General features: G+C 47.2%; 46 protein-coding genes and 1 pseudogene. 29 read left to right on the forward strand and 18 right to left on the reverse strand.

The annotated features are described in order from the left end of the window. Nucleotides 1–438 precede the first annotated feature (438 nt). The gene (gene gltB, locus Q0986_RS10470) at nt 439–5,028 is read right to left on the reverse strand and encodes a glutamate synthase large subunit (RefSeq protein WP_299409455.1); all 4,590 of its coding nucleotides are present in this window, start codon (nt 5,026–5,028) and stop codon (nt 439–441) included. A 215-nt stretch (nt 5,029–5,243) separates the two neighbouring features. Further along, nucleotides 5,244–6,419, reverse strand: coding sequence for a serine protease (locus tag Q0986_RS10475; RefSeq protein ID WP_299409458.1), 1,176 nt, complete (start codon nt 6,417–6,419; stop codon nt 5,244–5,246). 243 nt (nt 6,420–6,662) lie between these two features. On the opposite strand from Q0986_RS10475, the gene Q0986_RS10480 reads away from it, so the two are divergent. Beyond that, a complete protein-coding gene (locus Q0986_RS10480) occupies nt 6,663–6,851 on the forward strand; it encodes a globin domain-containing protein (RefSeq protein WP_299409461.1) in 189 nt (62 codons plus the stop codon). After that, complete coding sequence (locus tag Q0986_RS10485) at nt 6,848–7,102, forward strand: globin domain-containing protein (protein WP_299409466.1); 255 nt, start codon at nt 6,848–6,850, stop codon at nt 7,100–7,102. The genes Q0986_RS10480 and Q0986_RS10485 overlap by 4 nt, the downstream gene beginning before the upstream one ends. Here the strand turns inward: Q0986_RS10485 and Q0986_RS10490 are convergent. Then, a complete protein-coding gene (locus Q0986_RS10490; protein WP_299409468.1) occupies nt 7,099–8,061 on the reverse strand; it encodes a hypothetical protein in 963 nt (320 codons plus the stop codon). The genes Q0986_RS10485 and Q0986_RS10490 overlap by 4 nt on opposite strands. A 219-nt stretch (nt 8,062–8,280) precedes the next feature. Between Q0986_RS10490 and Q0986_RS10495 the strand changes: the two genes are divergently transcribed. From Q0986_RS10495 to Q0986_RS10505, 3 genes and pseudogenes are all read left to right on the forward strand, one after another. Further along, a complete protein-coding gene (locus Q0986_RS10495) occupies nt 8,281–8,649 on the forward strand; it encodes a globin domain-containing protein (RefSeq protein ID WP_299409471.1) in 369 nt (122 codons plus the stop codon). Nucleotides 8,650–8,738: 89 nt separating this feature from the next. Then, nucleotides 8,739–8,855 (forward strand): annotated as a pseudogene (locus Q0986_RS10500) (IS5/IS1182 family transposase); the annotation flags it as partial. 326 nt (nt 8,856–9,181) lie between these two features. Continuing rightward, the gene (locus Q0986_RS10505) at nt 9,182–10,549 is read left to right on the forward strand and encodes a CAP domain-containing protein (protein WP_299409475.1); all 1,368 of its coding nucleotides are present in this window, start codon (nt 9,182–9,184) and stop codon (nt 10,547–10,549) included. Between the two features lie 437 nt (nt 10,550–10,986). On the opposite strand, the gene Q0986_RS10510 is transcribed toward Q0986_RS10505, so the two are convergent. Further along, nucleotides 10,987–11,448: a dual specificity protein phosphatase gene (locus Q0986_RS10510; RefSeq protein WP_299409479.1), complete on the reverse strand. Its 462-nt coding sequence runs from the start codon at nt 11,446–11,448 to the stop codon at nt 10,987–10,989. A gap of 199 nt (nt 11,449–11,647) precedes the next feature. Here Q0986_RS10510 and recQ point away from each other — a divergent pair, with 199 nt between their 5' ends. Further along, nucleotides 11,648–13,888, forward strand: coding sequence for a DNA helicase RecQ (gene recQ / locus Q0986_RS10515; RefSeq protein ID WP_299409484.1), 2,241 nt, complete (start codon nt 11,648–11,650; stop codon nt 13,886–13,888). A gap of 69 nt (nt 13,889–13,957) precedes the next feature. Continuing rightward, nucleotides 13,958–14,275: a hypothetical protein gene (locus Q0986_RS10520; protein WP_299409489.1), complete on the forward strand. Its 318-nt coding sequence runs from the start codon at nt 13,958–13,960 to the stop codon at nt 14,273–14,275. A gap of 21 nt (nt 14,276–14,296) precedes the next feature. On the opposite strand, the gene Q0986_RS10525 is transcribed toward Q0986_RS10520, so the two are convergent. Together Q0986_RS10525 and Q0986_RS10530 are read right to left on the reverse strand one after the other, a co-directional pair. Then, entirely contained in the window at nt 14,297–14,602 is a 306-nt protein-coding gene (locus Q0986_RS10525; RefSeq protein WP_299409492.1) for a HigA family addiction module antitoxin, read from the reverse strand. 6 nt (nt 14,603–14,608) lie between these two features. Then, the gene (locus Q0986_RS10530; RefSeq protein ID WP_299409496.1) at nt 14,609–14,890 is read right to left on the reverse strand and encodes a type II toxin-antitoxin system RelE/ParE family toxin; all 282 of its coding nucleotides are present in this window, start codon (nt 14,888–14,890) and stop codon (nt 14,609–14,611) included. A gap of 167 nt (nt 14,891–15,057) precedes the next feature. Here Q0986_RS10530 and Q0986_RS10535 point away from each other — a divergent pair, with 167 nt between their 5' ends. The 6 genes from Q0986_RS10535 to Q0986_RS10560 all read left to right on the forward strand — a co-directional run bounded on the left by Q0986_RS10535 (nt 15,058) and on the right by Q0986_RS10560 (nt 20,517). Then, nucleotides 15,058–16,182 carry a trypsin-like peptidase domain-containing protein gene (locus Q0986_RS10535; RefSeq protein ID WP_299409499.1) on the forward strand — a complete coding sequence of 375 codons (1,125 nt, stop codon included), beginning with the start codon at nt 15,058–15,060 and terminating at the stop codon, nt 16,180–16,182. A 65-nt stretch (nt 16,183–16,247) separates the two neighbouring features. After that, nucleotides 16,248–16,799: a Uma2 family endonuclease gene (locus Q0986_RS10540; RefSeq protein WP_299409502.1), complete on the forward strand. Its 552-nt coding sequence runs from the start codon at nt 16,248–16,250 to the stop codon at nt 16,797–16,799. Between the two features lie 126 nt (nt 16,800–16,925). Next, nucleotides 16,926–17,588, forward strand: a complete 663-nt coding sequence (locus Q0986_RS10545) for an acetyltransferase (protein ID WP_299409505.1) — start codon at nt 16,926–16,928, stop codon at nt 17,586–17,588. A 27-nt stretch (nt 17,589–17,615) separates the two neighbouring features. Next, nucleotides 17,616–18,221 (forward strand): sugar transferase, encoded by a 606-nt coding sequence (locus tag Q0986_RS10550; protein ID WP_299409509.1) that lies wholly within the window; start codon nt 17,616–17,618, stop codon nt 18,219–18,221. 164 nt (nt 18,222–18,385) lie between these two features. Continuing rightward, nucleotides 18,386–18,715 carry a DUF3181 family protein gene (locus Q0986_RS10555; protein WP_299409512.1) on the forward strand — a complete coding sequence of 110 codons (330 nt, stop codon included), beginning with the start codon at nt 18,386–18,388 and terminating at the stop codon, nt 18,713–18,715. 8 nt (nt 18,716–18,723) lie between these two features. Next, the gene (locus Q0986_RS10560; RefSeq protein WP_299409515.1) at nt 18,724–20,517 is read left to right on the forward strand and encodes a hypothetical protein; all 1,794 of its coding nucleotides are present in this window, start codon (nt 18,724–18,726) and stop codon (nt 20,515–20,517) included. Between the two features lie 51 nt (nt 20,518–20,568). Here the strand turns inward: Q0986_RS10560 and Q0986_RS10565 are convergent, their stop codons facing one another. After that, nucleotides 20,569–21,402 carry a sulfotransferase gene (locus Q0986_RS10565; protein ID WP_299409518.1) on the reverse strand — a complete coding sequence of 278 codons (834 nt, stop codon included), beginning with the start codon at nt 21,400–21,402 and terminating at the stop codon, nt 20,569–20,571. 623 nt (nt 21,403–22,025) lie between these two features. Here Q0986_RS10565 and argF point away from each other — a divergent pair. The 3 genes from argF to Q0986_RS10580 all read left to right on the forward strand — a co-directional run bounded on the left by argF (nt 22,026) and on the right by Q0986_RS10580 (nt 26,334). Then, nucleotides 22,026–22,964 carry an ornithine carbamoyltransferase gene (argF, locus tag Q0986_RS10570; RefSeq protein WP_299409521.1) on the forward strand — a complete coding sequence of 313 codons (939 nt, stop codon included), beginning with the start codon at nt 22,026–22,028 and terminating at the stop codon, nt 22,962–22,964. A gap of 49 nt (nt 22,965–23,013) precedes the next feature. Continuing rightward, a complete protein-coding gene (locus Q0986_RS10575) occupies nt 23,014–24,348 on the forward strand; it encodes a TIGR03279 family radical SAM protein (protein WP_299409524.1) in 1,335 nt (444 codons plus the stop codon). 213 nt (nt 24,349–24,561) lie between these two features. After that, complete coding sequence (locus Q0986_RS10580; protein ID WP_299409527.1) at nt 24,562–26,334, forward strand: EAL domain-containing protein; 1,773 nt, start codon at nt 24,562–24,564, stop codon at nt 26,332–26,334. Nucleotides 26,335–26,398: 64 nt separating this feature from the next. Here Q0986_RS10580 and Q0986_RS10585 read toward each other — a convergent pair whose 3' ends face one another. From Q0986_RS10585 to Q0986_RS10605, 5 genes are all read right to left on the reverse strand, one after another. Then, on the reverse strand, nt 26,399–27,571 hold the full coding sequence (locus tag Q0986_RS10585) for a lipopolysaccharide assembly protein LapB (protein ID WP_299409530.1): 1,173 nt from the start codon (nt 27,569–27,571) through the stop codon (nt 26,399–26,401). A gap of 34 nt (nt 27,572–27,605) precedes the next feature. Further along, a complete protein-coding gene (locus Q0986_RS10590; protein ID WP_299409533.1) occupies nt 27,606–28,916 on the reverse strand; it encodes a tetratricopeptide repeat protein in 1,311 nt (436 codons plus the stop codon). Nucleotides 28,917–28,943: 27 nt separating this feature from the next. Next, nucleotides 28,944–31,178 (reverse strand): caspase family protein, encoded by a 2,235-nt coding sequence (locus tag Q0986_RS10595; RefSeq protein ID WP_299409537.1) that lies wholly within the window; start codon nt 31,176–31,178, stop codon nt 28,944–28,946. A gap of 18 nt (nt 31,179–31,196) precedes the next feature. Beyond that, nucleotides 31,197–33,662, reverse strand: a complete 2,466-nt coding sequence (locus tag Q0986_RS10600; RefSeq protein WP_299409540.1) for a CHAT domain-containing tetratricopeptide repeat protein — start codon at nt 33,660–33,662, stop codon at nt 31,197–31,199. 145 nt (nt 33,663–33,807) lie between these two features. Then, entirely contained in the window at nt 33,808–36,399 is a 2,592-nt protein-coding gene (locus Q0986_RS10605; protein ID WP_299409543.1) for a filamentous hemagglutinin N-terminal domain-containing protein, read from the reverse strand. 896 nt (nt 36,400–37,295) lie between these two features. On the opposite strand from Q0986_RS10605, the gene Q0986_RS10610 reads away from it, so the two are divergent. Beyond that, the gene (locus Q0986_RS10610; RefSeq protein WP_299409547.1) at nt 37,296–39,017 is read left to right on the forward strand and encodes a ShlB/FhaC/HecB family hemolysin secretion/activation protein; all 1,722 of its coding nucleotides are present in this window, start codon (nt 37,296–37,298) and stop codon (nt 39,015–39,017) included. 200 nt (nt 39,018–39,217) lie between these two features. After that, nucleotides 39,218–40,273, forward strand: a complete 1,056-nt coding sequence (locus Q0986_RS10615; protein WP_299409549.1) for an amino acid ABC transporter substrate-binding protein — start codon at nt 39,218–39,220, stop codon at nt 40,271–40,273. A gap of 122 nt (nt 40,274–40,395) precedes the next feature. Here Q0986_RS10615 and Q0986_RS10620 read toward each other — a convergent pair whose 3' ends face one another. Both Q0986_RS10620 and Q0986_RS10625 read right to left on the reverse strand, forming a co-directional pair. Beyond that, nucleotides 40,396–40,887 (reverse strand): GNAT family N-acetyltransferase, encoded by a 492-nt coding sequence (locus tag Q0986_RS10620; protein WP_299409551.1) that lies wholly within the window; start codon nt 40,885–40,887, stop codon nt 40,396–40,398. Between the two features lie 41 nt (nt 40,888–40,928). Next, a complete protein-coding gene (locus Q0986_RS10625) occupies nt 40,929–41,624 on the reverse strand; it encodes a DnaJ domain-containing protein (protein ID WP_299409554.1) in 696 nt (231 codons plus the stop codon). Between the two features lie 198 nt (nt 41,625–41,822). On the opposite strand from Q0986_RS10625, the gene grxC reads away from it, so the two are divergent. After that, nucleotides 41,823–42,134 carry a glutaredoxin 3 gene (gene grxC / locus Q0986_RS10630; protein WP_299409558.1) on the forward strand — a complete coding sequence of 104 codons (312 nt, stop codon included), beginning with the start codon at nt 41,823–41,825 and terminating at the stop codon, nt 42,132–42,134. Between the two features lie 86 nt (nt 42,135–42,220). On the opposite strand, the gene Q0986_RS10635 is transcribed toward grxC, so the two are convergent. Further along, nucleotides 42,221–43,072, reverse strand: coding sequence for a fatty acid desaturase (locus tag Q0986_RS10635; RefSeq protein ID WP_299409562.1), 852 nt, complete (start codon nt 43,070–43,072; stop codon nt 42,221–42,223). Nucleotides 43,073–43,233: 161 nt separating this feature from the next. Here Q0986_RS10635 and Q0986_RS10640 point away from each other — a divergent pair, with 161 nt between their 5' ends. Both Q0986_RS10640 and Q0986_RS10645 read left to right on the forward strand, forming a co-directional pair. Next, on the forward strand, nt 43,234–44,463 hold the full coding sequence (locus tag Q0986_RS10640) for a TetR/AcrR family transcriptional regulator (RefSeq protein ID WP_299409565.1): 1,230 nt from the start codon (nt 43,234–43,236) through the stop codon (nt 44,461–44,463). Between the two features lie 145 nt (nt 44,464–44,608). Continuing rightward, a complete protein-coding gene (locus Q0986_RS10645) occupies nt 44,609–45,016 on the forward strand; it encodes a VOC family protein (RefSeq protein ID WP_299409568.1) in 408 nt (135 codons plus the stop codon). 128 nt (nt 45,017–45,144) lie between these two features. Here Q0986_RS10645 and Q0986_RS10650 read toward each other — a convergent pair whose 3' ends face one another. Continuing rightward, nucleotides 45,145–46,029, reverse strand: a complete 885-nt coding sequence (locus Q0986_RS10650; protein WP_299409572.1) for a LysR family transcriptional regulator — start codon at nt 46,027–46,029, stop codon at nt 45,145–45,147. 410 nt (nt 46,030–46,439) lie between these two features. On the opposite strand from Q0986_RS10650, the gene Q0986_RS10655 reads away from it, so the two are divergent. The 6 genes from Q0986_RS10655 to Q0986_RS10680 all read left to right on the forward strand — a co-directional run bounded on the left by Q0986_RS10655 (nt 46,440) and on the right by Q0986_RS10680 (nt 53,011). Continuing rightward, a complete protein-coding gene (locus Q0986_RS10655; RefSeq protein WP_299409575.1) occupies nt 46,440–47,051 on the forward strand; it encodes a flavodoxin domain-containing protein in 612 nt (203 codons plus the stop codon). A 33-nt stretch (nt 47,052–47,084) separates the two neighbouring features. Continuing rightward, nucleotides 47,085–47,702: an isochorismatase family protein gene (locus tag Q0986_RS10660; RefSeq protein ID WP_299409578.1), complete on the forward strand. Its 618-nt coding sequence runs from the start codon at nt 47,085–47,087 to the stop codon at nt 47,700–47,702. A 51-nt stretch (nt 47,703–47,753) separates the two neighbouring features. Next, nucleotides 47,754–48,725, forward strand: coding sequence for an alpha/beta hydrolase (locus Q0986_RS10665; RefSeq protein WP_299409581.1), 972 nt, complete (start codon nt 47,754–47,756; stop codon nt 48,723–48,725). Nucleotides 48,726–48,785: 60 nt separating this feature from the next. Beyond that, the gene (locus tag Q0986_RS10670; RefSeq protein WP_299409584.1) at nt 48,786–49,664 is read left to right on the forward strand and encodes an NAD-dependent epimerase/dehydratase family protein; all 879 of its coding nucleotides are present in this window, start codon (nt 48,786–48,788) and stop codon (nt 49,662–49,664) included. A 248-nt stretch (nt 49,665–49,912) separates the two neighbouring features. Further along, nucleotides 49,913–51,586, forward strand: coding sequence for an FAD-dependent oxidoreductase (locus Q0986_RS10675; RefSeq protein ID WP_299409588.1), 1,674 nt, complete (start codon nt 49,913–49,915; stop codon nt 51,584–51,586). A gap of 12 nt (nt 51,587–51,598) precedes the next feature. Continuing rightward, nucleotides 51,599–53,011: an ATP-binding protein gene (locus Q0986_RS10680; protein WP_299409591.1), complete on the forward strand. Its 1,413-nt coding sequence runs from the start codon at nt 51,599–51,601 to the stop codon at nt 53,009–53,011. Nucleotides 53,012–53,116: 105 nt separating this feature from the next. On the opposite strand, the gene Q0986_RS10685 is transcribed toward Q0986_RS10680, so the two are convergent. Further along, nucleotides 53,117–53,755, reverse strand: coding sequence for a Crp/Fnr family transcriptional regulator (locus Q0986_RS10685; protein ID WP_299409594.1), 639 nt, complete (start codon nt 53,753–53,755; stop codon nt 53,117–53,119). A gap of 189 nt (nt 53,756–53,944) precedes the next feature. Here Q0986_RS10685 and Q0986_RS10690 point away from each other — a divergent pair, with 189 nt between their 5' ends. Further along, on the forward strand, nt 53,945–54,379 hold the full coding sequence (locus Q0986_RS10690; protein WP_299409597.1) for a hypothetical protein: 435 nt from the start codon (nt 53,945–53,947) through the stop codon (nt 54,377–54,379). A 94-nt stretch (nt 54,380–54,473) separates the two neighbouring features. On the opposite strand, the gene Q0986_RS10695 is transcribed toward Q0986_RS10690, so the two are convergent. Further along, the gene (locus tag Q0986_RS10695) at nt 54,474–55,784 is read right to left on the reverse strand and encodes an ABC transporter substrate-binding protein (protein WP_299409600.1); all 1,311 of its coding nucleotides are present in this window, start codon (nt 55,782–55,784) and stop codon (nt 54,474–54,476) included. Nucleotides 55,785–55,968: 184 nt separating this feature from the next. On the opposite strand from Q0986_RS10695, the gene Q0986_RS10700 reads away from it, so the two are divergent. Next, the gene (locus Q0986_RS10700; protein WP_299409603.1) at nt 55,969–57,264 is read left to right on the forward strand and encodes an inorganic phosphate transporter; all 1,296 of its coding nucleotides are present in this window, start codon (nt 55,969–55,971) and stop codon (nt 57,262–57,264) included. The last annotated feature ends 407 nt before the right edge of the window (nt 57,265–57,671 follow it).

The raw sequence follows: 57,671 nt of genomic DNA on the forward strand, positions 1-57,671 counted from the left end.
ATTAGTCTTCATAGTTGTAAAGTCTCTCTTTGGGTATTGGATTCAAGTCTTTTTCGCTCCCAAATATACATTACCCATCCCTGAAACTTTTCATATCACTCAAGTTATCTCTTCCATAAAGTTCCGTAGAATTACAGAGAATCTAAAGGTATTGCCTCCAAGATATGTACATCTTTTCGTGGTAAATACTGAATAGTTGGGTTCTACATTCACCAAGAAAGACCAAGCACTCTACTTTGGTAGTCTTAGTTAGTTCTGCAAGCATACATTGTAGTGGTGAACAAACATCCAACTCGCTTGGGTATAGCTGCCTAGCTTTTTCGTTTTGGACAACAATAGTGCCTCTGGGACTAGACGAGATACTCGCTAACGTAGCATACAGTTGAAACGGCTTTGCCTATTTCCTTACCTACAATCTGTAGCGTTTCTGTTGTGATGCTAACTGCCTCCAATGCGGGCAACATCCCGGGCATTTTGCTCAAAGGCTGCAGATAGTGCATCATCGCCACTAAGACCATCCTCGATCGCAGCCTGAATCGCCTGCAATACCCGCTTATAATCCCGTGGCATCACCTTGACAAACTTGGGCACCATGGTTTCCCACTCCGCCAACACCTTCGTGGCTTTGGTGCTTTGGGTAGCGTCAATATGACGTTGAATGATCTCTTGTAGATCTTTGATTTCCTCAGGATCGTCGAGGGTCTCTAGCCCCACCATTTCTTGATTGCAGCGGGTGGCAAAATCACCGGCTTCATCTAACACATAGGCGACGCCTCCACTCATCCCTGCTGCAAAGTTACGTCCTGTGGGGCCGAGGATCACGACCTTGCCTCCGGTCATATATTCACAGCCATGATCGCCTATAGCTTCCACCACCGCTTGCACCCCAGAATTACGAACGCAAAACCGCTCACCAGCAATCCCGCGAATATAGGCTTCACCACTCGTGGCTCCGTAGAAGGCGACATTACCCACAATAATGTTTTCTTCTGCCACAAAGGTAGATGCCTTCGGCGGATAGAGGCGAATCTTACCCCCACTCAGACCTTTGCCAAAGTAATCATTGGCATCGCCTTCTAGTTCAAGGGTGACGCCTTGGGGAACGAAAGCGCCGAAGCTCTGGCCTGCACTCCCTTGGAAATGCAGATGAATGGTATTTTCGGGTAGGCCGTCCCAATGGCGCTTGGTAATCTCGTTGCCCAGGATAGTACCCACGGCACGATTGATATTTTTGATGGGGAGTGTGGCCTTCACGGGTTCCCCCTTCTCTATCGCAGGCTGACACAGCTCTAGCAGCGTGGTCATATCTAAAGACTTCTCTAGACCATGATCTTGGGGAATTTGGCAATAGCGACCAATATCATCCGGAACGTCGGGTTGATAGAGAATGTTGGAGAAGTCCAGTCCTTTGGCTTTCCAGTGGTCAATCGCCCGCCGGGGTTCCAGGACATCCGAGCGGCCCACCATTTCATTCAGGGTACGGAAGCCCAGTTGAGCCATCAGCTCCCGTACTTCCTGGGCAATAAATTTCATAAAATTGACGGTATGGGCCGGGTCGCCAGTGAATTTCTGGCGAAGTTGGGGATTTTGGGTGGCCACGCCGACCGGACAGGTATTCAGGTGACAAACCCGCATCATAATACAGCCCAAGGTCACCAGAGGGGCGGTGGAAAAGCCAAATTCTTCCGCCCCTAGGAGCGCAGCAATCACGATATCCCGTCCCGTCTTCAGTTGGCCGTCGGTTTCAACGACGATGCGGCTGCGCAGATTATTCAATACCAGCGTCTGATGGGTTTCGGCAATGCCCAATTCCCAGGGCAGACCTGCATGTTTAATGGAGGTTTGGGGGGATGCACCCGTGCCCCCATCGAAACCAGAGACTAGCACGACGTCGGCATGGGCCTTGGCTACCCCTGCAGCAATGGTGCCAACACCCACTTCGGATACCAGTTTGACATTAATGCGAGCGGAGCGATTGGCGTTTTTAAGATCGTGAATCAACTCGGCTAGATCTTCAATGGAGTAGATGTCGTGGTGAGGTGGCGGTGAAATCAAGCCCACACCTGGCGTAGAGTGCCGCACCTTGGCAATCCAGGGATAGACTTTGCGGCCAGGGAGCTGCCCCCCTTCTCCGGGCTTGGCGCCTTGAGCCATTTTGATTTGAATTTCCTTCGCTTGCGAGAGGTAAAGACTGGTAACCCCAAACCGACCGGAGGCGACTTGCTTAATGGCGCTATTTTTGGAATCGCCCTGGTCATTGGTCCAAGTAAAGCGTTCAGGATCTTCGCCGCCTTCCCCGGTATTCGATTTGCCGCCGACACGATTCATGGCAATTGCCAGCGATTCATGGGCTTCCTTAGAAATAGACCCATAACTCATGGCTCCGGTTTTAAACCGCTTCATAATCGCTTCAATGGGCTCCACCTCCTCTAAGGGAACGGGTTGTCGATCCTTGAAGGCCAACAATCCCCGGAGGGTAAAGAGTTGTTCATTCTGCTCATTGACCAAAGCCGAATACTGCTTAAACAGTTCAAAATTCTCAGTTTGGGCGGCCTGTTGCAACGTATGAATCACCTTGGGACTAAAGAGGTGCGCTTCTCCTTCCTTCCGCCATTGGTATTCCCCACCCACATCCAGGGTTTGGGTTTCCACATCGCGATCAGGGAAGGCATGGCGATGCCGTTGAATGGCTTCTTGCGCCAAAACCGCCAGATCGGCCCCTTCGATCCGAGAAGCGGTCCAACTAAAGTATTGATCTACCACTGATTGGTTAAGGCCAATGGCTTCAAAGATCTGAGCACCGCGATAGCTTTGGATGGTGGAAATGCCAATTTTAGACGCCACCTTGATCACCCCTTTGGTAGCGGCCTTAATATAATTTTTACAGGCCGTCTTCGGCTCAATATCGACCATCAACCCCTGATGAATCATGTCGTGAATGGTTTCAAAGGCCATATAGGGATTGATAGCACCACAGCCATAGCCAATCAGGACGGCGTAGTGATGAACTTCACGCGGTTCGCCTGACTCTAGAACTAGGCCGACGCGGGTGCGGGTGCCTTGACGAATCAGGTGGTGGTGTAGTCCTGCAACAGCCAATAAGGCGGGAATGGGTGCCTGGTCTTGTTCGATCTGGCGATCGCTCAAAATAATTAAGCTGGCTCCAGTTGCGATCGCAGCATCTGCCTGCTCACAAATTCCGGTCATGGCGGCTTCTAGCCCCTGTACCCCAGCCTGCGGATCAAACAAGATGGGCAGCGTGACGGATTGGAATGGATCACCGTTTAAGGCTTTGAGCTGAGCCAATTCAGCATTCGTAATAATCGGAGTTTTTAGCTCAATCAAATGGCAACTTTCGGGTTCGGCTTTGAGTAAATTGCGCTCCGCACCAATCGTGGTTTCGGCTGAGGTAATAATCGCCTCTCGAATCGAGTCGATGGGCGGATTGGTCACCTGAGCAAACAGCTGCTGGAAATAGTTGTAGAGCAGCTTGGGCTTATTGGACAACACGGCCAACGGGGTATCTGAGCCCATCGCGCCAATGGCTTCCACACCATTGTTGGCCATCGGGGCAATCAGCATCCGTAGCTCTTCAAAGGTATAGCCAAAGGCCATCTGTCGGCGGAGGACGGTGTCCGGTTCGTAGTCTGGGGCAGGCGTGGCCGCAGGCAGTTTATCGAGTCCAACCATTTGTTGATCGAGCCAGTCCCCATAGGGGTGCTCTGAAATAATTTGGTCTTTAATTTCCTGGTCAGCAATGATTCGGCCTGCGGACATATCCACCACAAACATACGGCCCGGCTGCAAGCGACCTTTCAGGGCAACCCGCTCCGGTTCGATCGGCAACACGCCCGCTTCAGAGGCCATAATCACCAGATCATCTTTGGTGACGTAGTAGCGAGAGGGGCGCAAGCCGTTGCGATCCAGCACGGCACCAATCATGGTGCCATCGGTAAAGGAAATCGAAGCGGGACCATCCCAGGGTTCCATAAGGCAGGAATGGTATTTGTAAAAGGCTTTTTTGGCCTCGCTCATGGACTCATGGGCCGTCCACGGTTCTGGAATCATCATCATCACCGCATGGGGAAGAGACCGCCCCGCTAAGAACAACATTTCTAAGGTGTTGTCAAAGATTGTGGAGTCACTCCCTGCAATATTGATAACAGGCTGTACCTTAGCCATATCCGCGCCAAACCGTTCCGACTCGAACATGGACTGGCGGGCATTCATCCAGTTGATATTGCCCCGCATGGTATTGATCTCACCATTATGGGCAATGTAGCGATAGGGATGGGCTCGATCCCAACTGGGAAAGGTATTGGTGCTAAAGCGAGAGTGTACTAGACCTAAGGCACTCTCGAAGTCGGGGTCCTGTAAGTCGGGGTAATACTGTCCCACCTGAATGGGCATTAGCATGCCTTTGTACACCAGAGTCCGACAGGAGAAGCTGGCCACGTACCAGCAGGGATCAATATCTGTGGGACGAATGGCATTGTGGGCCAGTTTACGCAGCACATACAGCTTGCGCTCAAAGGCCATATCATCCGCGATATCTGCCCCACGCTGAATAAACACCTGTTCCATAAACGGTTCGCTGGCCTTGGCGGTATTACCTAGCGACGCATTATCAGTGGGGACATCCCGCCAGCCAATCACGGACTGGCCTTCACTGACGGCTACTTGCTCAAAGGCTTGCCGACTGGCCTGCCGCTGCTGGGGATCGGGGGACGAATAGATCATGCCCACGCCATACTGTCCCGGCTCCGGCAACTCAAATCCTAAGCGAGCCGCTTCTTTTTGGAAAAATCGATGGGGAATCTGCATTAGAATCCCGGCCCCATCGCCGGTATTGGTCTCACACCCACAAGCTCCCCGGTGATCCAGATTCACCAAAATCGTCAGGGCTTGTTCGATAATGTCGTGAGACTTTTGACCCAATTGATGAACGACAAACCCCAATCCACAGGCATCATGCTCGAATTGTGGATCATAAAGACCTTGTTGGGCCGGAACAGTATTGCTATTCATATTGGGTGATGTGAAGGGTCGACGAGTAACTGGACTGAAGATGCTGTCGCTCAACAGCAGGTCAGCTCAGACCCGCATTATAAGCTTTAACTCCAGTCAGTCTAATATTGTCCTACGAAGAAACCCAGATGACTGTCGGTTTTAATGCAAATTCAAGGAAAGCGATCGCAAAGAGGTATCACCCTTCTCGTTATCATTTGGTGATCCACGATGAACTAATTCTTAGCGTTGAGGCCAAGTTGCTGCAAGTCAATCCCAGCTTGGGAGGCGGACTCTGTAAACACCTTGATAGGGATGCCCAAATTAATGCCCACTTTGCCACTGACCTGATTGCCTGCGGCTCGTCCATGAATCCCAATCAGCCGACCTTCAGGATTGAAGATGGGTCCACCACTCATGCCAGGGGCTGTGTTGTTGCTATAGAGAAGGCCATACCCTTCTTTATCTCCGGCTTGCAAGCCTACAATTTCACCTTTGGTCACTAAGTGAGTGGGTTGAGTAATCGCTTGTTCCGGCACCGGCCAACCAGACACATAAATGTTCATGCCCTGCTTCGCCAGCTCAGAATTTCCTAGACGAGCGACGGGATAGCTCTGATTACTAGTGAACGCTATCATGGCTAAATCGTGTTTGGGCAAGCGTCTGATCTTTTGAGAGGAAACATCAAATCTCTGACCATCGTGGGTGACAATTTCATATTCATCAGGTGTAGCCACCACATGTTTGGCCGTGAGCACGTAGTAAGTATTGTTGGTCTTCGTAATGATCACTCCAGAACCAGGGTTCTGCCCTTCAACTAAGACGGTCGTTTGCTTAGCAATTTGGTAAGGGTCTGCTTGGGGCGCAGACGGTGGAGAGACTGACTCAGGGGGAACGGGGCTGGGGGAGGTAGAAGCTGACGCAGTCTCAGCGCTTTGTTCAGGGGAGGGTTGGGCTGGCGTTACTGTAGCAGGTTGCCCGGTGTAACGAATACCAATGCCTTTCGCCGTACTTTTTCCCCAGGAGAATGCGCTTGTGCCCTCACGATTCACATCATTGATAATGATGGCATCAGCCCCACATTTACAAGCTGCTTGTTTTAAGCGCTTCGTTGCTTCTTCAGGAGACTTATTGCTAAACAGCGTGCTACCCGTGGATGCATTGAGCAAACAAAGCTTTTCGAAGGGTCTTTTAATATCTGTTTCGGCGGTATAGAGTTTGATTACACACTTTTTCGGCTTAGCGGGTGCAATGGTGTCGACCAATGGTGTACACCCTTTGCCACACCCTTTTTTATCAGCGATCAGCAAAGGAGTGACTTTATTGATCGTGAGAGTAGACTGCTCTGGGGTATCGCATTGAAAAGGCTCAGAAAGGGAAGCAGACAGAAAAGCTGCAAATACAATATCCATTGATTTTATCTATGGGTGATCACGTCATCACAACTGCAATGAGTTAGTGAAAGGGCTAGCAACCTCAGTCTTAGGCTACAGAACTCTGGTTATTTGATCCACTCTCACCGCTAGTAGCGAAGTGTCTGATACCCAAGGGGTTTCCGCTGAATCATCCTGATCATTCTATGAGCTACCTCTATAGAAGACTATGCCGGTGTTTGCCAGACTCTTAGTCAGCCTTCTTTGTTGGAGTTACCCCCCATGAGCTTAAAGACTGACCTACTAGAGTCCAGCTTTGCCCAAATTCGCGATCGCAGCACTGAATTTACGGACTATTTCTACAACACCTTATTTACGAATTACCCCCAAGTTCAACCTTTATTTGCGAATACCCATATGCAAAGTCAGGCCAAGAAGCTATTTGCCTCACTGGTGTTGTCGATAACTTGACGAAGCCTGGCGTACTAGGGGATGCCCTAACGGGGTTGGGGGCTCGCCATGTGCAGTATGGGATTTTACCGGAACACTATCCTATGGTGGGGGGAACCCTACTCAAAACCTTTGCCTTTACGCTGCAAGAACAATGGACCCCAGAACTCGAAGCTGCCTGGACCGATGCCTATAGTGCCGTGACCGAAATCATGCTAGAAGGTACTAACTACTCGCCGGATGTCCTCCAACTTAAGAAGGACTCGGTTTAAGGGGTTCTCCCGATGCGAGCTGATGGAATGGACGTTTGGAACTGCTGAATTGCCGCCATCATCTCTGTAAACTTGGGATTGGCCTCCTTTAAGATTGTCCCCTCTTCGTTCTGAATGGCTTCTTTCAGGACGACATTAGCATGGGAAATCCCCAATGCCTTGGGAAAAATATAGAGGTGAAATAAACTTGGATCGGACACAGACTGCAACGCCTTAATTCTCTCTAAGCTCGCTGTAGTATCAGCCTCAGAATGGGCCGCAAAGACTGGCTTGGCAAAGGGTGCTTTAGGACTGAATTCCTTCAGGAGACCATCCGTTTCCTTAATCAGCCTCGCTAGTTCTTGAGCCCCATCCAGATCAACATGGGTATAACTGTAGGGATGGTCGTCACGAACTAAGGGAGGCGCTGCTTTGTTCAGGATAGGTTCTAATAAATCGGGCCAAAAAGTTCTCAATACTCGTTCTTGCACCTCGCCCAACAGTCCAAAGCGACCACCCTGTAAATCAAGTGCAGCAGAAAAGAGGTAGAGTGCGCCGTTAATCCGAGGGCTAGTGGCGGCTATATAAAAGCTCAGGGCACCCCCCATTGATAAACCTCCGATGGAAACAGTTTCGGCCTTGCTGTCGGCCGCATGGACGGCAAATCTAACATTCGCTTTCCACTCTTCTAGCTCTACACCTTCCATCCCCTTGGGGGCCTTTAAGCCGTGAAAGTGCAGAAGCGGTAAGTAGACGTTATACCCCAGCTCTTGGTAGAAATACTCCCCAATTGCGCTCATAAAATAGGGAGAGTCAGACAAACCCTGAACTAGCACAATCGCTTTTTCAGTCGGTTCAGCCTGTTCAAAGATCAAAGGATGACAGCCATCCCGTACTTGATCCTGGCTAAAGTAATTTTTAAATTCTGCATAATACTCATCCCAGATCCGACCAGATATGCCTGCAATATACTGTGTCACTTTGATTCCTTGGTTGCTATGGAACAATAAATTGGTTGACCGATTTGACGATTGCTAAGGCTAAATCTAAAGTGTTTTATTCCTAGAGATTTATCGTCTTTATGTCTTGTTTTTATGCAAAGTGAGCCGATTTTATATAAAGGAAAGTAAATAATGCTGACATTCAACAAGCACCAGCTATCGAGGGATAATTTTGAGGGGGTTCTTCAAAGTTAGGCTATGTCAGCTTCTCAAGAGATAAACGTTTTTGCCCAAATTCGCGATCGCAGCACTGAATTCACGGACTATTTCTACAACACCTTATTTGCGAATTACCCCCAAGTTCAACCTCTATTTGCCAATACCTATATGCAAAGTCAGGCCAAGAAGCTGTTTGCCTCACTGGTGTTGGTTGTCGATAACTTAACGAAGCCAGGCGTTTTAGGGGATGCCTTAACGGGGCTGGGGGCTCGCCATGTGCAGTATGGGATTTTACCGGAACACTATCCCATAGTGGGGGGAACCCTACTCAAAACCTTTGCCTTTACGCTGCAAGAACAATGGCCCCCAGAACTCGAAGATACCTGGACCGATGCTATGGTGCCGTGACCGAAATCATGCTAGAAGGCGCTAACTATTCACCCGATGTCCTCCAACTTAAGAAGGATTCGGTTTAGGTTATTCCCCCGATGCGATTTGTAGAACGGACGCTTGGATGGTTGTTGTATTCTCGACGTTTCAAGAAAGAATATGAAGTGCTGACCAGGACGGCTGTGGCTCTTGTATCTGTGGTGATAATTCGACTGATGGTTTAGAGGCTATTTGAGGAGTACTAAAACCTCTCAAACAGCCTCTAAACGTTTGACCGTGAGGGATAGCAAGGTTGACTCATATCTGTTCTGTCGGCTAATCAGAGAGACTCTCTTTTTGATTAGCCTTGAAGCATAGTTTAGAAACAGAGAATTTTTTATTGTGTAGTTATGACACAAATAAAGTATTTTTTCTATAAATAATTTTAACATTTCTTCAGGTTTAAAATTGAAAAAAATATAATACCTAAGAATTAAATTAATCTTCCATTCACTACATCTTCACATACGAACAATAACGTATTAAATGTTGACCATCGAAAAATCTTAATATGGCGATCTTAAATCAAGACAAATTTGACCAGAAGATTTTGCAACTAGTTAATCAGGAACGATCGAGTGCCGGATTGAACACCTTGAGTTTAAGTCAGAAATTAGATCAAGCGGCTGATGGGCATTCCAAACGCATGGCCACTGGTGATTTCTTTAGTCATAATGATCCGCAAACTGGTACTAGCGCAGGGGATCGTATTGAGGCTGCCGGATACACGGATTGGTCGACATGGGGTGAAAATATTGCAGCAGGGCAAACTACGCCAGAAGCCGTTGTTCAAGGATGGATGCGCAGTTCAGGACATCGCGCTAATATCCTTAATCCAAACTTTACCCATATGGGATTGGGATACCATTTGCTGACGAATGATACAGGACAGGTGAATTATTCTCACTATTGGACCCAAGTATTTGGTGCAGGTGCCAATCCAGGCAACTATGTAGCTCAAACAGATGGTCAAACCACTCCTCCACCCCAACAACCCCCTTCTCCAAAAACGCCGACCGCTGGGAATGATCTACTAAAGGGTACAAATCAGTCAGATAAGATAGCTGGTTTGGCTGGGAATGACACGATTAAAGGCGCAAATGGTGCTGATACTTTATCGGGGAATAGTGGGTCAGATTCCATCTACGGTCAAGCAGGAAATGATCGTCTCTATGGGGGTAAGGGGAATGACCGTCTTAAAGGTGATTTAGGTAACGATCTGCTCAGAGGAGGGATAGGGAATGATTACCTAGAAGGCGGGTCAGGGAATGATCAGCTTTTTGGAGAGAGCGGAAAGGATAAACTTCGAGGTGGGAGTAGTCGAGATACTCTAGATGGAGCCCAAGGAAACGATTCTCTTTATGGGGACGGCGGTAATGATCTGTTACAAGGCAGAGAGGGTAATGATCGCCTCTATGGGGGTTCAGGTCGGGATAAAGTAATCGGCAATAAAGGAAACGACACCATGTATGGTGGCCTGGGTAATGATTCCCTTTACGGAGGAGAGGGTAGTGATGTCTTAATGGGGATTGGCGCTAATTCGAGTGCCTCTAAATCTCAGAAAGATACACTGAAGGGGGGGACCGGAGGTGATTTGTATATTCTAGGAAACAAATCCCAAGCGTTTTATAACGACGGTAAGAATAACTCACTCGGAGCAGGAGATTATGCCCATATCGAGGGATATGAGGTTACCCAAGGTGACAAGATCCGCCTACATGGAACTGCAAGTGATTATCGTTTGGGCTCATCGCCAAAAGGTACTCCTTCTGGTCAGGCTATTTTCCTCAAAACATCGGGTACAGATGAGCTAATCGCGATTGTTGGTGGAGCAAATAGCCTGAATCTAAACGGCTCAGGCTTTACTTACACTTCTTGAGTTTAAGTTCTTACTTGAGGAAAAAAATTTAGAGCTTGAGTCCTAATCAGGGGTCAAGCTCTAAAACTATTCTGGAATGAGCTTTTAGACCTTTCAATCATTCTCCAAAAAATCGACACTTGTTTTTGGAGGAAGGGATTGTTTATTCGTTGATTGTGTCTCAACAAAGTGGGGGATAGGTGACTCAGTCTTGCCATTCCCAGAGATACTCCGTCAGCCCTGCTCATTGTTTAGCCGTGTGGGCAACGATAACGTTGACTGCCTTTACTGGGCTAACCATGTTTGTGGGTCTTGGGATGACTCACATTGCATCAGCCAACAGGAAAACTCAACTCCCGATAGGTTTAACAAACCCACACTTTATGGACTCACGACCGCATTAGGTGCCTCATCCTTGTGATGCCGTAAGGCGTTGTATTTACAGTCAGAAGTGAATACTAACTCGGGGTAGATTCAAGATAGGCCTGCATGACTTGAACTTGATTTTTATCAGGTGAGGCATAGTGATGCTGCTCTTTGACAAATGCGATCGCATCCTCCAATGCCAACCCCTGCTTCTGGGCAACGTACAGACAACAAACAGAGGCCGAACGGCCCACACCTGCTAGGCAATGCACATAAACGATATGGCCCTTGCGCTGCCAACGATTCAAGATCTTGAGCGCATCATCAAATTGTTCTTCGGAGGGAACGCCTCCGGTAAACCCATCTGGAATAGGGACTCGCTTCCATAAAAACCCATTTTGAATATCATTGGGGACAGGCTGTTCATCTTCTTCGTTTAGGCAAAGCACAGCAGTGATGCCTTCGCGTCGAAGTTGAGAGGCAGAAGAGGTTTGGTGGGGAAAGGAACCCACAGCCAATTGATTCGGTATGATCCAGGAAAAGCGTTTGGGCATGAAAGGTAGCTTTGTTCGGGGCGAAACAAACAATAACAAAGGTCAAACTCTAACCTAGCTTATCTGTGGATCATTTTGATGTGACCCAGATAAATGGATAATGACCTTTCATCGTTCGGTAACAGAGATAAACAATATCTTAACGGTTACGCATCGCAGCTTAATAGTGCAGCATCCAAATTTCATTTCTATACTGCCCATGACATTGAAGTCTATTGCATCGAGTTCTGAATTTTCTTCCTTAGAAGCAGCCCTCAAGCACTACTTTGGTTACGACCAGTTTCGAACGGGTCAGCGACCAGTCATTGAAGCGGCTCTTCAGCAGCAAGATTTAATGATCGTGATGCCCACGGGCGGCGGTAAATCCCTCTGTTTCCAGTTGCCAGGCTTGTTGCAACCGGGGCTGACAGTCGTGATTTCTCCTTTAATTGCCCTGATGCAGGATCAGGTGACCACCTTACAGGTTAACGATATTCCAGCCACCTTTTTGAATAGCAGTATTGATGCCACCACAGCTCGGCAGCGCATTGCTGAGATTTATGCTGGCAAAATTAAGCTGTTGTACGTGGCTCCCGAGCGGCTACTCCATGAGTCCTTTCTCAGCCTGTTAGATCAGGTCCAAACTCAAGTGGGATTAGCTGCCTTTGCCGTGGATGAAGCCCACTGTGTCTCTGAGTGGGGACATGACTTTCGACCCGAGTATCGGCGTTTAGCAGAAGTGCGGCAACGCTATCCCCAAGTTCCGGTGTATGCCTTAACGGCAACGGCAACTGAGCGAGTTCGCCAGGATATTATGCACCAACTGCAATTGCGGCACCCCTTTGTGCATGTCGCGAGCTTTAATCGGTCCAATCTCTATTACGAGGTTCGCCCCAAGTCCCGTCAGGCGTATGCCGATCTCTATCGCGAGATTCATCAGCAGGGTCAAGATTCGGGTATTGTCTATTGCTTAAGTCGGCGGGAAGTGAATGAGGTTTCAGCCCGTTTGCAGGCGGATGGCATTCGGGCTTTGCCTTACCATGCAGGGATGGGCGATAGTGCCCGTACCCTCAATCAAGAACGGTTTATTCGAGACGATGTCCAGGTGATGGTGGCCACGGTGGCCTTTGGTATGGGCATTGATAAACCGGATGTGCGGTTTGTAATTCACTACAACTTGCCACGCAATATTGAAGGGTATTACCAGGAGGCAGGCCGAGCGGGCCGGGATGGTGAACCGTCTAAATGCCTACTGTTCTTTAGCACTAAGGATATTCACACCATCGAATGGCTGATTGAACGTAAAGTCGATCCAATAACGGGGGACCCGTTAGAAAATGAACAGCGAATTGCCCGCCAACAGCTCCGCCAGGTGATTGACTATGCCGAAAGTACGGTCTGTCGGCGAACAGTGCAGCTGGGCTATTTCGGCGAAACCTTTGCGGGAGACTGTGGAGGCTGTGATAACTGCTGTCACCCCAAACCTGTAGAAGATTGGACAATCCCGGCCCAGAAACTATTGTCCTGTGTGGCTCGTTGCCAGGAACGGTATGGGATGAGCTATATCATCGATGTGTTGCGTGGCTCCAAAAGCAAAAAGGTCTTACAGCGTCGTCATGACCAGCTTTCCACCTACGGAATTGGCAAGGACAAAACGGTGGATCAATGGCGGTTATTGGGCCGGACTTTGCTGCATCAAGGTTTGCTTACAGAAACAACGGATGGCTATCCTGTCCTCAAACTCAATACTCTGAGTTGGGAAGTGTTGCGACATCAGCGGTCCGTGTTTGTGCCTGTGCCTGCGGCACCTGAACAGGCACGGCCCAGTGCCCGCAGAGAAGAAGCAGAAGCGCTGTTTCAACGATTACGAGAGTTGCGAAAGGAGTTGGCGGATCAGCAATCCGTTCCCCCTTACGTGATCTTTGCCGATTCCAGTTTAAAGTTGATGGCCCAGCAGCAGCCTCAGACGATGGTGGAGTTTGCCAAGATTTCGGGGGTGGGTAAGCGCAAGTTGGAGCAGTATGGTCAGCAATTTACAGCAGCAATACGCACTCATCGGCAAGAGCAGGGATTGCCCGTGGTCAGTGAAGCGGATGCCGCTGAGTTGGAGGAGTCCTCAGGACCAACGACGCTCAAATTGTCTAATACTGTGTTAGCGACCTTTCAGCTCTATCAGCAAGGCAAGACCCTAGAAGAGATTGCATCTGAACGGGAGCTAAAGTCCAGCACAATCTCCGTTCATTTGGAAGATCTAATAGAGGCGGGTCATATTGAGGAGATTGAGGCGCTAGTGACAGGCAATGATTCGGGAGAAACCTTTAGCGATCGCAAGCAAGCGATTACTGAAATGATTGAAAGGGTGGGTCCCATTTCCCTATCGAAGATTCGAGAAAAGCTGGGAAATACCTACTCCTACGAAGAAATTCGATTGGTGAGAGCCTGGTGGCAGCGCCAACAATGAAGGTTGGAGTTGACAGAGGATGCCCCTGTCATAGAATCTGAAGACAAACCCCAGAGAATACGTGCAACTATGCCGCCATTTTGGCCCCGAGAACCCGATCGCAAAAACGATACCGCTTTTCGTCGCTTTGGCGATCGCGTCAATTTAGCCTTCAATATTGCTATTTATGCCACTGCCGCCACGTCTCTATGGTTTTTTAAGCTGCTGATGTATCAAGATTGGCCCTGGCTCAAGAATTTAACGCTGGGCTGGTTAGGGGTGATTGTCTTACAAGCTATCTATGTACTAGCGATTGCCGACTATAGCGATGCAGACGATACCAAACCTATTTTCAAAAAAGATAAGGATAAATTAGCAGAAGAATCTGGCGAGTCTACTGAAGGATAAGCCTGTTTTAAGTTGGATATTTCAAAGTCGGTTTCCTTGAACAGTAATTTCTTGGTTTAACTGTTCTCCAATTTCATCTTCAGCTATATCCAAGTCATAATCCATTTGTAGCCCCAACCAGAATCGGGGTGACATATCAAAGTATTTCGCTAGACGGAGGGCCGTATCTGCAGTGATTCGGCGTTTGCCATGAATAATTTCATTAATTCGTCGAGCTGGAACTCGAATGGATAATGCTAATCTGTTTTGGCTTAAGCCCATCGGCTTTAAAAATTCTTCCAGCAGAACTTCACCAGGATGAATCGGTAGCAGCTTATCTTCACTCATAGCTCACTAATGGTAGTCAACAATTTCGACATCAAAAGCGTTACCATCTCTCCATTTGAAACAAATTCGCCATTGATCGTTGATGCGAATGCTATGCTGCCCCTCTCGATTTCCTTTGAGTTGTTCTAGACGATTAGCAGGTGGAACACGCAAATCTTGCAGGGTATCTGCTCGGTTAAGCATTCGTAACTTGCGTAGTGCTGTTTGTTGAATATCTGACGGGAGCTTCCGTGAACGTTGGCGATCAAATATTTTTTGCGTTTCCTTATCCTTGAAACTGCGAATCACGTTCTATGAACTTTAGGTTCTATATCGTTAATTATAACGTGCTGCGTTAAACGCTGAACCGTATAATCCTGCCATCAGGAATGCAAATTCTCCATCAAAAGGTGTGATCTTTAATACAAATGTGCTAGGGAATAGGATAAGTTTCTAATTTTTCAGTATTGCTGTCCATGAAGTTTATCCATCCACTCGCTCCGATTATTGTCACTGCAATTATTGCTGCTCCATTTCAGGGTGCCCAGGCACTGAGTTCAGCAGAAGTGAGTGAGATCGCAGAGTCAATCACCGTGCGGATCGATGGTCCAAGCTCGGGGTCTGGGGTTCTGATCAAACACCAAAATGACGTGTACACCGTATTAACTGCGGCCCATGTGGTGGCTACAGCGGATGAATATGAGGTGGTCACTAGAGATGATTTGCGATATCCGTTGACCTATCGCAACGTCAGAAAATTTCCTGGCATTGATTTGGCGTTGGTGGAATTTACCAGTGCCAAGTCCTATCAGGTGGCAAAACTAGGAGACTCATCAAACGTAAGGGCGGGAGAATCAATTTACGTTTCTGGATTTCCCATGCCGACGGCTGCGATCACTGAGCCTATTTGGAATTTTTCTGAGGGGAAAGTGACCGCGAATGCCAAACGGCCTTTGGCCGATGGCTATGGATTGGTTTACAGCAACAACACCTTACCGGGCATGAGTGGTGGATCCGTTCTAGACAGCCAAGGCCAACTGATCGGGATTCATGGTCGGGCAGATGGTGAACGGCAGGTCAAACGAACAGAAACCGTGTACGTGAAGACCGGCTTTAATCTGGGTATTCCCATCAATACCTTTTTAAGTTCAGTGAGTACGGTTAATCCGGCTTTGGGATTTTCTGGAAAAGTGGCAACAGGTGGTGCTAAATTGACTCCTGATGATCTGTATGTGCAGGGGACTGATAAATTTCAGCGGGGGAACTACCAGGGTGCGATCGCAGATCTAAACCAATCCATCGACCTCAATCCCCAAAACGCCTTTGCCTACAACAGTCGCGGCAATGCTTACTTTGAATTATGGCAATACGAAGATGCGATCGCCCAATACGACCAAGCAATTGCCCTTAACCCTAACTATGCCGAAGCCTACTTCAATCGAGGACTCGCTCACAAGCTTATAGGGAATAACGACCAAGCCCAGCAGGATCAGCTGAAATCAAAGCAGCTTTTAGGCGACCAGGTCGAATCGTTAGAAAATAAGGCCGATCGCATTCAACAACTCCTCGATCAAAAACTCAACCCCTTTGAGCGACCTTAGGCATTTAACGGGTTGCGAATTTTCGCCATGCCATACTGATAGCAGGGTGTTTGAGGCTGGCAACCATGACTGTAACAACCTATAAATGGACAGTGGAACGCTATCACCAGGCGATTGAAGCTGGACTATTTGATGATCAGCCGGTGGAATTATTACAAGGAGATATTGTCCTGATGCCACCGGAACGAGAGCCCCATGCCTACTACAACACTGAAGCGGGTGATTATCTACGGGGCTTGCTAGGGAGCCGAGTCAAAATTCGAGATGCTAAGCCGATTACACTACCGAATGATTCCGAGCCTGCCCCAGATATTGCAATTGTCAAACCACTAGGACGAATTTATCTAGACCACCATCCCTATCCTGAAGATATCTTTTGGCTAATTGAATTTTCCCAAACGACGCTGGACAAAGACTTGGGCCAGAAAAAAGCCGTTTATGCAGAGGCAGGTATCCCCGAATACTGGGCGGCTAATGTGAGGCAACGTCAGCTCATCGTGTTTCGAGAGTTGGTGCAGAGCCGTTACACCACTGAACTGACGCTAACAACAGGTACGATTTCTCCTTTAGCCTTTGTAGATGTTCAAATGGAAGTTTCTCGATTAATCAATCTCTAGAAGAGCGCGACAAGAGTATTCAAACAGCAGAACAACCTCGTGTAATATAATCGCGCCGTCCAACTTCTCCAAAAACTTTAGCGTGACCTTCACTACAAAACTACCTGGAATATTGCAATAGAGAACATGGACAATATCGTCATCATCGGTTCTTCAGGTCACGCCAAAGTCATCATCGACATCGTGCAGCAGGAAGGCCGATACAACATCGCTGGCCTGCTGGATGACGGCCGAAATGTGGGTGAGCAAACTTTGGGTTACTCCGTTTTAGGCCCAGTAGAGGATTTACCAGAATTGGTGACAGCTCATGCCATCAAGGGGGTGATCGTTGCCATTGGCGATAATTTTGTGCGCTCACAAGTGGCAGGACGGATTCAGGACGTATGCCCAGACCTGCCGTTTGTTTCTGCTATCCACCCCAGTGCATCAATTGCAACAGAAGTTTCCATCGGAGAAGGGACGGTCGTCATGGCAGGGGTTTCTATCAATCCATGTTCTTCAATCGGTCGATCCTGCATTCTGAACACCCATTCTTCTCTGGATCATGATTCAGTTTTAGAAGATTTTGCCAGTCTTGCTCCACATGCCACCACAGGCGGTAACTGTCATATCGGCCAGTATTCAGCCATCAGTATAGGAGCAGTTCTTGTTCACGGTATCCATATCGGCGAACAAACCGTTATTGGTGCGGGTTCGGTTGTTATGACGTCCATTCAGCCCTTTGTTGTGGCCTATGGAACGCCAGCAAAAATTATCCGTAGTAGGAAACCAGGAGACCAGTATTTGTGATTCTATTTTGCCGTGAGGAGAAGTTTGATGCAGCGATTCTTTGATCTAACGATAGCGAGTTTAGGGTTGCTTTTTTTGATGATACCCATTGCCTTTATTTGGCTGGTGTTAATTGTCTCTGGTTGTAAACCTCCCTTGTTTTTTCAGAAAAGAATTGGTTGGAACGGTCAGGTCTTTGAAATTATCAAATTTCGGACGATGACAACTGAATGTGATAGTTCTGGCAAGCTGTTGCCTGATGAGGATAGAATCACTCGCCTAGGCTATTTTCTTAGGAAAACCAGCTTAGATGAGTTGCCAAGTTTGATCAATGTGATTACGGGGCATATGAGTCTTGTCGGACCACGGCCATTGTTAGTGGAATATGGCCCTCTGTACACAGACGAAGAGGCCCAACGTCACCTTGTACGGCCAGGAGTGACTGGGTGGGCACAAATCAACGGCCGCAATGCTTTAAGTTGGGATGAAAAGTTCAAGCTTGATATATGGTATGTCAACAATCAGAGTATGAAGCTATATTTTTCTATTTTATGGAAGACAGTATTTTCGGTTCTGACTCGCAAGAATATTTCTGCAGAAGGGTGTGCAACGATGCCAGATCTGCGGGATGAGCGGGGTTGGGATGTGTCTTGACGCTATCCCCTGCGCTCTCATGATGGGGAAAAGAGGATGCTAGAGCATAGTTGGAGGGTGGATCGCTTCTCCCATCGTCAGATTCAAAGGCTATTCTAAAGAAGGTGAGCGATTAACCTTCCGCTCCATGATATAAACCCTAGTCGTTGAGGGTAATTTAAGGTATGGCAGATCAAATTGCGACTGCAGACGTTGAAGCACTGGCCGCTGATATAGGCGAAAAAATCTACATCGATGTGGCCAAATGGCATCTCTTTCTCAGTGACGCCCATCTGCATCAATCCTTAGCAGAGCAATTTTGTAACCTTTTGGAAAACGGATTGCTGGAAGAACCCCAGATTCTGCAAGTGTTGTCAGATGTTTCTGTACCACTGGGGGGAGGCAAACGGAAACTGCCATTAAGTGATCTGGTGCCCACTCAGGGACAGCAAGATTTGATGGATATTCTGACCGACTTCCGTCGTCGTCTTGAAGCGTCTGGATATAGTTTTTAGCGTCTGAAGTGAGCATCAACCCTAAATTTTCTCGTCAGGTTCGCAACGGCAAAGTGGTGTATGTGACTGCAACCCCTCGTCCGCAGCCAGATCGCGCTCGTCCCCAGTCCATGCCCAAGCGCCTATTGGGTCCATTTCAGGCCAGTCTAAACCTATTGCTGCTCACGGGAACGGTCACAACCGTCATGGGGTTAGGTTGGCTCAGTTTTCAGGTGATTACCGATCCAGATGTCGCCTTTTGGCTCAATCAGTTCTTGCCAACCTCGAAAACGACACAGACCGCGACTCATCAACCGCGAACATTACAGCAAATCTTGAAACGCCTGCAACAACAGGAACAGTCTCCAGGTAAACCCATTGTGTTGGCCGCTGAATCAGCGGCTCAAAACCCTCTGGTGGCCACCAAGGATATTTTGGTCCCGATTTACGACAAAGATTGTGCAGAGATGGCCTGCCAACAGCTTCAATCTCTCCAGGTGTATCGGTCTTTAAAATTACCGGCCTTGCTAAGACTCTTCCAAGGTAAGCGCTATTATCGATTGCTTGACCAAGTCGCCATCAAAGGGCTGAGGGAATCCAAATTGGTGAACCTAGCGAACAATCCCCGTTTAGTCACGGGGTCCACTCGTCCCCTACCCTTATCCCGAATTGAGGCCTATCATCCGGCCCCCAAACCCGGATCTTGGTTGCGTTTAACGGGACTGCGCACGGAGGGGAGTGCAACGGCCACCTATGGCCAGGTGATGTATTTTCATCCTGATGAAGCCCGTCTGGTGTTGATGTTAAATTGGGCCAGCCCTGCGGGAGAATATCCTCGGTGGCAGCAAGTCACAGGCAATCAACAGCCGGAGTTAATGGTCTCGCAAACCGTTGGCTTGGAGCCTCGGTTTGCTGTGTATCAAATCCATCCAGCTCCCACGGGTGTTCTGCAGATGGAACGTATTTCCCTCGCTAAACCGGCGTTTGCGGATCAAGGTTATGCCCAAAGTCTATTATTAGCTCGGAGTGGTTTATGGTCTCCTGCACAGAAGGGATTGCTGGCAGTCAAGCAGAAATACCCCCAGCGATGGTCCCCTAAGGCACAGGCTCAACTGGACTATATCAATCTCCATGCCAAGGTCGCTCAGTCCCAAGCCAAACAAATTTCTGCAAATCCAGTCCAAAGCATTGTGGCACGCTTAATCAATGGCGAATGGCGGGCTGCACTCAAGATATTTCAGACCCCGAATACAGAGCCGTCGGAAGTAAGAGAGCTGCTATTGGCAGATCCAGGACGACTGGCGACTCGGGTAGATGCATTTTTAGCCGTTTATCCAAAGGATATAAATGCCATTGCCTGGGGAACACTCATCCGTCATCTACAAGACGATCCTAAAACGGCTTTAGGGTGGGCTCAGCAAAGAACGGGTAAAAACAAGGCTGCCCTCCAGCGGATTAAAGCCCTGGTGAAGCGACTTGATCAACCGAGATATACGCCCAAAGAACCTTTACCCAAGATACCCAGACTTCCTTCTCCTGAACGCGACAGCAAAAAACAGTCGGTGCAATCGAAACCTCCTTCTCCTGAACGCAATAGCAAAAAACAGTCGGTGCAATCGAAACCTCCCTCTTCTGGACGCACCAGCGAAAAACAGTTGGTTCAGCCCAAGAAGCAACAGATTGCACCGGGCCAGTCCTCCTCCCCTCCGACAGCCAATCAGGAGAGTACAATTCCGCAGGTGGAAACCACTCCCCAGGTAGAAATATCTCCTGTGCCTTCATCCACTCCTACCCCTGAGAATCAGACGTCTCCAGAGCTATAGCAATGGATCATTAGACTAGCAAAAATGCAATGGAGTGGGTTCTCAATTTTCTCATCTACTTGTGTTCAAGCTATTGATTGTCCTGCCTAATAAATCAAAGAGCTTTTCATTATCTTCAGAATAAAACTCCTGTAGTTCACAGATAGTTGATTCTTCTAAATCATCTGAATAAAAATCAGGAAAAATTTTCCCAACATAGTGATTAATTGGCTTTAGAAACGGAATGTAGTAGTTCAGTAAAAGCTCACCTGTTTTGATATTATATGAATTCACTTTCCTTTCAATTTTATTGAATTTAAATCTTGGGTCAGCCCCTAAAAATTCACACACCTTTTGCAGCGATTCAGTAGGGTGTTTAACAATATCTTCCTCGTAGCTTAACACTAAAATACTTTTTGAGGAGAAATAATCATAGTATCTCTTAATTTGAGAATAGTATTGTCCCCTGCTGATGAATTGATATTTTAATTCCTCAGAATTATATTTTTCATCTCCCGATAATATTCCTAACAAAAGAGTATTACTATTCAGGAGCGGTGATATTCTACCCTTGCGCTTATGATGATTTATTGCTGACACTGCCCGTTTGATGGGATTTCGAAGAACTACTATCAGCTTAACATCGGGAAGATTATGATAAATTCGAAGACAAGCATCTGGATGACTTAAATAACCTGGGGTTTTTTCTCCAATTAGGGTTTCATTATTAACTGAAGCGAAATAGGATTCATACCATTCCATACCTTTATGAAAGTTATCTTTATTATTAAAAAAATAAATTTCTGAGTTAGCCATAAATATTTCAGGATGGTCACCAAGAATCCTAGCTAACCAACTAGTCCCAGACTTTTGCGCACCAATAATCAAAAAGTTTGGCAAACTCATTCTAGTAAATCTCCAATTTATCTTGTTAAAAATACATAAAAAGCGATCACAAAAATTTTTAATTAGGATTTCAGAAACCCTAATTAAACTCACAAATCAATATAGTGAAATCAAGATATATCTCCAAGCAGGATTAAGCTAATATGACGCCTGCCTGTTTTTTCTAAGATTAATTCTTATTAGCATTATTTGAAGTCAAAACTGTCAGTCTAAGTGAATGAGTACGACTTTAAATATTATCACCGAATAAAAACAAGGCTACTGAGACCATTTTTTTTCAAACAAACTGCGAATTGCCCTTGAGCTAACAGTGCCTGAGTCACCTGTCATAGAACTTTGTGTATAAGGCTGTTGACCTATGATTTGCTTATAGCCTTGAACACACTGAAACTCTTCAGATTGTCCCCTCACTCCAATTAGCTTACTGGAGACTGACTACAGGATGGAACTCAGATAGAAGCGGCATTTAACAGCTTTGAAGACAGTGAATGTGTTGGCCCTTATTTTAGAGACAAAGGACAAGACAGTTCTTCCATTGATGCGGTATCCTGTAGGTTTCCTACTAGCCCATATGGGTGGGGCATCAGCCCCGTTTTCACCCTCCTGATAAGTGATCTGAGTTTATGTTCACTGGTATTGAAACTCTAAAAGGAAGAGATCTGCTGAGCCTTGCAGATTTCAACGCCTCGGAAGTGCTCAGTTTGTTAGATCTGGCAGCTCACATTAAAGCGGGCCAGGTTAAACCTCATTGCCCGAAGGTTTTAGGATTGTTGTTTACAAAGGCTTCTACCCGGACGCGGGTGAGTTTCTCGGTGGGCATGTACCGTTTGGGAGGACAGGTGATTGATCTAAGGCCAGATGCAACGCAAGTGGGGCGTGGAGAGCCTTTGGAGGATACTGCTAGAGTCTTAGATCGCTATCTGGATGTGCTCGCGATTCGGACCTATGAGCAGCAAGATTTGGTGACCTTCGCCCAGTATGCCGATATCCCTGTAATCAATGCCCTCACGGATCTAGAGCATCCTTGTCAAATCTTTGCAGATTTGCTGACGTTACAAGAAGCGTTTGGTCGATTATCGGGGTTGACCCTGACCTATTTAGGGGATGGCAATAACGTTGCTCACTCCCTGCTATTGGGCTGTGCCTTAGTCGGTGTTAATATTCGGATCGCGACCCCCAAGGACTATCAACCCCTATCAGATATTGTTGAAAAGGCCAAGGGATTGGCGGGCGATCGCAGTTCCGTTTCAGTCACCACTGATCCTGTCGAAGCCGTTGCGGGTGCCCATGCGCTCTATACCGATGTCTGGGCCAGCATGGGGCAGGAAGACCTCGCCAGTAATCGTATTCCTATCTTTCAGCCGTATCAGATCAACGCATCGTTACTCGCTCAGGCCGATGCTGATGCCATTGTCCTCCACTGTCTCCCGGCCCATCGAGGGGAAGAGGTGACGGCAGAGGTTCTAGAGGGGGTGCGATCGCGCGTATGGGACCAAGCTGAGAATCGCCTACATACTCAACAAGCGCTACTAGCCAGTGTTTTGGGCGCTCAGTTCGAGTAGTCTTTGCTAACAGGGGAACGTTAGGAATGGCGGCTATCTGCACAAGCCTATGAGTAACAGTTCGATCCAACCTGCAGTGATTACTGCGGTCATCCCTGATTCAATTGCTGCTGAGATTGGGTTTGAACCCGGCGATCGCCTGGTCTCGATTAATGGCGAAGTCCCTCGTGATCTGATTGATTATCGGTTTTTGTGCGCTGACGAGTTTTTGACCTTAGAAGTGCTGGATGCAGCGGGTCGGCCCCACCAAGTTGAGATCGAAAAGGACTTGGATGACGAACTGGGTTTAGAGTTTGAAACAGCCCTCTTCGACGGTTTGATTCAGTGCAATAACCACTGCCCCTTTTGTTTTATTGACCAAAAACCGCCGGGTTTGCGTCCGAGCTTATATCTCAAAGATGATGATTACCGCCTCAGCTTTTTGTATGGCAGCTATTTGACCCTGACCAATCTACCACCACGAGAATGGCAGCGGATTGAGGCCATGCGCCTGTCTCCGCTATACGTGTCTGTTCATGCCACCCGGCCTGAAGTCCGGATCCGACTGCTCCAAAATCCGCGAGCCGGTCAAATTCTGGAGCAGTTGCAGTGGTTTCAGGAACGACGACTGCAAATTCATGCTCAAGTGGTAGTCTGCCCAGACATTAATGATGGTGAGGTTCTGGACCAAACCTTGACCGATTTGGCACACTTTCATCGGTCTGAGATTCCGGCCGTGGCTTCAGTTGCCGTTGTCCCCGTGGGGTTGACCCGCTTTCGTCCTTCTGAGGACGCGCTGAGACCCGTTGATCCAACAGATGCAGTCCAAGTGATTGCCCAGATGCAACAGCAACAAACTCAGTTTCAGCAAGACTTTGGTACGACCTTTGCGTGGCTGGCGGATGAATGGTTTCTAATCGCGGGCCAAGAGTTGCCACCCGCTAGCCATTATGAGGACTATCCTCAAATTGATAATGGGGTTGGATCTATCCGACAATTTCTACAGCAATTTGACCAGGCAGCCCACCAGCTGCCATCTCGTATCGCCTCTCCTAGACAATTGACTTGGGTCGTGGGTAATACAGTAGAGCAGGCGTTTCAACCGATTCTAGACCGCCTCAACCAAGTGCAGGGATTAACGGTTACCTTGGCAGCCCTCCGCAGCGACTATTGGGGGCAAACGATGACGGTGACGGGGTTACTGACGGGGCAAGATATTTTGCAGGCGTTACAAGATCGACCCCTTGGGGATGCGCTGTTATTACCTACTTTGATGCTGAAGTATGGAACGACTCAATTCTTGGATGATATCAGTGTGGCAGACTTGTCTGCCACACTGAAAATTCCCATTCTGCCAATTCAGGGTGGGGCAAAAGATCTGGTTCAGGCTTGCTTACAACAATGACACCCGTCTCACAAGGCTTCTGACTGATTTGCGTAACGAGACAACACAATCAAAAGGTCAATGTTAAACTAATAGCTTAAAAGACACGGAGGCGGAATCACGAATTCTTCGTTAGAGTTTACGGACAAAGTCCTTATTCATCAGAATGATATCGTGAGCTGATTTTAGGATTTCGATAGACTATAAACTGTCGTAGCAGCATCGGGGGATAGTATGCAGACTGGTACACAAATCTTGATGATTGAAGATGATGATCAAGATGTGGAGCTTGTTCGTCAGTTCTTAGAAGTCAAACAGACCTTCCCCGTCACAATTGAGCACAGCAAAACCCTGTCGGAGGGCATCAACCTCCTCAAAGACAGCGAAGAGATTGATTTAATTTTGTTGGATTTGTGTCTGGCCGATACCCAAGGTTTGGCAACCTTTTATCAAGTCCACGACTCCTTTCCTACAATGCCATTGATTATTCTGAGTGGCAATTCCGATCAATCCGTTGTCCAAGAAGCCTTGCAAGAAGGAGCACTCGATTTTCTGGTGAAGGGTCAGTTCGATGATCTCTCCCTCCAGCGTTCGATCCAACAGGCTCTGAAACAGCGGCAGCAATCCATAGAGACCGAATATCAAGACTTCACCCTAGATGCGTTATCTCGACAGCTTAAGATTGCTCAACAAGAGCTAGAGCAGCTGGCTGAGGTTGATCGACTGCCCCAGGTTTACAACCGTTGTCGGTTTGATGAGGCCTATCTCTCAGAGTGGAGTCGCCTGACTCGCGAAGGCGCACATTTGTCGTTAGTGTTGTGCGAAGTGGATAACCTATCGGCCTATAGAGAAACCTATGGCGATCAAGTGGGAGAATATTGTTTGCAGCAGGTGGCTGAAGCCATGACTAAGGTGGCCAAACGCCCTGCTGATTTTGTGGCTCGATATAACGATCAAACCTTCATCGCGTTGTTGCCGAATACTGATTTAGCGGGGGCAACGTATCTAGCGGAGGCTATTCGCACTAGTGTTCGTGCTGTTCCATTCCCGCCAGAAGGTTGGAAGGTAACCCATTCACCCATTACGCTCAGTTTGGGGGTGGCTTGCCAAATTCCACGAGTCCAGGTGGCCCCCTCTTTACTCATTGAGGCAGTACATCAGGCCCTTCATTTTGCCCAAGAACAGGGGAAAGATCGGGTACAAATTCACCATACAGGCTGTGCGGATCCAGATTTGCACTCCAATCAAACCTTACATTGGGTAAGTCGATTGTTACGGGCGCTAGAGAGAGATCAATTTCAGCTTTATGCCCAGCCCATCTATCCGCTGAGGGGTGAGCGCACAACCTATAGTTATGAGATTTTATTGCGGTTGCAGGACCAACCTGGTGTGGTTTGCTCACCTAGCCTGTTTTTGCCCATGGTGGAACAGTACGACTTCATGACGAGACTCGATCGATGGGTGATCAAAAACTTGTTGTCTAGTCTCGATCAGATATCCTCGCGCAATCTGTTAGATCTCCAATTTTTTGTCCATCTTTCGAGCGCGACATGCCGAAACGGAGAACTCTTTGATTTTCTCCATCAACAATTTGCCCATAATGATCGAAATGCCCAGAGATTCTGTTTTGAGGTCACTGAAAATGTGGCTCTCAGCCATCTAACACCGGTCATTGAGTTAAGCCGAATCTTAAAGTCGATGGGCTGCCAGATTGCTCTGGATAATTTTGGCAGTGATATGTCTGCCTTCATTAATCTGAAGACCCTTCCGGTTGACTTTGTGAAAATTGATGGTCTTCTCGTTAGAGATATTGCTCAAGATCAGATTGCACGTGGGATTGTGGAGTCTATTCACAATGTCGCTAAGGTGATGGGGATGCAGACCATTGCCGAGCATGTGGAATCGGATGTGATTCTAGATGAGATCGCAAACGTGGGGATAGATTATGCCCAAGGTCATTACTACGATCGGGCAAAGCCGCTACTGGATGTGATAACAGCATCCTAGAAATCCAGACATATTTGTATGGGAGTGAATCTGGACTCTTAACTAATTCTCAGCAGAGTGTCGATCATAAAATGCCTTTTTTTTCAAAAATAGATAATTTTTCCTGTATATTCTGCAAAATTTGTGCATCTCCAAGCTCAGCCGCACTGATTTGAGCACAACGAAATTGATGAAGGGATTTTTGAGATTCTCCGGCCTGATCGTACAGTGTTGCTAGACCCAGTTGAGCCAACAGTAATTCCTCCAAATTCTCTGAAGTGGTTGCCAAGTCAATCGCCTTGGCAAAATTTTTCTCAGCTAACAATTTAAGGCCACTTTTCAGATAAACATCTCCTAATAGCCGATAGACCTTACTACTTTCAATGTTTAGATTCACTAAATGCTCTAATTCAATGATGCTTCTAGCGGTAAGTCGATAATTCGGATAGATGTCTTCTACCAGCATCAAGGTTTTAATGTCTTGGGGGAGATCCATCGCCTGGATGGCAGAAATTTCTGTTTCTGCTGCCGTTGCTTGCTGCTCCGATAATACGTTGAACCGTGGTTTTAGCGTCTCATCAAGGGACGTGCTACCTGTATCTGCTTGAACCACTAAAGTATATAAACGCCCTGGCTTGAGCGTTGCCGTTCCCTTGGGGTAGGGGATCTCAGTTTGGTCCGTATTGATCTGCCATAGTCGTTTCTCTCTGCTTGAAAGGGTTACTACATAACGTTCTGCCTTCTGAACTGGGTTCCAGCGGATTATAGGTGTTGAATGGAGCACTGAACCAGAGCGAGGAGCAATCACATAAGGAACAGAGGCATCACGACCACCCGCTAAATCACCCACTTCAACATGAGGTCTAAAGGCAGAGGGTGTTCTAGGGCAACCATTATTGACCACGGATATGGTGCCAGCGGGCACGAGCCAGCGAGTTTTGCCGTTGGGACAAATCACGAATACGCGGCTGCCTCGCTGAGGCTGAATAAAATCTGCTCCAGCCAGCACTGTTCCATGAAGCGCTTTCTGAAACCGTTGCCATCCCCGACGCCGAACTTTAACGTTGCCTTGAATGGATAAAATTCTGGCCCATCTAGCTTCAGCAGAACACTGGACTGTACCTAAACAGAAGGTAGACAGGATTAAAACGCTGATAAGCTTTCCAGCCGTTGGGTTCGCTGAACATCGTTTTTTTATGACTCTGGCATTGAAGAGCCTATAAGGATAAGCCGTAGTTGAAAAGCGTTTAAACAACATTGGTGTGTTTCTCGACTTTTTGTCTCAAAAGAGGTTACTTGCGTACGTTTGCAGCATCTTTAGACGTGGTTGAGTTCGTTAACACTTTGCGCGCCATCCCTTCCCAGACATCGTGTTCAGGGCGATTGGCATATGCTAAGCATTGCTCCCAAGCTTTCTCGACTGAAGGCAGGGAATTGGACTGGCCATTATTTGAAACCGTACTTGGAGACTGAATGGGTATCGCGTTCTGTTTTTCTAAGACCTGCGCCAGTAAACAATAGGCACCGGGACGTTTGGGTGTCATCGTTTCGCTAAGACGAGTGGCTTCCATCAGTTCTGTTTCAGCCTCAGGGAGGCGATTTTGGGCTAAGCGCACTTGGCCTAAATTCTTGCGCAAGGCGTATTCTAGTTCAGCGCCTTGTTGATGAGGAGCAAGATCTTTTAAGGCTAAACGGAGTAACGGGCTGGCCTTGGCATGGTCTGATTCAAGGATATACAGATGGGCCAAATTGTTGTATGCGGGGAGATGCCCGCCTTTGACGGCCTTAAGATATTCCTTCTGAGCTTGATCGTGTTCTTGATATTCTTCATAAATCACCCCCAGACTAAACTGAGCCTCTGGAAACTCTGGCTTTAACTTAATCGCTCGCCTGAGATGAGCTTCGGCACTGGCCCAGTCTCCATCCTGATATAAGGTTTTGCCTCGCTGGAGATAGAGTTGTGCAAGGGCAGGTAAGCCCACGGAGTGGAAGCTCAAAAGTCCTGCAAATAGAACAGCTGTTAGGTAGAATTTGAGTCTGGGCCAGTTTCTCTGTGCTGAAGAGCGATGAGAGAAGAGCGATGACAATAACTGCTGCCCCATTTGTGTGAGAACGCCCCCACTTGCCAAAAGCGTAATCACGATAGGGACCAGCGCCCCCACTGAACTCCAGATGCCGATCCATGCCGCTCCGACGATAAAACGAGTGGCAATATCCTGAGTGATGGCTAAATTTAGGGTGACGGTTGCTAACGTTAAGCTTCCCCATAACCAATGATGAGAGTCTTCGGCAGGGTACCACCACCAGAAATGAGTAGGAGGGTTAAAGCTTTGACGCCATATTGGCAATTGTGGGCAGTCTGCCAATCGAATCGCTTGTTCTTGTAACAGAGCGTCTGCTTCAGTTAGCGTCAACCATAGGGATAGGGGGATCTCATCTGTGTTCGGTTGGACGGCTATTTGTTGTAGGAGGTGCTGGATGCGATCGCGACTTTTTAATATCCCCAAAACCTGCTCTTCGGACCAGTCTTGTGCCTTAGCCAGTTGAGAAACAGTCTGACTATAGTGCTTGCAGGTTGTTTGCAGTAATTCTAGCTGTCTCATAAATGATGCCAAACTAGTCAGACAATTTTAAGGACGACTCACAGGTGATTCCTGGGCCGGAACCACTTCATACAATAAGGACAGGACAGCCGTCTGATTCACATCAACGGCAGATAGATCAGAGCGTGTCGCATTTGGATTGCTGCTGCCCCGGCGAGTATCGAGGGAGCTAAAAAGGTCTTGCATTGCTGTGTTGGTGTTGATCTCTCTGTTAGAGGCTCGTTGTTGAGTACTAATGCGGCTGAGGGTTTTAAGGGCACCACGCAGTGACTGCGTACTGGCGATAACGAGCAGTTGTGTCAGACCATAGGGATCTCTGGCCCTCAGTGGCCCTAACTCAAATGATTTACCTGCCTTGAGAATGCCCTGACTCAGGTCATCACTCGTTGGTGGAAATAAAACAGTGACGTCTGCGTCTGCATCAACGACCAATAGACCAATATGGAGATCCTGAATCTCTTTGTTCCGAATCGAAATCGTGACCTGATGCCCCTCAGGAATGGTTTCAACGCCTCGTTTGGTTAAGGTGGGAACGATGATTGCGGTACTGTCGCTCCCCCTTGTCGTGGTGGAACTGCGGGAGCGATTGTGATCCACGGATAGTTCAATATTGAGTTTTGAAGCCTTTTGATTGACCATCAGCGCCAGCATGCGGCCAATCAATAAGCTTTTGAGCTGGGGTTTAAGACGCTCTTTAATAGCGGCTGATACCGACTGAGTCGGTGACCCAAAAGACCCCTGCAGGATAGGTTCTTGAGTCGCAGTCAGTAAACCAATACTATTGACCTCTGGCAAATTGGGGACCCCGGCCCGCTCAAGACGCTGCTGAATCTCAAGGGTGAATCGGCCTAAGAGAACGTCAACGGTTGCCCCTGAATGAAGTTGGGATACTTCAACAAAACGATTCTGTTGGAGGGATGCTATTGCTGTTTGTTTTTCCTCTGCTGTTAGCGTATCGTCTAGACCCACTCGGAGTTTGAAATTATTCGGCAGCGTTCTAACCCGCTCTTGTAGAAAGCGGCCATTAGCGGCAGAACGATTGGAGCCACTGATTTTCCCTTCGGCAGTCAGTCCAGTTCTGGGTGACGCTTGTTTGACCTGCCCAATGGCATTGCCTTGATCGTCGATCAGAGAGAACTCAGCCCCCTGGTCAAAGGCAGCCAAACTGTGAGGGTCCAGTCCTCCTAGCCAAAGTTTGACATTGTTATTGGCTAAGGTTTCTAAAATAACGGCTTCTGCGGACTGGGTAGACGGTTGGAAGTGATAGATGGGCTTTTGTTTAACCTGTTCGTTGTTTTCTGGATCGTATTCAGGAATTTGACTGTGCTGAGACAGTTGCGTTGTGTTCCGAGCCACGGCTGGAATCGTTTGGCTAACGGAAAGGGGCGCCGTCTCCTGCCACAGATGTTGGGTTAAAAGGTACGTGAAGGCCCCTGCATAAAAACCATCAAAGGGATAGTCGGCGGATTGCTGATTCTGCTTGGAGGAAGTGACAACAATTCCCTTCCCCTCATCGGACTGGATACGGTTGATAAAGTCTTGCGGTCCCCATCCCAATTTTGATAGCCACTGCTGTTGGTAGTCCCATTCATTAGCCACAATGTTAGGGGCCTTGTTAGTCTGAAGCTCTATATCGGTCACGCGCGATCGCATCACCACATTACCGCGCTTACCCCCACCGGAATAACAGCAGTCCAGAACGAAGGTGACATTATCTGTGGGTAGCGCCGACCGCATCAGCAGTAGCGTGTGTCCCATAATGTCTTGGACTTCGTTGCTTCCGGTTTCTGCATAATCAATGGGGACAATCGTGCTGTTCTGGCAATTGTCGTCGATGCAGTCACGATCTAAGTTTTTGAAAAATTCTTGCATACGCTCGAATTCTTGGACTTGAGCACCATGACCCGAAAAGTGGAAAACAACGACATCCCCCGCTTTGGCTTGCTTGAGGAGATATTCATGGTAGGCATCTAGAATGCCTTGGCGAGTGGCCTGTTGATTCGTCAAGGTATGGACGTCTTTGGGATTAAATTTGAAGCGATGAATTAAGAGCTGCTTTTGAAGTTCAACGTCTGTGACGGGACCATGCAATTGATCGAGTAATGGATAATCGTTGATACCGATTAAAAGGGCCAGCTTACGTGGAGTGTTTTGGGCCAATACTTTGCCGTAGTTTAGGGCGCGATATTGGAGACTTAGTTGACTGAGCCCAATTGCACCGAGTAAACCTGCCCCACTTTGGAAAAATTGACGTCGTTTCATAATCAAGAAAAGAATAAATTACTGGGCTGATCCGATTAAGGTAAACGCTGCCCAATTCGCTGGCTCTGGGTTGTCCTTCATGGTTTCAAGCATGGCTTGTCGCAAGGCTTGCGCTTTGTCTAAGCCCTTTAGATGCCACTGGCGATAAAATTCCGTCATCAACTGGGCTGTAGGCATATCTGGGACAGCCCAAAGAGAGACGATAACGCTAGGAGAACCAGCAGCAATAAAGGAGCGGGACAGACCAATAACGCCATCTCCGGTAATATCTCCAAGGCCCGTATCACATGCGCTTAGAACCACTAATGAAGCTTTTAAATCTAGCTCATCAAGGATTTCTGAAGTAGTGAGCAAACCGTCTTCTTCCTTATCTTTATCGGGTGCAAGGGCAAGTGCACCTGGAATATCTTGAATGCCAGAATCTTGAGGTTTTCCATATTCCAACAAGCCGTGGGTCGCCAGATGAATAATGCGCGCACCTAACATTTCTTGACTAACTCTAGTCTCCGTTGCATCTGCATCGGTTAATGCTTGACTACCCAATAAGGCTGCAATATCGATGGCTTCTTGTCTGGCACCACGAAGATCAGAAAGCTGTTTCTTTGTTTGGTTATTTACGTCCCAAACACTGGGCATTTTAGGGTTGCCAACTACTAAGATATCTTCAGGACTGAGATCATTAACTGGATCTTGAGATTGACGCTTCTGATAAGTTAAATCTAAGACTTGAATGGATGGAGCAGTTAGGATAGTGTGTTTCTTTACTAAATATTCTTCAGATTCATTTTTAAGTGCTGGAAATGGCGTGAGAAAGAATTCATTTTGAGGAATGAAAACGACATGATCCTCTGAATTATCTGGCAAGAAATCATCTATTGGATCTATGAGAATTTCATGCATTTTTTTAAGATGATTGGATTGAGCCTTAGGGTTATAGTCGATCTCAAAGCCGCCTCGAGTTCTTACACCGATCGCTTTCCTGCTAGATTGAATAAGTTGAGCTAAATCAGAATCTTTAATATCTATTTCTATTTTTTTAAATTTCAATATCCCTGTTGGTTGAACTACCCATATATATAGCTCTGTGCCTCGTCCAAGTTGTTTTCCGAAGTGAGTAAAGCTATCTTCAGGAATAATGGAATATTCAACGAGGGTGAGATTGTTTTTTATTGCGATTTTTTGTATTTGTGAAAAACTAATTAAAGAATTAACGGATTTAATTTCTTCTGAATCTTTAGATGTTAGTAATTTTCTAAACGCCCTCGCTCGACCCTGCTCAGATGCAACCAATGCAGCATCGTATTTTTTTTTCTTTACTAATACTTGTTGAAGGAGATTATAAGAAAAAACTTGCGTATCAAATAATGACACGTTATTGATATCTTGCTGGCCTGGCTTTAGAGATTCTAAAAGTTTAATAGCCTGCCGGATTTTAACTTCTGATGCAGAAAAATCGCCAGAATTATATAGAGAATGTCCCCAGTTGTTAAGGGATCGAGCTTCTAATAGAGGAGAATCTATTTCTTCTGCAATTACTAAGGCTTGCTGATAATAATCAATTGCCTTTTTGTAGTTCTTAAGATCAGAAGCAATAAGCCCTAAACTACCAAGTGCAGAACTTTCCATGCTACGAATTTTATGAAACTTAGAAATTTCGAGGCATTGAGTGTAGTGGTTAAAAGCTTGCTCAAATTCTCGCTGAATATGATAAACCATGCCAATATTGAGCAAGGAATTTGCAACAAGAGGATGATTTCTATCCTGGCGAGCCATCCTCAGTGCAGATTTATGATACACCAATGCCTTTTTGTATTCTTTTAAATTGGTATAAGTAAGTCCCAAGTTCCCCTTGACGATTTGCTCTGCATAACGATCACCAGTTTCTTGAGCAATAGCTAAACTCTCCTGATATATTTGCTTTGCTTTTTTATAGTCGCCTAATGACTCATAAACATTTCCTAAATTGATCAGTACTCGACCTTCATCTTGGCGTTTATTAAGCTGCTGCATAATCTCTATAGCAGCCTGATTTACTTCAATAGATTTAGAATATTGTCCTAGTGCTTTATAGGCTTGACCCATCTTGGATCTTATTTGTCCTTGATAGAACTTACTTATGGGTAAACTTGGTATACGCAGTAACTTTAGATAAGTATCAATAGATTTTTGGTATCGCTCTTGCTCCATGTATGCAGTCCCGAGAGATATTAATGTATGACTAACACCTCGTGAGTCTTTCAGTGAAATGTACCCAGACAATGCTTTTTCAAAATAAGTAATAGCTGTCTCAATATCGTTAGCCTTAAATTGTTCAACACCGATCAAATACAGTTTATTGACTTCTTGAAATTTATTTTCTCCTGACTGAGAAATTATCTTGGCTTCAGTTGAAGCCAATGTTTCACTAGAAAAATAGTATAAAAAGCTAAAAACAACAATAACACTAACAAATAGATGATGAGTTTTGAGTAGCATGATCACCATTTATTCTCTTAAAAAACAAGAATTTCAGGCAGGGATTACTATGAAGATCAGTTAAAAACAAAGGCCCTGCTGGAACATAAAATGACTTAGAGAGCTATGCTGTAAAGCTTTTCAAGAAGTGATAAGCAACAGTAACCAAACTCATTTAAATTGGACTAGATTTTGGGGAGCAATCATCGGATGAATTAGACTGCTTTTGTTTAGGTTGATTAGAATTAAGGGGATTCTTAACTTCTATTTTCATAGAGAAGGTAGCTGATTTTTCCTTCTTGCATATATTTTCAGTTTCCTTATTCTCTAAGTTAAGATTTCTAATTTGCTTTTCATCTTTGCTAGGAGGTTCAGGTGGAGGAGGCAAAGGAGGGGTATAATTCACACCACGGGTACTTCCATAAAAAGTTGAATTTTCATCTTCAATTATAAAAATTGATCCAGCTATACCACTAGCATCTAAAGGAACGTTCTTAGATCTAGAATTCTTGGCATTAATAAAGATATGAAAATCAAAAAAATCAGTATCTTTAGGCCTGCAGCCTGAAGCAGAGCAGCTAAAATTTTCAGGAGATATCTCTTCAAATCCTCCGTCTTTTTTCTTTAGAATAAATGGATCACCATTATTTATAATTGATTCAGATTCAGGACCAGCAGAGAAAGCTACATCTTTGTCACCTAGTACTTGAATCTGATTAGTCTTTGATTTATTATTATAATTTTCCTTAATATGTTCAACAGATGAATCACCAAAACGGATGGTAATGGGAGGAGCATCATCTATACCCGCATTTACAATAATGCTCGCAGGAATATTGTCATCAAACCTTATTTGGGTTGTATCTTTTTCTGAGACTTTTATTCCTTTATATTTTAGGAAATTTTGTATTCCAAAACTTTTAACAGATACAAACCCGCTCTCTATAATAGTACCATCTATACTATTTTGATTCTTAGTGCCTTGAATTCGGACTAATCCATTCAAAGCTTCAATATTCAATCCACCAGCACCTGTAGTAATCGTTTGGGTATTAATATCCCCTTTTTCTGAAACTAACTCTACAGAACTTGCTACTGTTATCCCTAATTTAGTAGAAGTAAATAAAGAATCGATATCGCCAGCAATCATATCTCCTGTAGTTCTGATAATAATATTTCTTCCTTTGGCAGTAATTGATTCCTCTTGATCCATCATAAACTTCCCACCAGCTTTGAAGATTACTGGTACAGAATCAGGCTCTTTTGAACCATTGTTTTCTAAAAACTCTAAGGATAATTTTGGATTAATACTGATGTCATTTTCGGCGCTGACAATAACTTTTCCTTCTTGAGATTCAAGAGCCATAGCATTAATGGTAATATCTGAATCTTTAAAATCATCTTGGAGTATTTCTGGAAGTGAATCCTCTTCATCTACAGTGCTTGGTTTATCCGAGATAATAATATTTCGTGGGTCTAACAACAGTGTTCCCCATTTACCGTGACTCACACTGACATCAACTAAGCCATCAAAATCTAGCTTTTCTTTGCCTGAAATTTCTACAAATCCACCATCACCAGACTGATTACCTCCCCAAGCATTGACATTTCCATAAAAACCCGTCACTTCATCCGCCCAAACAATTACCTCGCCCCCATCACCCTCAGCAAACGCATTAGCATTAATCACTGAATTCTCACTAATAAATGTGCGTTTTGCAGTGGGTATTGATCCTTTACCTTGAAAATCCCCACCAATCAGGACATTGCCCCCATCGCTATCCCCCGAAACATCAACAACAGCATCCACCACCCCAACTCTGTCACCCAAAACTAAAACCGAGCCACCCTTCTGATTCTCAAGCGTATTAGAAGCATCAATCTTTCCAGCAGCAATAACAGTCCCCGCAACCGGATCAACGCTGACATTAGAACCCGACAGCACAAGCTGTCCCTTGCTATTGACACTTAGATTTGTTGCATTCTGAATATCCCCACCCGTCAACAGATTAGGCAGAGAAGTAATCGGTAGCGTCCAATCATTAGGTAACGTGCCTGCTGTAGAAAGAGGCTTAAACTCTAGACTCAATAGATGATTCTCTTGGCTCAACCGCACTAGATTCTGCCCCGGCACCGCCACAGCATTCACCTGCCCTCCAGGAGCCTTCAGCTCACCTTGGTTAATGACTATTCCCCCCATCAACGTTAAATTTTGACCTGGGTTGACAGATAAGTTACCTGTATTGGTAATTGCGCCGGGTTCCTGCGTTGTAAACGCAAAAGCGGTAGGAGTTCCCACTAAATTGGCATAGTCATTTGGGCCTGAACCACCAAACCAATTAGACTCAAAGCCAATTCCATTGGCAGTCGTTGCTGTAAAAGCAGCAGGCACATCTAAGGCAGCATTGGGACCAAAGATCATGCCAGCAGGATTCATAAGATAGAGATTGGCATTGCTGCCTGTTACCTTAATCAGCCCGTTAATCACAGATGGGTCACCCCCCATCACACGACCTAAAATATTGCGGGTGGCAGGGTTAGAGAGAAAATTAGCAACCTGCTGCTGACTGAGGCCGAACTTCTCAAAGCTATGGAATAAATTGGCTCCATCCTTAGAAAGTTGTCCTCCACTGATGTCAAATTGGTTGCCTGATTTTGAAATTTGGGTATCTGTACTATTAGATTCAGCCTGGATTTGGGCCTGGGTTGGTAGTGCAAAGAATACTGTACAGGTAAGGGATGCAACACATAAGCTGATGGGTCTCACGTTAACTCTCCAGTAAAAGCAAAAAGCTTAATCACTACTGAGGCTGAAATAGACAATGAATTATGCTCATTTTTTTGCGAGCACTGTTCTTAGCTAAAGTCGAAAATAAGTGAGTCAATCCCACAGGTGCCGACGTATATTTATCTATAAAAAGAAGAAAGATTATGCAAAAAACAATGATATTTATACCTTTATGGAATGAAAATATAGAATTTATCCTGCCTATATAACGAAGAGTATTTTCATGTAATTAAGGATTTTTTGCTCCCTTAAATCTCTATTTGACTTTCCCCGACTGGAGGTCAGACAGAGAAAGCTATCCATACCAAAATATCGATTTTATTTATAAGCGAATCATTCCAGTGCGGTGTAATTCTGGGCATATCCCGAGGTTAGGGGAGTTAATTTTGAAAACCTCTAAAGGCCCTCACCCCCAGCCCCTCTCCCAGAATTGGGAGAGGGGAGCTAGATGCCATATAGGTCTTGCATTTCTCCCCCTTCGCCCAAGGTTGGGAGAGGGGGGCTGGGGGGGTGAGGGCCAAACTTCAAGATGCTCTCCCCCAACTGTTGGATACGCCCTGTAATTCCTCCATGGCATTAAGCTCATAGCGTACTTTTCGGCCTTGAACTCAATATTTGCTTCAATTCCCTGCATAAAAACCTAGAATTCAGCAGATAAAACACTGAAGCACTTACTTATCTCCGTATTTCTTTATTAGATAAATCGTGAGAGTACAGTCTCATTGAGATCAACTCTTCCAATAAGAAGCCCACAGAATCTACTTTAAGTTGATGAATTTGAGTCATCTGCAAGCATTTGGAACGAATGGATGAAAAATATTTTTTGGCATTACTCTGCTCAAGATATGCTGCATTGGCTTGGAACTAATAGCGTAATGTCAACTATCTTGATCCTTTACCCTGTCCTACCCGTCCAAGCAAATATTAAAACTCCAGTTAATGTTGATGCTCCGTCAATTGCTCCAACACCTTCTATCCCACCTATTGCGCAACAAACCCTTCCCCGGACTAATCCCAATGATGATCGTTTATTGCCGTCCACAATACCGGAAGAACTACTTAAAAAGCAGCCTCAAGAGCGACTAGAAATTGAAAAATCACCTACTCCAGAATTAGATGTTGAATCTGCTGATCCAAACCTGATTATTGATGTCAGCAAAATTGTAGTAGAGGGCAATACCATTATTAGTGATGAGGATATTGCTACGATTACTCAACCTTTAGAAGGGAAACCTGTCCGTCTGAAAGAACTGCAAGGCGTTGCCAACGAGATGACCCGACGCTATGTCGAAGCTGGCTACCTGACTACTCAAGCGGTCTTAGGCAATCAAGTGATTGAAGCAGGTATGGTCACAATCAGCGTAATTGAAGGGGCCTTGCCAACCATTGAAATTGAGGGCAATGGTCGGTTGAAGGAGAGCTATATTCGAGATCGCATCCAATTAGGTTTAAACAAACCTCTGAATACCACCAAACTGGAAGAGAACCTCAGACTGTTGAGCTTCGATCCCTTATTCAAAGAGGTGAAAGGCAGTCTCAAACCTGGAAAAGACCCAGGAGAAACGCGCTTAGCTGTACAAGTCAAACGGCAAAAACCCTGGTCTCTCAACCTTGGCATTGATAACTATTCCGTACCTAGTATTGCACCCGAGCGGGCGGGTGCTACTTTCACCTATCGCAACCTCACAGGACTCGGGGATTACGCGACGGCTTCATATTACACGGGTTTAAACCTGGGTGATTTTGACCGAGCTGCTTTAAATCAATATAGCTTTGGCTATGGCGTTCCTCTCAACGCCATGAATGGCACCCTCCAATTTCGAGCAGATATTAATAACCGCAAGATTACAGATCCAGCCTTAGCGGCCCTCAATATTGAGGGGAACTCGGAACTCTACGAACTCAGTTATAGGCAACCCGTGATCAGGACTCTCCGAGAAGAGTTTGCTCTATCGGTGGGCTTTGCTATTCAAGAGGGAGAAACGCTGATTAGCCCACCCTTCTTGGATACCAGAGATCGCAATCGCGTCCTCAGTTTGGGCCAAGATTATCTCAGACGAGATCCTCAAGGATTTTGGTCAGCTCGTTCCCAATTTAATCTCGGTCTCGATATTTTTGATGCGTCGGCGGGCAGTTTTTTTAGCTGGTCGGGACAAGCCCAACGAGTGCAGCGGTTAGGCAATGATTTTCTCTTAATTATGCAGGGCGAACTGCAATTAACACCCGATACTTTGCCGTCCTTCTATGACTTTGTGATTGGTGGTGGTCAGTCACTACGAGGCTATCGCCAAAATGCGCGATCGGGGGACAATGGCTACCGTTTGTCCATAGAAGGTCGCATTCTAGTTCTCCGTAATTCCCAAAAAGAACCGACCCTCCAGTTAGCCCCATTTTTTGATGTTGGCCAAGTTTGGAATACTGGCAACGACCGTGTATTTGAAAACTTTTTAGCGGGGGTAGGGATTGGCGTTCTTTGGGAACCGTTCCCTCGCTTCAACCTTCGCCTTGATTATGGGCACCCCATTATTGGCATTACCGAAGGGACACGGAGCCTACAGGATGAAGCGATCTATTTCAGTGTTAGCTATAGCCCTTAATGTCACAATGAGGTGTGTGTCCGGACTGGGTTTATTCCTGTCTTCCGATGGGATACTTTGACAGAGCACTATAAAATCTGATTGACGTTATCTTGTGCGAGATGACCCTGCACTGAGTTCTGCGATCAAGATTGTCGCTTGGTTGTAGAACCTGGGCCAGCGCCCCTTTATAAACCTCTATAGAAACCACATCCCACCTTATGATCAAACCGTTTTCTCTGCTGTGCGCTAGTCTATTATGCGCGTCGGTTCTGGCAAGCTGTAGTAATTCCAGTCAGCCGGGAGCAAGCAACTCCACCAATGCGGAAGGCCGATTGCTAAAGGTGCTCAATCAGAAGAAGGTGCGCTGTGGAATCAGCGGTGAATTACCAGGCTTTAGCTTTGTGGATGACCAAGGTAATTATTCGGGCTTAGATGTGGATATTTGTCGTGCGATCGCAGCGGCCTTATTTGACGATCCCAATGCCGTTGAGTATCGCCCCCTCAACGCCAAAGAACGATTTACCGCTGTCCAAACGGGGGAAGTGGATGTCCTTAGCCGCAACACTACTTGGACCCTAGAGCGAGATAGCTCCGTCCGCATGGCCTTTGCTCCTGTGGTGTTCTATGACGGCCAAGGCATAATGGTCAAAGCAAATAGCGGCATTAAAACCCTTAAGGATTTCCAAAATCGGGCCATTTGCACCCAAACCGGAACCACCAACGAGAAAAACCTGGCCGATCAAATGCGTAAGCTCAAGGTGGCCTATAAATCCGTGGTTTACGATGATATCAATGCCGCCTATGCGGCCTATATCGAAGGTCGCTGCGATGGTGTCACCTCAGATCGCTCTCAGCTTGTATCTCGGCGGACATCCCTGCCGGACCCCGAGAGCCATACCATTTTGGATGAGGTGATGTCTAAGGAACCCTTAGCGCCTGCGGTTGTGGATGGGGATTCTCAATGGGTAGATGTTGTACGTTGGGTGGTGAATGCCACGATTGAAGCGGAAGAGCTGGGAATTGAGCAGGGGAATCTCGCCTCCTTTGCCAACAGCGACGATCCCGTGATCCAACGATTCCTGGGAAAGAAGGATGAATTGGGTAAAAGCTTGGGCTTAAGCCCCGATTTTGCAGCGCGAGTAGTCAAGCATGTGGGCAATTATGGCGAAATTTATAATCGTAATTTAGGTCCCAAAACCGGACTTAATCTACCCAGAGGCCAAAATCAACTGTGGACTCAAGGGGGATTATTATATTCTCCGCCTTTTCGTTGACATCCTCATCCAGCCAACCTAACGGTATGGTTAGAGATTCCTCGGATCACTCCGAAGATTTCCTATTTCAGTGCCAGTTGACTAGAATTCAGATCACAGGGCCATGAGAGAGTACGCAGGGGTCAAATGAGTCCACTGGCTTTGCTTAAACTCATTCGATGACCGATGCTTTCAAAGCCTTGCTGTTGATAGAAATGAAGAGCTGATGTATTGAAATCACACACCTCAAACCAAATCCATTTCAGATCGTCAATTTGTTGGGCAAAGGATTTCATGGTGGAAATTAATAGTGCTCCGATTCCCTGCCGCCGAAATTTATTCTCTACGTAGATTTGGTGTAAAAAAATCGTTTTTCTAGGGTGAGAGAAGATCGTTTCTTCACGCTCACTCACTTCAAAATGAATGTATCCGACAATTTGGTTTGCGATCGCAGCCACATAGATAATCTCTTGATCTATTTTTTGATGCAGATAATCAACCGCATTTTCAAACGTCAATGCTCGAAAGATCTCAGGACAGGCTTGGGAATGGATTTGGTTCAAGCTCATCATTTGCTCAGCGACTGCATTGATGTCTGGCGTTTCTAGCCTACGGATTATTGGAGCATTTGTCATATGACCAAGATTGATAGTCGGTGAGCCGGATACTGCCCACCTTAGAACACAGCTTTCATCGCTGCTTGCACCTCACTGCGGAGCTTTTTGGACAGGCGAAACAATTCACGTCCAGTGGTTAAATAACTGTCATCATAGGAGAGCGTAAACCGCTCTAGATCTTCGATACCATCTTCAACATGGTTGATGCAGTAATACAAATGGGCAGCGACGCTGGCAATGTTGCCAGGATTGGGAAATGATTGGAAGGCTCTCTGAGCAGCTTCTAAGCGCGTGCGGCAATCGGTGAGGTAATCCTGAAAGTCCGCCATTAGATCGTCATCGTAGGGATCTGCGGATAGGCATTGAATTTCAGAGGCCAGCGGATTAAGGATTTGAGCTAAGTGTCGATTCACAGGATTGTAGACCTGTTTTAGCCATTGCTGGAGCTGTATTTCTGTGGTGCGTGCAGTTTGCGTGGGTTGATGGTAAGTTTGGCTGCGGGCCGTGGTGGCTGCAGTCTGAGCGGTCGATCGCCCCGCCGAAGCGGTCTGACTTTGATCATAGACCGAGCGTCGATTCGGATCCTTTAAAACTTCATAGGCTGCGTTCACCTGAGCAATGCGCTCATGATTTGCCATTTGATGGTGGCTATCGGGATGAAATCGCTTGGCTAACCGACGATAAGCAGACTTGATCTCGGCTTGAGTGGCAGCCGGATTCACTTCTAAGGTTTGGTAATGGGTATGACCAGACATGAGGTCATTGTACTGAAGCAAGACAGGGTTGCAAACGCCAAATCTGAGATTTGAACATTCCTTTAAACTCCTGGCGTCCATCAATAATAGAAGAATCGGATGAGTCCTGTGCGATCAACCCAGGGAGATTCGTTTCCGGGTGATTCATGCTTAGAATGGAACCGTGGATGCAGACTAGTTTGATGTTAGGAGTTTCCCATGCCCAATTTTCTCAATACCCTACTAGGACGCCACCCCGAACAGATAAAGGCGAATACTGAAATCTATACTTGGCAGACCTGTCCTTACTGTATTCGAGCCAAATTATTGTTGTCTTGGAAAGGGGTGAAGTACACCGAGTATAAGATTGACGGTAATGAATCAGCACGGGCTCAAATGGCTGAGCGAGCCAACAGTCGCAGAAGCGTCCCCCAAATTTTTATCAATGACGTGCATATTGGGGGCTGTGATGACCTTTACCAGTTGGATTCAGCCGGTCAACTGGATCAGCTGCTGGCCCAGCCCGCTTAAATAATGCAGGCAAACGTGGCACCTCCCTGATGCACTTGGTCTTGCTAAGCACATCAGGGAGGCGTTTGAGTCTCAAAAATTGAGTGCTATCTCAAAGAAGAGGGATAATTTACAATTTTTTTAGCTAATCCCAGCTGCTTCAAAGCGCAGATGGCCCACCAGGTCACGTCGATTTCCCACCAGCGGAACCCTGATTTAGCCACATGGGGATAGGTATGATGATTGTTATGCCAGCCTTCACCGTAGGTTAATAGCGACACCCACCAGAGATTTTGAGCGCCATCATTGGAGGCAAAGGTCCGATAGCCCCACAGATGAGAAGCGGAGTTAACCAGCCAGGTCGAATGCCAAAGTAGCACTGCTCGGACAAAAATACCGTAAACGACAAAGGACCAGCCTCCCATCACATATAGCAGAGCCGCTAAGGGCAATTGCAGCAACAAAAAGTGGCGATCTAACCAGCGATAGAACGGTTGGCGATTTAAGTCAGGGGCGTTCTGGCGATAGAGTTTGGCATCAAAGTACTCGGGGCGAGGATAGAAAATCCACAGAATATGGCTCCACCAAAAGCCGCGCTGAGCAGAGTATGGATCGTCATTAATATGTTCGGTATGGGCATGGTGTTGACGGTGACCACTGACCCAGAAGATTGGCCCCCCTTGAATGGCAAGGGAACCTAGGGTTGCGATCGCATACTCCAACAGTCTCGGTACACGAAAGCTGCGATGACTGAGCAGTCGATGGTAGCCTAAGCAAATCCCAATCCCCCCCAGCAGCCAATGGAGAAATAGAGCAACGCCCAGCGCTGACCAGGAAAAGTAACGTGGGGCCAGCACAACTGCCAGCAGATGGAAGGTGGCAAAAAAGCCAACATTGACCCAACTCAGCGTAGGGGTTTGTCTGCCCTCGGGGGCAGTGATGACAGAGTTCGCAGTCATAAGCATCCTATGGAAAAAGTATGAGGTTCAGCGCTAGCCCATGCCTGTAAAGTGGGGCCTCGCTTTTTGATGAAATCCAAGCTAGAGTAGCAAGTGTTACTTGCATGCTGACATGCTAGCACCTATTTTTATATGGTGCAAGTGTTACTTACATTTTACCTATGCCATCTCAATCTTCAACCCGCCAACGCCTGATTCAATCTGCACTCCGGCTCTTTATCACCCAGGGTATTAGTGGCACCACAACCCGGCAAATAGCCGAAGCCGCTCATGTGAACGAAGTCACGCTTTTTCGGCACTTTGGCAGTAAGCATGGCTTGCTACTGGGGGTACTGGAAGAATCGGCCGCCTTTGAGAAGCTGGGACAGGCCCTAGTCAGCCAGACCAGTCCCTCAGAGCAGCCAGAACAAGGATTAAAAGAATATGCAAGTTATTGCTTGCATGCATTGGGGCAAGTCCCCGATCTGATTCGCTCTTTAGTGGGAGAAGCGGACCAGTATCCCGCCGACAATCGCCTGGCCTTAGGCAAACGTCTGACGGAAACCAATCAATATCTGGCACAATATTTAGCGTCTTTTATGGAGCAACGGCATCTCTCCTCTCGGTTACAGGCTGATCAGATGGCCAGTCTATTTGCCTGTCTGCTGTTGGGGTATGCAGTGGTGGAGTTTACAAGTGACTACCACCAACTCTGGGATCACGAAGAAGACTTTCTGGACTCTGCGGTGCAAATGATCTGGCATGGCGTTCTGGCGACCGTGCCCAGCTCACCCGCTGACCATCCCACTGTTGTGGCTGATTTGCCTGCGGATACGGTGCACTTGATTTTGCGACAGGCTAAAAAACAAGGATTGCAAGATTATGCGCTCGCCTATGTTCTATTTGGGGCTGGGGTATCACCACAGGAATTGGTGGCGTTGTTGCGATCGCAACAAATCAGCAACAACCAACAACATCTTCTCCAAGTTCAAACCCCAACGGGCAGCCGCCAAGTTGCCGTTAATCAATGGATTATGGGCAAGCGTCTGGGGTCCTATACCGCTAATCCGCTGACCAAATGGCTGAAATCGCGGAAAGACGATGCCCTGACAATGTTTATGGATGATCAGCAACAACCCCTTACCGTCGCGGCCATTCAAGATCAATGGCAGTCTTGGACGGCAGGAACGACAACGCTCGCAGGCTGCCCGCCCACTCTGGACCAAGCGCAGCAAACTTGGTGTATTGATATGTTGATGCGAGGGGTGACACTGGACAATCTCAGTCTGTTGACGGGGTGGTCGTTAGATCAGCTAGAACCTTATGCCCTCAGAGCCCAAGAAAAGACGGCCTTGGAACAAGCCACTCGTCTAGACCAAAAACCCGGTTCAGGATCCGCCAGTAAAACCTAAGCGGGCCGTCTCAGTTCGCGCAATACCCGAAATAAGCTGCCTGAGAAGGAGACGTTACAATCTAGGACATAACGTCAGTTTTGGCAAAGTTTGTCAACAGTCCTAAGTTTAGATGCAGTCCTTTACCCCCCAGAAAGATTGACCCATGAAATTTCGATACATCTACACTCGCCTAAACGTTGAGAATTTCCAAGCTTGCAAATCCTTTTATCGCGATGTCTTAGGACTGAATATCAGGTTTGAGGATGATATGGATGAATATGTGGAGTTTGATGCGGATGCTATTCGAATTACGCTCTTCAATCGCCAAAAGCTAGGTGATTTTATTCCTAAGAGTGAAAAGTTAAGTTATGACGATCACAGTGCTCAGATCGTTCTTACATTCCAGGTTAATAATTTGGAAGAGACGATTACCCATCTTAAACATCACAAGGTAGAGCTGTTAGCACCTCCGACCAGTTATCCAGACCGAGGATTTCTCTCCACCTGCTTTCGTGACCCAGGCGGCAATCTGATTGAGATAGAGCAGATGACCGATGTACTTATTTCATAATCTTGCTCGACAATGGCTGAACAAAAGGCTGAGACTCCATGACCAGTCATTATTGCTGTAGATGATGATTCTGCAGTTTTACAAGCCGTTTCTCAGAATTTCCGGAAATCCGTCAATCTTTTAGCGAATTAATTTACAGCGCCACATCCTCTCACCACTTCTATGAATGCTTGCAGCACGGCATTTGAATTATCGCAACGTGATGCCAAGGATAAATCAACCTGGGGGGCATCACTAAGCTGCCGATAAGCGACCTTGGGCCTCTGAAATTGTTGGACTGATGCAGATAGCAATGCTATCCCCATACCTGCTGCTACAAACCCGAGAATGACCTGCATTTCATCCGCTTCTTGAACGACAACGGGACTAAAATTTGCCTGTTGGCAGGCGACAATTGTGCGATCGTAGAGACCACAGCCGCGATGTCGCTGAAACGTAATGAAAGGCTCGTGCGCTAAATCTTGAATTTGGACCTGGTCTTGAGCTGTAAGAGGATGTTGCTCTGGAAGTGCGACTATCAATGGTTCTTCAAGGATTGTTTCAATGCTCAATCTTTCATCCTTTACAGGGGACACCATAAACCCAATATCTATGCGTTGTTTCAGAAGGGCATCAAATTGCTCTTCTGTGGTCATCCCATAGACCTCTAAATCAACATCTGGAAAGCGCTCGCGATACTGCTTCAAAGAGGCCGGGATCACGTCGTAGGTTGAAGATGCTTCGAACCCCACCACCAGTCTTCCAACCTCACCTCGACTGGCGCGTTGGGCCACTTGTATAGCGATTTTGGCTTGGGTTAACACTTGTCGAACTTCGGGCAAAAACGCCGTTCCTGCTGCTGTTAGCTCAACTTTACGCTTGGTTCGGTGAAAGAGTTCTACGCCCAATTCCTGTTCAAGCTGGCGAATTTGACGGCTCAAGGGAGGTTGGGAGATAAGTAGACGTTCAGCCGCTCGCCCAAAACTCAATTCCTCAGCAACCGCCAAGAAATATTGAAGTTGTCGAATCTCCATAACAGACTGATACCTAAAAAGTATTAGTTGTGTTCAAAATCGGTATTGGACAAACATTACAGGCACTCAGTAAGTTTAAGAGGTCTTTTGCAATATGGGTAAAAAAATAAGAGGAGACTTTGGTGCAGGCAGTGTCAATACTGCTTTGCCTGGAAGCAATGACCTAAGAATTATCTCCAGTTATTAGAGGGGTCTAGTACCAAGCCGACAATGGCAAATGACTTAATCACGTAAGGGCACCAAAAGGACTGAGACTGCAATCCAGACAAACTTCGAGGCATTTGACAAAAACGAGTGAGCAGCTATGCCTCCTTGATATCGTTGCGATAGAGGGTTGTTCACTCAGGTAATCCAGTTGTTTACTACACCATTTATTCAGTACACATCATTGTTTCTAGCCAGTGATCTTGATGACCAATATTCTGATTGTCTACACCACAACCCTCGGCAATACCCAGAAAATGGCGGCAGCCGTTGCCAAGGGGGCTCGCTCTGTTACAGGAGTTGAAGTCATCTATAAAAGTTCTGATGAGGTGGAGATTGACCAAGTTAAAACCTGCCAGGCTCTGATTGTGGGCACACCCATCCGTCATCGCACCGCTGATGCCCGTATCAAAGGATTTATTGAAGATACGCTCGAAAAATTGTGGCTCACGGACGACATGGTGGGCAAGGTCGGCGGTGTGTTCAGTGTAGGGGGCGGCTACGGCAATATGGGTGCAGGCTGTGAATTAGCTCAATTAGGTATTCTGAGCGCGATGGCTGCCTGCGGCATGGTGTTGGTGACTTTGCCAAAAACAACGCCAGGGTTCGAAGTGGCAGGAATGCATTGGGGACCCAACGGTCGTTCTGGTGGACCCAAGATGGAGCCCGTTGGGGTCACCGACGCAATGATTGAAACTGCTTTTCATCACGGGGGGAATATTGCACGGGTCGCGATGGCATTGGACAGTAAAGCGGTGATGGCCCGTGGTAATGTTGCGCCTTCTCCAGAAATCGCTGACTTGTTTTTAAACGGCTAACGCAGACTGAAATTATCTAGGAGAAACGAACAGATGACTGTGGTTCAATTCAGGCAAGAGAACTCCGCCCTGCTACTGATTGATCATCAAGTGGGCACGATGAAACTGATTAAAAACCTTCCCCTCACGGAGGTCGAGAAGAACACCATTGCCCTTGCCCACATTGCTAAGACCCTCAACCTGCCTGTCGTTTTAACTAGCAGCCAGGAAGATCGGTTTCAAGGACCGCTGATGGAAGCTGTGGCTAAAATCCTACCCGATGCCTATGAAGCAAGAGTTAAACGGGCCGGAATTGTGAACGCTTGGGATGATCCTAATTTTGTTACAGCAGTTAAGGATACCGGAAAGACTAATCTTATTATGGCCGGTATTACAACCGATGTTTGTCTTATTTATCCTGCTATGAGTGCTATCCAAGCAGGCTATCGTGTCCAAGCCGTTATGGATGCATCGGGTTCCCCGTTTCACCTTTCTGAGCAGCTTGCCCAGCAACGCATGCATGATGCAGGTGTGGTGTTGACGGCAACGATTACGCTGATTGCAGAGCTGGTTCAAGACTGGAGTCGTCCAGAAGGCGTTGAACTTCAGCAGATGTTGTTTAGCGATATCCTGTCCTCAGACTTCATTGAAGGTAATCAGACGCCCTACTAATCGGGTTGATACAGTTCCCCGTGACATCAATATTTTGAGCTTGGAAATCGTATGAATACCGATATACTCGCGAAAATGACGGCAGATACCCGTGCTCTAGTAGAACAGATGCAGTCTCAGAGTTCCTCTCCTTCCCCTGAAGAGAATTGGATTGAGGTCATCCGCAGGGAATATCGGCAGATCATCCCTCTTGCTGGTGAAGTCACAGCGGTTGAGACCGTTGAATCGCTTGAGGTCTCATCAGACTCTTGCTCAATCCAATTACGGCTTTATCGGCCTGCTCCCGGCTACCTACCTGCACTGGTCTATTTTCATGGAGGTGGATTTGTCAGTGGCGATCTAGATACCCATGACCGACCCCTACGTGCGGTTGCTAATCAAAGCGGCTGTGTGGTGATTGCAGTGGAATACCGTCTAGCACCGGAATTTCCTTTCCCAGCAGCTCCTGAGGATTGTTACACTGCCTTGCAGTGGGTTCGAGCACGAGCTAAGCAGTTGCAGATCAACGCTAACCAGATTGCGGTGGGAGGAGATAGCGCTGGTGGATTATTGGCGGCAGTAGTTTGTCTGATGTGTCGAGATCGCAATCAAGATCAGCCCACCGCTCAGATTTTGATTTATCCCAATACAGATCTAACGGCAGGCACTGATTCCTGGTATGAACTGGATTTCTTACATCCATCTCAATCTCGCGCCAATTTTCTCAAGCAGATTGAGCTATATACGCCCGACCCAGCAAAGCGAACACAGCCTTATGCCTCGCCTTTGTCTGCTTCTGATCTGTCACAGTTGGCACCTACTTTGGTGGTCACAGCAGAGCTTGATGCCCAACGCGACGAAGGGGAAAGCTATGCTCAGCGATTGCGTGAAGCCAGGTGTTTGGTGACTCACACTCGCTACCCCGGTGTTATTCACGGTTTCTTTCAACTGGGTGGGGCGATCTCTTCTGGCAAGGTAGCTATACACGAAGTCGCTAGCTTTCTCCAGCTTCGTTTTAGCACTTCCACTTGCCGTAGATTGTGATATTGGTTTAATTTATGCGGCAATTGACTTAGCATTCAAAGTCAGAGTAAAGAAGCAACTATGCGCGTTTTTATCATCGGTGGCACAGGCTACATTGGTACCAGTACGGTTAGAGTTTTGCAAAACAGAGGGCATCTGACCACAGCGCTGATTCGAGATGAGAAGCGAAGTTCGCAACTCCAAAGCACAGGGGCAAAAACCCTGCTCGGGGATCTTGCCAATCCCGAAACCTTGACCACCGCCATACAAGCTAGTGATGCTTTAGTTTACACGGCTGCAGGTCAAAGCGAAGCCTACGCTCAAGTAGAGGAAAAGGTCATTAAGCATATTCTGACTATACTTGAAGGCAGTGATAAGACTTTCGTCAAAATCACTGGCAGTATGGTCTTTGGCGATACCGGGCCAAACGGATTCTCTGAAACAGCAACATTCAATCCGCCCCCACCTCTGGCAGGAGCAGCAGCGCTATCGGAGACGATCAGAGTAGCTGCTAATCGAGGGATAAAAACGGTTCAGATCTTTCCATCTTATGTCTACGGACGCAACGGCGGCGATATCCCTAGCATTATGTTGAGGGTAGCAAAACAAGAAGGGAAGGGCATCTATGTTGCTGATGGCAAAGCAATGTGGTCCACTGTTCATGTAGATGATGTTGGCCAGCTGATTGCTTTAGCTGTGGAGAAAGCATCAGCAGGTAGTATTTTGTTCCCTGCTACATCTGCTATGACGATCAAGGAGATCTCTCAAGATATTGCTGATGCTGCAGGGCTCGATCAAGCAATAGGGTTAACGATGGAAGAAGCACAGAACAAGCTGGGCTTCTTTGCGATTCCACTGACACTCAATCAGGTCTTTAGTGATCAGGCCGCTAGTCAGTTGGGCTGGCAACCTCATGAACTGTCGTTATCAGAGTCACTCAAACATGACCATCAAATCTGAATCAATCAGGGACAGTACAGCTCAATATGTTTCTCCTATGTTTGGGAGAAAAGTGATGAATCTTTGCTGGCAACCATTAAAGTTAGACACAGTAACAAGACTTTTGCAGATTCCTTCTACTACCCCCAACACTCTTTAACTATGCATTGAGCATTGGGCTCTCGTAGCAAACGGTTGATTCCCCCCTTCCCTTTTATCAGAGGCTATCTGTACACAAGAATCTGAAAACATCAGAATATATTTTGCTAATGGCTGAACAAAAAGCTGGGACTCCAAAACCTGTCATCGTTGCTGTAGATGATGACCCTGCGGTGTTACAAGCCGTTGCTCGCGACCTCCGCAAACAGTATGGCGATCGTTTTCGAATTATTCGGGCGGACTCTGGGGTAACTGCTTTAGATACGGTTCAACAGCTCAAGCTGCGGGGGGATATCATCGCTCTCTTCTTGGTCGATCAAAGAATGCCGCAAATGAGCGGGGTTGAATTTATTGCACAAGCTAGTGAACTTTTCCCCATGGCTAAGCGAGCCCTACTCACAGCTTATGCTGATACGAATGCCGCCATTGATTCAATCAATAAGGCCCAACTGGACTATTACCTTCTCAAACCCTGGGATCCACCAGAGGAGAAACTCTACCCCGTCTTAGATGATTTGATTCGAGACTGGCTAGCCACCTTTAAGCCTGAATTCAAAGGGGTTAAGGTGATTAGCGATCGCTGGTCTCCTCAGTCCCATGCCCTGCGAGATTTTTTGGCTCGTAACCAGGTCCCCTACCGCTGGTTAGATATAGAGAGTAATCCAGAGGCCCAGCAGCTCGTTTCCTGTGCGGGAGAAACGGATTCCCCTTGCCTCCCCTTGGTGTTATTGCCTAATGGCGAGAAGCTGGTCAAACCCGGCACAACAGAGCTGGCTCAAGCGGTGGGGATGCAAACAGAAGCTGAGAAACCCTTCTACGATTTAGTGATTGTGGGGGGTGGGCCTGCTGGCTTGGCTGCAGCCGTCTATGGGGCCTCAGAGGGCTTACATACCGTTATGGTGGAACGGGAAGCACCAGGGGGGCAGGCGGGCACTAGCTCACGCATCGAAAATTACCTGGGTTTTCCCGTCGGGTTGAGCGGGGGTGACTTAGCCCGTCGGGCGGTGACCCAAGCCAAGCGCTTTGGGGTAGAAATCCTCACGCCTCAGGAAGTCTCCGGCATTCGCATTCAGGAAAACTATCGCATTATCACTCTCTCAGATGGCAGTGAGATTAGCTGCCATGCCCTCATTCTAGCCATGGGAGTTGCTTGGCGGCGGCTCACTGTACCCGGAATTGAGCAGTTTACTGGGGCGGGTGTCTATTACGGTGCAGCTCAAACTGAAGCTGCTGCCTGCCAGGATGAGGAGGTCTACATCGTGGGGGGAGCCAACTCAGCGGGTCAGGGAGCCATGTATTTTTCAAAGTATGCTCGCAAAGTGCATATTCTAGTGCGAGGTGAATCCTTAAAGAAAAGTATGTCGCAATATCTGATTGATCAGATTGCTGGAACTGACAATATTGAGGTTTTGCCGTTCCACAGCGTGGTTGAGGCCAAGGGGCATGAACGCTTAGAGCAGATCCTAGTCAAAGATTCTCAAACGGATGAAGTCAAAACCTTTGACGCCAACTCTCTATTTATTTTTATTGGGGCAACGCCGAGTACTGATTGGCTAGAGGGGGTGGTACATCGAGATCAGCGAGGCTTTATCTGCACTGGACCCGATATTCCTCAGGAGACGCCATGGCCCTTAGAGCGGGATCGTTTCTTGCTGGAAACCAATGTGCCAGGAATCTTTGCAGTAGGAGATGTTCGGCATGGCTCGGTAAAACGAGTTGCCTCTGGCGTGGGAGAAGGGTCCATCTGTGTCCAGTTTGTTCATCGTCATTTAACCAATGTTTAGCCAGGGGCTGTCATGCTGTGTTCGCAAGCTCTTTTGCAAATCAAACCTTTTCAGGTACTACCACCGGAGCGGTTGGATTGGATCTGCGATCGCACACAACATATCCACTTAGCTCCAGGTGAAGTCCTCGTCCGGGAAGGCGAGCCCCCACTGGGATTTTTTATCCAAGTCAGCGGTCAAATTACCGTAAGCCGTAGCAGCAATGGCGCGGATATGCCCGTAGGTCGTCATGTGAGTCCATCTTTCTTTGGAGAAATTCAATGCCTGACGGAAGATTTAGTTCCTGTTACGCTCACGGCTGATACTAATACCGACCTCTATCGACTCAATTGTCCTGACTTTTTAGAAGTTCTCCATAGCTGCCGTGACTTTGAAAAAGACATCTTTTGCACCATGGAGAAGCGGTTACGCGGCCTAGAATCTTTTATTCAAAGCCGGGAAAAAATGGCTGCCTTAGGAACACTTTCAGCAGGACTGGCCCATGAACTCAACAACCCGGCAGCCGCTCTAGTGCGGGTACTTAAAGACGTGAAACCCGCCATCCTGGAATTGCAACGAATGAATTTGGTGTATGGTCAACACCAAGTGGATGATGAGCATACTCAGCAATGGTTGGCGCTAAGAGATCACGGTTTTAATGCCATTGCCAATCCCCAAAATGATCCTCTAGTCTTGGGGGATCGAGAAGATGCCCTGACTGACTGGCTAGAGAACTATGGGGTTGACGAAGCTTGGAAGTTGGCTGAACCACTGGCTGCAGGGGAAGTAGAGCCTGAGACCCTTGAGCTGCTTATGAATCGCTGGCGTGATAGTGATACTGAACTACGGGATATGGGACTGAGATGGTTAGCGCTCTCCTTCGATGTCATGGGGCTGATCACCAAAGGGTTGGATGGGGCAGAGCGGATCTCGACGCTAGTGCAGTCCATGAAGTCCTATTCCTATATGGATCGGGCAGCCCAGCAAGAAGTGGATATCCATGATGGTATTGAAGATACACTGCGCTTGTTTGCATTCAAGCTCAAGCATGGCATCAAGGTTGACCGTCACTATGACCAGGACCTCCCTAAAATGATGGCCTTTGGCAGTGAGCTGAACCAGGTGTGGACCAATCTATTGGATAACGCCATCGACGCTTTAGGGGAAAGTCCTCCCACTTCCGAACCGCCTAAAATTACGATTCGGACTTGTCAAAAGAACGGCTGTATCCGGGTTGAAGTGGAGGATAATGGTCCTGGTATCCCGACTGAGATTAAAACTCGCATTTTGGAACCGTTTTTTACTACCAAACCCATGGGGAAAGGCTCGGGATTAGGATTAGATGTCGTCCGTCGGATCGTTGAAAATCGTCATGGCGGCAGCCTAATGGTGGAATCTGCACCGGGAAAGACGTGCTTTGCGATTTTGTTGCCACTCACTCAGTAGAGCCCTTCTAGTTGTATTGCCAATCATTTTTTTGCATACCACCACAACCACAGGTTTACCCTCTGCTCAAGAACGGCACAAAGGCTAATAACGCAGGCTGCTGGATTATGACCCCAGAGGCGCAGAGTCGCAAATAACTAAATGTCGGGTTCCATCAATCAATAGCCATCCTTCTTGGCGCAGATGACCTAAAAGACGGGTAATCGTCACTCGAGTGGTCCCGAGGAGATTGGCTAGCTGTTGGTGGGTAAAACGCACCTCTAGCCGAATCCCCTCTGGCGTCACCTGACCAACTTCCTGCTTTAGCATCAGTAATAAGTGCTGCAAACGATCGCTCACCCGTCGCTGGCTAATCATGGCTAGAATGGCTTCTGTTTGCTGCAAACGACGACTCAATTGTTGCAAAACGCCTTGAGCCAATAACGGGGAACTCTCTAGCTCAATCTGATTCAAGCGCATCAAAACCACATCAGACAAAGCGACGGCCTCATAGGGATTTAATTGGGTTAACGGTAACCCAAAGGGCATGGCTGGATAGACAAAGCCTAAAACGGCTTCATCGCCAGTGGGAAATAAGGTGCTCAGTTGCACAATGCCTCGGCAGACGATCCATAGGTCCTGGGAAGCCATCGGGATGGTTCGTCCACTTTTAAAGGCGTAGGTGTGACGGCCCTGATAGGCTTCTTCAAAAATTTGACGCCAGTCCGTGGGCGGTGGAGCGACGGGGACCTGTGATTGCAGCATCGGTTGGTTAGGGAGGTAGTGATCTAGTCCTACCCTACGAGACCGTGCTAAAGCAGAGGTAAATGCCTGGTTGTGAATGGATTAAGCTCTCACAAAGGATTAATCAGATTATGATTGAGCCCTAAAATTCGCACACTCTACCCTACATTCTGGGCATCCTAAGGACAGCGTGAGAAGTAACCAGGCCTTATGTTGCTAATTGATCGAAAAGATTTAGAATCCAGAGGAATTGAATGTCATGGGGTGTCAACCTTTATCTTTCTGAACAAGTGTTTTCAGAAGGGTCAGACCTTTGCCAACCATCAACGAGAGACTGCGATCGCATCTTGTCGCCAAATGTTAGACGCAGGACTGATGAGCCTGATTGTCAATTATCAGAGCCATTTCACAATTTGGATAGAAACGAATGATGTGCCGACGTCTGAGCCTACTCCTACTGCATCCACCACTCCTCAAGGTCAACCTAGAGAAGAGTCCTCTGAGCCCAGCGGGACGTCCAGAACGTTCTTGGCTAAGCTTAATGAACCGGTAGATATGAAAGCGGTCATGACTAAACTGAACGAGCCGATCCGTTTTAAGTCTTTATTTGGGAAAGAGGAACCGTCCCAACCATCAGAGCGTTGAAATTCCCCATCCAGATCGCCCGGAATGCACCGGAGTGTAGTCAATGAGGCAGATACAGTCTCTGCCCCATCAACGAGATAGAGGGGGCAAAGCCCTACTCAGCCGGTTGAACTTGGCCAATCACATTTAACTTGCCATCTTCTTTGACCGTCCAGACATCATAAACACCTAAAACATCGCCATTTTCATCAATATCGACATTGCCGCTGGCTCCTTGGTAGTTGATTTCTTCACCATTTTGCAGAAGCTTGAGGGCTTCACAAACATCAGAAGTCTCTTTGCCTGGTCCGTTGGCCACATCTCGAAGTTTAGTTGCGATCGCATCGCCCGCATTAGACTTTGCCGCTTGAGCCGCCAAGAGAACCAGAGCCGTAGCATCCCAACTTTGGGGAACATAGGCCGGCGGTGCTTCATTTTTCTTCGATTTCCACAGGGCCGTCAAGGATTCTAGGGCCGTACCATCCGCCCCTGGAACTGTTCCCAGTGCTCCAGTAATAATAAATTTACCATTGCTAGTTTTACCCACTTGGGTTGCAAATTCATCGGACTTGACGCCATCGGTCAGCATCACTTGCACCCCTTCCATCAGCCCCTGCTCATAGGCTGACTTCAGCAATAAGGCCCCCGTCTCTGGATAGAGAATAGCAATGACGGCATCGGGTTTATTGGCAAAAGCGGCTGCCGCTTCGGTATCAAAGGTGGTCGCCTTGGGATCATACCGAGTAGGCTTCGCCGCGTTGAGCACCGTGCCACCTAGTTTTTTAAAAGACTTGATAAATTCTTGTTCAAAGCTGATGCCATAGTCATTATTGATGGAGACAGTGGAGACCTTCTGAAATCCTCTTTCCTTGGCTAGCTTGGCTAGGGCACGCGCTTGGTAGGTATCCGGGGGAGCCGTTCTCGCCCAATATTGAGTGTCCCCATTTTTAAAGTCTCCCGATTGGGCTCGCCCGGTAAATTCGGTACTGGTGCTGCCCGGAGAAATCAGCAAAACTTTATTGCGAACAGCGACATCGACGGCAGCTTGAGACACACTACTGGCAAAGGAACCCACAACCGCCGACACTTTCTGCACTTCCACCAGGTTAGTCATGGCTTGGCTGCCCTTGGTGGGGTCCGTCGCATCATCCTCAGCCGTCAGCTTGACCGGCTGCCCATTGACGCCACCACAGGCATTGACGGTTTCCACCAGTAAGGGAACAGTACCAATCATCGGTCCCCCTAAGGGGGCTAAGTCACCTGTAGAGGGTAAAAGAGACCCTATCCTCAGGCCCTCACCGTCCCCGGAGCCCGGTGTATTTCCCCCGACTTGGCAGGCACTGAGAAGCAGGGCCGATGCCAAAGCCGTAAATCGGCGCAGATGGCGGGGAGTTAAGGGATAGCGCAAAGTTTTTGATCTATTCATTGATATTCTTTCAATCCTCACCCGGAAGAGTCACTTTCGTTTGTCAATCTGCATCGTAGATCGTCAATGATGTTAAGTCTAAATTAAACCCGTAAGTAATGAGTGATTTAATCCAATTGAATTGGCCAATAGGAGATTCACCCTGCTCCTCAGTTGATAAGGATATGGTTGGGTATCCGCTGATATGGCTTTAGTGGACTCGATTACAAAGAGTGAGACGATGTTTTTCCTAATTTTGATGGGTGGCTTGGCCTTTTATTTGGCCTGGAATCTGGGGGCCAACGACGTGGCCAATGCCATGGGCACCTCTGTGGGGTCTAAAGCCATTACGCTGCGGCAGGCGCTGATCATTGCTGGCATTCTGGAGTTTACGGGAGCCGTCATCTTTGGGCGGCAAGTGGTAAACACCCTAACCCGAGGTGTCGTCGATACCCAAGCCTTTATCTATGATCCGCAAACCCTCAGCTTAGGGATGATTGCGGTCCTGATCACCTGCGGGCTTTGGCTACAGGTGGCCACTTGGCAAGGCTGGCCGGTGGCCACCTCTCATGCCACGGTGGGGGCGTTAGCGGGTTTTAGTTTGGTGGCCTTGGGAGCATCAGCCGTGCAGTGGTCTACCTTAGGCTGGATTTCGCTGTCTTGGGTGCTAACACCTGTGTTGAGTGGTGCGATCGCAGCCCTGTTTTATCGCCTGATTCAGCAAGGGATTCTCCAGCAAACCGATCCCTTACACCAATTAAGTGAATGGATTCCTTGGCTGAGTATCAGTCTGGTGAGTGTGTTTGGGGTGATAGTTTTGCCCCAAATGACCCATCCGCTTCAAGGATGGTTGCAGACCCATTGGCATTGGCCCTTACCGGAGCAAGATCTGGCGATTGCTATCGGTGCCAGTGCTGTACTTGCCCTTACCCTATGGAGTTGGCAACGGTTGCCCCAGGATGCGTCCGGTCCAAGGGCGCAGCAATTAGAAGTTGAAAAACAACTGGCGACGTTTCAAGTTTGGAGTGCCTGCTTTGTGGCCTTTGCCCATGGCTCCAACGATGTGGGGAATGCCGTGGCACCGCTAGTCGTTATTTCGGCAATTTATACGACCCACACGATTCCGACAGCAGAGGCAGCTGTTCCCCTATGGATCATGGTGTTAGGGGGATTGGGCATTGTGGTGGGCTTGACCATCGCGGGGCAAAACGTGATGGCAACGGTAGGGGAAAATATTATTCCCCTGCAGCCCAGTAGTGGCTTTTGTGCGGAGTTGGCCGCAGCAACGACTATTTTGCTGGCCTCTCGCTGGGGATTGCCCGTATCCACAACCCATGCCTTGGTGGGCGGTGTGGTGGGTATTGGCTTAGTGCAAGGGGGGCAGGATATTCAACGGGGGACCCTTCGCCAAATTGCTGGAGCTTGGGGGGTAACCTTGCCGATCAGCATGGGATTCAGTGCCCTTCTGTTCTCTGGGTTACAGTTTCTAATCCTGCGGTAGCAAACAGCATTTACTCAGAATCAGGGGACAAAAAGCGACGTTTCTCAGATGGGGTGTGATCTAGTTTGGAGCGATCGATAGGGGAATCAAGTGATAGCAGGTCTAGCCCCGGTTGATTTCTTCTACAACAATGGAATTAATATGAGAAAAATATGTACTTATATTTCGTGAATAAGATTTCTATAAAAATCATTGCGATTAGTTGATTTGATTGTTAGCTTATGCATATAAGAAAGTCGGTTCTTTTTTTGAAGGATATATTGGAGTAAAAGTATTGCCAAATGTATTTTTAAGCACATTTTTACTTCGTATTGATATTTTGGAAGTTTGCATTCTAATCAAAACCGTCGATGGAGCTATCGGCTCTGAATATATAGTTTTATAAATAAATTTCTCATAAATAAGTC

The organism is Acaryochloris sp. IP29b_bin.148 (assembly GCF_028285565.1).
Taxonomy (GTDB): domain Bacteria; phylum Cyanobacteriota; class Cyanobacteriia; order Thermosynechococcales; family Thermosynechococcaceae; genus Acaryochloris.

Excerpts from the sequence above, each read along its gene's own strand:
- Q0986_RS10595 (WP_299409537.1), bottom strand. The coding sequence starts at position 31,178 with ATGAAACGACGTCAATTTTTCCAAAGTGGGGCAGGTTTACTCGGTGCA.
- Q0986_RS10645 (WP_299409568.1), top strand. The coding sequence starts at position 44,609 with ATGAAATTTCGATACATCTACACTCGCCTAAACGTTGAGAATTTCCAA.
- Q0986_RS10615 (WP_299409549.1), top strand. The coding sequence starts at position 39,218 with ATGATCAAACCGTTTTCTCTGCTGTGCGCTAGTCTATTATGCGCGTCG.
- Q0986_RS10655 (WP_299409575.1), top strand. The coding sequence starts at position 46,440 with ATGACCAATATTCTGATTGTCTACACCACAACCCTCGGCAATACCCAG.
- Q0986_RS10480 (WP_299409461.1), top strand. The coding sequence starts at position 6,663 with ATGAGCTTAAAGACTGACCTACTAGAGTCCAGCTTTGCCCAAATTCGC.
- Q0986_RS10640 (WP_299409565.1), top strand. The coding sequence starts at position 43,234 with ATGCCATCTCAATCTTCAACCCGCCAACGCCTGATTCAATCTGCACTC.
- Q0986_RS10555 (WP_299409512.1), top strand. The coding sequence starts at position 18,386 with ATGGCAGATCAAATTGCGACTGCAGACGTTGAAGCACTGGCCGCTGAT.
- Q0986_RS10695 (WP_299409600.1), bottom strand. The coding sequence starts at position 55,784 with ATGAATAGATCAAAAACTTTGCGCTATCCCTTAACTCCCCGCCATCTG.
- Q0986_RS10675 (WP_299409588.1), top strand. The coding sequence starts at position 49,913 with ATGGCTGAACAAAAAGCTGGGACTCCAAAACCTGTCATCGTTGCTGTA.
- gltB (WP_299409455.1), bottom strand. The coding sequence starts at position 5,028 with ATGAATAGCAATACTGTTCCGGCCCAACAAGGTCTTTATGATCCACAA.
- Q0986_RS10475 (WP_299409458.1), bottom strand. The coding sequence starts at position 6,419 with ATGGATATTGTATTTGCAGCTTTTCTGTCTGCTTCCCTTTCTGAGCCT.
- Q0986_RS10550 (WP_299409509.1), top strand. The coding sequence starts at position 17,616 with ATGCAGCGATTCTTTGATCTAACGATAGCGAGTTTAGGGTTGCTTTTT.
- Q0986_RS10700 (WP_299409603.1), top strand. The coding sequence starts at position 55,969 with ATGGCTTTAGTGGACTCGATTACAAAGAGTGAGACGATGTTTTTCCTA.
- Q0986_RS10690 (WP_299409597.1), top strand. The coding sequence starts at position 53,945 with ATGTTGCTAATTGATCGAAAAGATTTAGAATCCAGAGGAATTGAATGT.
- recQ (WP_299409484.1), top strand. The coding sequence starts at position 11,648 with ATGACATTGAAGTCTATTGCATCGAGTTCTGAATTTTCTTCCTTAGAA.
- Q0986_RS10525 (WP_299409492.1), bottom strand. The coding sequence starts at position 14,602 with ATGAGTGAAGATAAGCTGCTACCGATTCATCCTGGTGAAGTTCTGCTG.
- argF (WP_299409521.1), top strand. The coding sequence starts at position 22,026 with ATGTTCACTGGTATTGAAACTCTAAAAGGAAGAGATCTGCTGAGCCTT.
- Q0986_RS10620 (WP_299409551.1), bottom strand. The coding sequence starts at position 40,887 with ATGACAAATGCTCCAATAATCCGTAGGCTAGAAACGCCAGACATCAAT.
- Q0986_RS10510 (WP_299409479.1), bottom strand. The coding sequence starts at position 11,448 with ATGCCCAAACGCTTTTCCTGGATCATACCGAATCAATTGGCTGTGGGT.
- Q0986_RS10585 (WP_299409530.1), bottom strand. The coding sequence starts at position 27,571 with ATGTTGTTTAAACGCTTTTCAACTACGGCTTATCCTTATAGGCTCTTC.
- Q0986_RS10545 (WP_299409505.1), top strand. The coding sequence starts at position 16,926 with ATGGACAATATCGTCATCATCGGTTCTTCAGGTCACGCCAAAGTCATC.
- Q0986_RS10635 (WP_299409562.1), bottom strand. The coding sequence starts at position 43,072 with ATGACTGCGAACTCTGTCATCACTGCCCCCGAGGGCAGACAAACCCCT.
- Q0986_RS10600 (WP_299409540.1), bottom strand. The coding sequence starts at position 33,662 with ATGGTGATCATGCTACTCAAAACTCATCATCTATTTGTTAGTGTTATT.
- Q0986_RS10565 (WP_299409518.1), bottom strand. The coding sequence starts at position 21,402 with ATGAGTTTGCCAAACTTTTTGATTATTGGTGCGCAAAAGTCTGGGACT.
- Q0986_RS10505 (WP_299409475.1), top strand. The coding sequence starts at position 9,182 with ATGGCGATCTTAAATCAAGACAAATTTGACCAGAAGATTTTGCAACTA.
- Q0986_RS10685 (WP_299409594.1), bottom strand. The coding sequence starts at position 53,755 with ATGCTGCAATCACAGGTCCCCGTCGCTCCACCGCCCACGGACTGGCGT.
- Q0986_RS10660 (WP_299409578.1), top strand. The coding sequence starts at position 47,085 with ATGACTGTGGTTCAATTCAGGCAAGAGAACTCCGCCCTGCTACTGATT.
- Q0986_RS10575 (WP_299409524.1), top strand. The coding sequence starts at position 23,014 with ATGAGTAACAGTTCGATCCAACCTGCAGTGATTACTGCGGTCATCCCT.
- grxC (WP_299409558.1), top strand. The coding sequence starts at position 41,823 with ATGCCCAATTTTCTCAATACCCTACTAGGACGCCACCCCGAACAGATA.
- Q0986_RS10670 (WP_299409584.1), top strand. The coding sequence starts at position 48,786 with ATGCGCGTTTTTATCATCGGTGGCACAGGCTACATTGGTACCAGTACG.
- Q0986_RS10495 (WP_299409471.1), top strand. The coding sequence starts at position 8,281 with ATGTCAGCTTCTCAAGAGATAAACGTTTTTGCCCAAATTCGCGATCGC.
- Q0986_RS10590 (WP_299409533.1), bottom strand. The coding sequence starts at position 28,916 with ATGAGACAGCTAGAATTACTGCAAACAACCTGCAAGCACTATAGTCAG.
- Q0986_RS10650 (WP_299409572.1), bottom strand. The coding sequence starts at position 46,029 with ATGGAGATTCGACAACTTCAATATTTCTTGGCGGTTGCTGAGGAATTG.
- Q0986_RS10625 (WP_299409554.1), bottom strand. The coding sequence starts at position 41,624 with ATGTCTGGTCATACCCATTACCAAACCTTAGAAGTGAATCCGGCTGCC.
- Q0986_RS10680 (WP_299409591.1), top strand. The coding sequence starts at position 51,599 with ATGCTGTGTTCGCAAGCTCTTTTGCAAATCAAACCTTTTCAGGTACTA.
- Q0986_RS10610 (WP_299409547.1), top strand. The coding sequence starts at position 37,296 with ATGTCAACTATCTTGATCCTTTACCCTGTCCTACCCGTCCAAGCAAAT.
- Q0986_RS10665 (WP_299409581.1), top strand. The coding sequence starts at position 47,754 with ATGAATACCGATATACTCGCGAAAATGACGGCAGATACCCGTGCTCTA.
- Q0986_RS10520 (WP_299409489.1), top strand. The coding sequence starts at position 13,958 with ATGCCGCCATTTTGGCCCCGAGAACCCGATCGCAAAAACGATACCGCT.
- Q0986_RS10580 (WP_299409527.1), top strand. The coding sequence starts at position 24,562 with ATGCAGACTGGTACACAAATCTTGATGATTGAAGATGATGATCAAGAT.
- Q0986_RS10535 (WP_299409499.1), top strand. The coding sequence starts at position 15,058 with ATGAAGTTTATCCATCCACTCGCTCCGATTATTGTCACTGCAATTATT.
- Q0986_RS10540 (WP_299409502.1), top strand. The coding sequence starts at position 16,248 with ATGACTGTAACAACCTATAAATGGACAGTGGAACGCTATCACCAGGCG.